At 70.9% G+C, this 55,488-nt stretch carries 51 protein-coding genes and 1 tRNA gene (1 of these 52 only partly in view); 19 read left to right on the forward strand and 33 right to left on the reverse strand.

Annotated features, from left to right (window positions below; all coding sequences use genetic code 11):
- Positions 1 to 668: 668 nt before the first annotated feature.
- From rox to ACIBAF_RS22100, 6 genes are all read right to left on the reverse strand, one after another.
- Entirely contained in the window at positions 669 to 2,126 is a 1,458-nt protein-coding gene (rox, locus tag ACIBAF_RS22075; RefSeq protein ID WP_399464994.1) for a rifampin monooxygenase, read from the reverse strand.
- 306 nt (positions 2,127 to 2,432) lie between these two features.
- Entirely contained in the window at positions 2,433 to 2,783 is a 351-nt protein-coding gene (locus ACIBAF_RS22080) for a hypothetical protein (protein ID WP_399464995.1), read from the reverse strand.
- Between the two features lie 179 nt (positions 2,784 to 2,962).
- Positions 2,963 to 3,367 carry a hypothetical protein gene (locus ACIBAF_RS22085; protein WP_399464996.1) on the reverse strand — a complete coding sequence of 135 codons (405 nt, stop codon included), beginning with the start codon at positions 3,365 to 3,367 and terminating at the stop codon, positions 2,963 to 2,965.
- A 232-nt stretch (positions 3,368 to 3,599) separates the two neighbouring features.
- Complete coding sequence (locus ACIBAF_RS22090; RefSeq protein WP_399464997.1) at positions 3,600 to 5,198, reverse strand: alpha/beta fold hydrolase; 1,599 nt, start codon at positions 5,196 to 5,198, stop codon at positions 3,600 to 3,602.
- Entirely contained in the window at positions 5,195 to 6,556 is a 1,362-nt protein-coding gene (locus ACIBAF_RS22095; RefSeq protein ID WP_399464999.1) for an alpha/beta fold hydrolase, read from the reverse strand. Before ACIBAF_RS22095 ends, ACIBAF_RS22090 begins: the two co-directional genes overlap by 4 nt.
- Before the next feature lie 521 nt (positions 6,557 to 7,077).
- Complete coding sequence (locus tag ACIBAF_RS22100) at positions 7,078 to 8,406, reverse strand: alpha/beta fold hydrolase (protein WP_399465000.1); 1,329 nt, start codon at positions 8,404 to 8,406, stop codon at positions 7,078 to 7,080.
- 132 nt (positions 8,407 to 8,538) lie between these two features.
- Here ACIBAF_RS22100 and ACIBAF_RS22105 point away from each other — a divergent pair, with 132 nt between their 5' ends.
- Complete coding sequence (locus tag ACIBAF_RS22105) at positions 8,539 to 8,898, forward strand: hypothetical protein (RefSeq protein ID WP_399465001.1); 360 nt, start codon at positions 8,539 to 8,541, stop codon at positions 8,896 to 8,898.
- A gap of 198 nt (positions 8,899 to 9,096) precedes the next feature.
- Here the strand turns inward: ACIBAF_RS22105 and ACIBAF_RS22110 are convergent, their stop codons facing one another.
- Positions 9,097 to 10,143, reverse strand: a complete 1,047-nt coding sequence (locus tag ACIBAF_RS22110; protein ID WP_399465002.1) for a GlxA family transcriptional regulator — start codon at positions 10,141 to 10,143, stop codon at positions 9,097 to 9,099.
- A 116-nt stretch (positions 10,144 to 10,259) separates the two neighbouring features.
- On the opposite strand from ACIBAF_RS22110, the gene ACIBAF_RS22115 reads away from it, so the two are divergent.
- Together ACIBAF_RS22115 and ACIBAF_RS22120 are read left to right on the forward strand one after the other, a co-directional pair.
- Complete coding sequence (locus ACIBAF_RS22115) at positions 10,260 to 10,709, forward strand: hypothetical protein (RefSeq protein WP_399465003.1); 450 nt, start codon at positions 10,260 to 10,262, stop codon at positions 10,707 to 10,709.
- A 133-nt stretch (positions 10,710 to 10,842) separates the two neighbouring features.
- Positions 10,843 to 12,288: an alginate lyase family protein gene (locus ACIBAF_RS22120; protein ID WP_399465210.1), complete on the forward strand. Its 1,446-nt coding sequence runs from the start codon at positions 10,843 to 10,845 to the stop codon at positions 12,286 to 12,288.
- A gap of 158 nt (positions 12,289 to 12,446) precedes the next feature.
- Here the strand turns inward: ACIBAF_RS22120 and ACIBAF_RS22125 are convergent, their stop codons facing one another.
- A complete protein-coding gene (locus ACIBAF_RS22125) occupies positions 12,447 to 13,982 on the reverse strand; it encodes an MFS transporter (protein WP_399465004.1) in 1,536 nt (511 codons plus the stop codon).
- Between the two features lie 69 nt (positions 13,983 to 14,051).
- The gene (locus tag ACIBAF_RS22130; protein ID WP_399465005.1) at positions 14,052 to 15,365 is read right to left on the reverse strand and encodes a DUF445 domain-containing protein; all 1,314 of its coding nucleotides are present in this window, start codon (positions 15,363 to 15,365) and stop codon (positions 14,052 to 14,054) included.
- Positions 15,366 to 15,526: 161 nt separating this feature from the next.
- On the opposite strand from ACIBAF_RS22130, the gene ACIBAF_RS22135 reads away from it, so the two are divergent.
- Positions 15,527 to 16,855 carry an SGNH/GDSL hydrolase family protein gene (locus ACIBAF_RS22135; protein WP_399465006.1) on the forward strand — a complete coding sequence of 443 codons (1,329 nt, stop codon included), beginning with the start codon at positions 15,527 to 15,529 and terminating at the stop codon, positions 16,853 to 16,855.
- 62 nt (positions 16,856 to 16,917) lie between these two features.
- Here the strand turns inward: ACIBAF_RS22135 and ACIBAF_RS22140 are convergent, their stop codons facing one another.
- Genes ACIBAF_RS22140 through ACIBAF_RS22155 form a run of 4 tightly spaced genes read right to left on the reverse strand, consistent with a single transcriptional unit; the run spans position 16,918 to position 20,533 of the window.
- Positions 16,918 to 17,811 (reverse strand): DUF1707 domain-containing protein, encoded by an 894-nt coding sequence (locus tag ACIBAF_RS22140; protein ID WP_399465008.1) that lies wholly within the window; start codon positions 17,809 to 17,811, stop codon positions 16,918 to 16,920.
- Between the two features lie 9 nt (positions 17,812 to 17,820).
- Positions 17,821 to 18,897 (reverse strand): ATP-binding cassette domain-containing protein, encoded by a 1,077-nt coding sequence (locus ACIBAF_RS22145; protein ID WP_399465211.1) that lies wholly within the window; start codon positions 18,895 to 18,897, stop codon positions 17,821 to 17,823.
- A gap of 21 nt (positions 18,898 to 18,918) precedes the next feature.
- Positions 18,919 to 19,683: an ABC transporter permease gene (locus tag ACIBAF_RS22150; RefSeq protein ID WP_399465213.1), complete on the reverse strand. Its 765-nt coding sequence runs from the start codon at positions 19,681 to 19,683 to the stop codon at positions 18,919 to 18,921.
- Positions 19,684 to 19,732: 49 nt separating this feature from the next.
- Positions 19,733 to 20,533, reverse strand: a complete 801-nt coding sequence (locus ACIBAF_RS22155; protein WP_399465010.1) for an ABC transporter permease — start codon at positions 20,531 to 20,533, stop codon at positions 19,733 to 19,735.
- A gap of 271 nt (positions 20,534 to 20,804) precedes the next feature.
- On the opposite strand from ACIBAF_RS22155, the gene ACIBAF_RS22160 reads away from it, so the two are divergent.
- Positions 20,805 to 23,228, forward strand: coding sequence for a transglycosylase domain-containing protein (locus ACIBAF_RS22160; protein ID WP_399465011.1), 2,424 nt, complete (start codon positions 20,805 to 20,807; stop codon positions 23,226 to 23,228).
- Positions 23,229 to 23,384: 156 nt separating this feature from the next.
- Here the strand turns inward: ACIBAF_RS22160 and ACIBAF_RS22165 are convergent, their stop codons facing one another.
- Positions 23,385 to 23,687: a co-chaperone GroES gene (locus tag ACIBAF_RS22165; RefSeq protein WP_244373722.1), complete on the reverse strand. Its 303-nt coding sequence runs from the start codon at positions 23,685 to 23,687 to the stop codon at positions 23,385 to 23,387.
- Positions 23,688 to 23,809: 122 nt separating this feature from the next.
- A complete protein-coding gene (locus ACIBAF_RS22170) occupies positions 23,810 to 24,139 on the reverse strand; it encodes a DUF3618 domain-containing protein (RefSeq protein WP_399465013.1) in 330 nt (109 codons plus the stop codon).
- A 94-nt stretch (positions 24,140 to 24,233) separates the two neighbouring features.
- Between ACIBAF_RS22170 and bcp the strand changes: the two genes are divergently transcribed.
- From bcp to ACIBAF_RS22185, 3 genes are all read left to right on the forward strand, one after another.
- Entirely contained in the window at positions 24,234 to 24,701 is a 468-nt protein-coding gene (gene bcp, locus ACIBAF_RS22175) for a thioredoxin-dependent thiol peroxidase (protein ID WP_399465014.1), read from the forward strand.
- A gap of 139 nt (positions 24,702 to 24,840) precedes the next feature.
- Positions 24,841 to 25,863: an HNH endonuclease signature motif containing protein gene (locus ACIBAF_RS22180; protein WP_399465016.1), complete on the forward strand. Its 1,023-nt coding sequence runs from the start codon at positions 24,841 to 24,843 to the stop codon at positions 25,861 to 25,863.
- A 55-nt stretch (positions 25,864 to 25,918) separates the two neighbouring features.
- Positions 25,919 to 26,003: transfer RNA gene (locus ACIBAF_RS22185), tRNA-Leu, on the forward strand.
- A gap of 54 nt (positions 26,004 to 26,057) precedes the next feature.
- Here ACIBAF_RS22185 and rdgB read toward each other — a convergent pair.
- The 4 genes from rdgB to ACIBAF_RS22205 form a co-directional block, all read right to left on the reverse strand.
- Positions 26,058 to 26,660, reverse strand: coding sequence for an RdgB/HAM1 family non-canonical purine NTP pyrophosphatase (gene rdgB, locus ACIBAF_RS22190; RefSeq protein ID WP_399465017.1), 603 nt, complete (start codon positions 26,658 to 26,660; stop codon positions 26,058 to 26,060).
- Positions 26,661 to 26,694: 34 nt separating this feature from the next.
- Entirely contained in the window at positions 26,695 to 27,111 is a 417-nt protein-coding gene (locus ACIBAF_RS22195; RefSeq protein WP_399465018.1) for a hypothetical protein, read from the reverse strand.
- Between the two features lie 125 nt (positions 27,112 to 27,236).
- Complete coding sequence (rph, locus tag ACIBAF_RS22200; RefSeq protein ID WP_079661972.1) at positions 27,237 to 27,974, reverse strand: ribonuclease PH; 738 nt, start codon at positions 27,972 to 27,974, stop codon at positions 27,237 to 27,239.
- Positions 27,975 to 28,051: 77 nt separating this feature from the next.
- Positions 28,052 to 28,285, reverse strand: coding sequence for a glucose PTS transporter subunit EIIB (locus ACIBAF_RS22205; RefSeq protein ID WP_399465019.1), 234 nt, complete (start codon positions 28,283 to 28,285; stop codon positions 28,052 to 28,054).
- 196 nt (positions 28,286 to 28,481) lie between these two features.
- Here ACIBAF_RS22205 and ACIBAF_RS22210 point away from each other — a divergent pair, with 196 nt between their 5' ends.
- The gene (locus tag ACIBAF_RS22210; RefSeq protein WP_399465021.1) at positions 28,482 to 29,783 is read left to right on the forward strand and encodes a PTS transporter subunit EIIC; all 1,302 of its coding nucleotides are present in this window, start codon (positions 28,482 to 28,484) and stop codon (positions 29,781 to 29,783) included.
- Between the two features lie 114 nt (positions 29,784 to 29,897).
- Positions 29,898 to 31,148 (forward strand): PTS transporter subunit EIIC, encoded by a 1,251-nt coding sequence (locus tag ACIBAF_RS22215; protein WP_399465022.1) that lies wholly within the window; start codon positions 29,898 to 29,900, stop codon positions 31,146 to 31,148.
- Positions 31,149 to 31,240: 92 nt separating this feature from the next.
- On the opposite strand, the gene ACIBAF_RS22220 is transcribed toward ACIBAF_RS22215, so the two are convergent.
- On the reverse strand, positions 31,241 to 31,993 hold the full coding sequence (locus tag ACIBAF_RS22220) for an MBL fold metallo-hydrolase (RefSeq protein ID WP_399465024.1): 753 nt from the start codon (positions 31,991 to 31,993) through the stop codon (positions 31,241 to 31,243).
- Between the two features lie 269 nt (positions 31,994 to 32,262).
- Here ACIBAF_RS22220 and ACIBAF_RS22225 point away from each other — a divergent pair, with 269 nt between their 5' ends.
- On the forward strand, positions 32,263 to 32,757 hold the full coding sequence (locus ACIBAF_RS22225) for a type II toxin-antitoxin system PemK/MazF family toxin (RefSeq protein WP_399465025.1): 495 nt from the start codon (positions 32,263 to 32,265) through the stop codon (positions 32,755 to 32,757).
- A 15-nt stretch (positions 32,758 to 32,772) separates the two neighbouring features.
- Here ACIBAF_RS22225 and ACIBAF_RS22230 read toward each other — a convergent pair whose 3' ends face one another.
- The 8 genes from ACIBAF_RS22230 to ACIBAF_RS22265 all read right to left on the reverse strand — a co-directional run bounded on the left by ACIBAF_RS22230 (position 32,773) and on the right by ACIBAF_RS22265 (position 40,576).
- Complete coding sequence (locus ACIBAF_RS22230; protein ID WP_399465026.1) at positions 32,773 to 33,252, reverse strand: hypothetical protein; 480 nt, start codon at positions 33,250 to 33,252, stop codon at positions 32,773 to 32,775.
- Positions 33,253 to 33,369: 117 nt separating this feature from the next.
- Positions 33,370 to 35,442, reverse strand: a complete 2,073-nt coding sequence (locus tag ACIBAF_RS22235; RefSeq protein ID WP_399465028.1) for a putative Ig domain-containing protein — start codon at positions 35,440 to 35,442, stop codon at positions 33,370 to 33,372.
- Positions 35,443 to 35,712: 270 nt separating this feature from the next.
- The gene (locus ACIBAF_RS22240; protein ID WP_399465030.1) at positions 35,713 to 36,663 is read right to left on the reverse strand and encodes a PLP-dependent cysteine synthase family protein; all 951 of its coding nucleotides are present in this window, start codon (positions 36,661 to 36,663) and stop codon (positions 35,713 to 35,715) included.
- Between the two features lie 15 nt (positions 36,664 to 36,678).
- Positions 36,679 to 36,966 carry a MoaD/ThiS family protein gene (locus tag ACIBAF_RS22245; RefSeq protein ID WP_399465031.1) on the reverse strand — a complete coding sequence of 96 codons (288 nt, stop codon included), beginning with the start codon at positions 36,964 to 36,966 and terminating at the stop codon, positions 36,679 to 36,681.
- 100 nt (positions 36,967 to 37,066) lie between these two features.
- Positions 37,067 to 37,162, reverse strand: a complete 96-nt coding sequence (locus ACIBAF_RS22250) for a putative leader peptide (RefSeq protein WP_020132206.1) — start codon at positions 37,160 to 37,162, stop codon at positions 37,067 to 37,069.
- A gap of 106 nt (positions 37,163 to 37,268) precedes the next feature.
- Complete coding sequence (locus ACIBAF_RS22255; protein ID WP_399465214.1) at positions 37,269 to 38,336, reverse strand: LacI family DNA-binding transcriptional regulator; 1,068 nt, start codon at positions 38,334 to 38,336, stop codon at positions 37,269 to 37,271.
- Positions 38,337 to 38,462: 126 nt separating this feature from the next.
- Entirely contained in the window at positions 38,463 to 39,047 is a 585-nt protein-coding gene (locus tag ACIBAF_RS22260) for an isochorismatase family protein (RefSeq protein ID WP_399465032.1), read from the reverse strand.
- Between the two features lie 122 nt (positions 39,048 to 39,169).
- Entirely contained in the window at positions 39,170 to 40,576 is a 1,407-nt protein-coding gene (locus ACIBAF_RS22265; RefSeq protein ID WP_399465033.1) for a nicotinate phosphoribosyltransferase, read from the reverse strand.
- 58 nt (positions 40,577 to 40,634) lie between these two features.
- Between ACIBAF_RS22265 and clpS the strand changes: the two genes are divergently transcribed.
- The 4 genes from clpS to ACIBAF_RS22285 all read left to right on the forward strand — a co-directional run bounded on the left by clpS (position 40,635) and on the right by ACIBAF_RS22285 (position 43,871).
- Positions 40,635 to 40,952 (forward strand): ATP-dependent Clp protease adapter ClpS, encoded by a 318-nt coding sequence (gene clpS / locus ACIBAF_RS22270; RefSeq protein WP_079661959.1) that lies wholly within the window; start codon positions 40,635 to 40,637, stop codon positions 40,950 to 40,952.
- Positions 40,953 to 40,963: 11 nt separating this feature from the next.
- On the forward strand, positions 40,964 to 41,572 hold the full coding sequence (locus ACIBAF_RS22275; RefSeq protein WP_399465034.1) for a DUF2017 domain-containing protein: 609 nt from the start codon (positions 40,964 to 40,966) through the stop codon (positions 41,570 to 41,572).
- A gap of 335 nt (positions 41,573 to 41,907) precedes the next feature.
- Positions 41,908 to 43,350: an amino acid permease gene (locus ACIBAF_RS22280; protein ID WP_399465036.1), complete on the forward strand. Its 1,443-nt coding sequence runs from the start codon at positions 41,908 to 41,910 to the stop codon at positions 43,348 to 43,350.
- 98 nt (positions 43,351 to 43,448) lie between these two features.
- On the forward strand, positions 43,449 to 43,871 hold the full coding sequence (locus ACIBAF_RS22285) for a Mov34/MPN/PAD-1 family protein (protein WP_399465038.1): 423 nt from the start codon (positions 43,449 to 43,451) through the stop codon (positions 43,869 to 43,871).
- A gap of 25 nt (positions 43,872 to 43,896) precedes the next feature.
- Here the strand turns inward: ACIBAF_RS22285 and ACIBAF_RS22290 are convergent, their stop codons facing one another.
- On the reverse strand, positions 43,897 to 44,574 hold the full coding sequence (locus ACIBAF_RS22290) for a GntR family transcriptional regulator (protein ID WP_399465039.1): 678 nt from the start codon (positions 44,572 to 44,574) through the stop codon (positions 43,897 to 43,899).
- Positions 44,575 to 44,798: 224 nt separating this feature from the next.
- On the opposite strand from ACIBAF_RS22290, the gene ACIBAF_RS22295 reads away from it, so the two are divergent.
- From ACIBAF_RS22295 to madM, 3 genes are all read left to right on the forward strand, one after another.
- Positions 44,799 to 47,747: an AMP-binding protein gene (locus tag ACIBAF_RS22295; RefSeq protein WP_399465040.1), complete on the forward strand. Its 2,949-nt coding sequence runs from the start codon at positions 44,799 to 44,801 to the stop codon at positions 47,745 to 47,747.
- A 74-nt stretch (positions 47,748 to 47,821) separates the two neighbouring features.
- Positions 47,822 to 48,256, forward strand: coding sequence for a malonate transporter subunit MadL (gene madL / locus ACIBAF_RS22300; RefSeq protein ID WP_399465042.1), 435 nt, complete (start codon positions 47,822 to 47,824; stop codon positions 48,254 to 48,256).
- 1 nt (position 48,257) lies between these two features.
- Positions 48,258 to 49,022 carry a malonate transporter subunit MadM gene (gene madM, locus ACIBAF_RS22305; RefSeq protein ID WP_399465044.1) on the forward strand — a complete coding sequence of 255 codons (765 nt, stop codon included), beginning with the start codon at positions 48,258 to 48,260 and terminating at the stop codon, positions 49,020 to 49,022.
- A 57-nt stretch (positions 49,023 to 49,079) separates the two neighbouring features.
- On the opposite strand, the gene ACIBAF_RS22310 is transcribed toward madM, so the two are convergent.
- Positions 49,080 to 49,433, reverse strand: a complete 354-nt coding sequence (locus ACIBAF_RS22310) for a hypothetical protein (protein WP_399465046.1) — start codon at positions 49,431 to 49,433, stop codon at positions 49,080 to 49,082.
- 157 nt (positions 49,434 to 49,590) lie between these two features.
- On the reverse strand, positions 49,591 to 51,942 hold the full coding sequence (locus tag ACIBAF_RS22315; RefSeq protein ID WP_399465048.1) for an immune inhibitor A domain-containing protein: 2,352 nt from the start codon (positions 51,940 to 51,942) through the stop codon (positions 49,591 to 49,593).
- A 355-nt stretch (positions 51,943 to 52,297) separates the two neighbouring features.
- On the opposite strand from ACIBAF_RS22315, the gene ACIBAF_RS22320 reads away from it, so the two are divergent.
- The gene (locus ACIBAF_RS22320; protein WP_399465050.1) at positions 52,298 to 52,645 is read left to right on the forward strand and encodes a hypothetical protein; all 348 of its coding nucleotides are present in this window, start codon (positions 52,298 to 52,300) and stop codon (positions 52,643 to 52,645) included.
- A 140-nt stretch (positions 52,646 to 52,785) separates the two neighbouring features.
- Here the strand turns inward: ACIBAF_RS22320 and ACIBAF_RS22325 are convergent, their stop codons facing one another.
- Positions 52,786 to 53,499, reverse strand: coding sequence for an RDD family protein (locus ACIBAF_RS22325; protein WP_399465052.1), 714 nt, complete (start codon positions 53,497 to 53,499; stop codon positions 52,786 to 52,788).
- Between the two features lie 87 nt (positions 53,500 to 53,586).
- Positions 53,587 to 55,488, reverse strand: the 3' portion of a protein-coding gene (locus ACIBAF_RS22330) for an RDD family protein (protein ID WP_399465053.1). Its footprint extends 174 nt past the window's final position; 1,902 of the gene's 2,076 nt are visible here — the last part of the coding sequence; its start codon lies beyond the right edge, outside the window; it ends in the stop codon at positions 53,587 to 53,589.

Here is a 55,488-nt window from a genome sequence, read left to right on the forward strand (position 1 = left end):
GGCATCGCGACCCGCTACGACAAGACCGCCGAGTCCTACCAGGCAGCTGTCACGCTCGCCTCGCTCCTGATGTGGGCGTGACATTTGAAGACAACTCCTAGGGCGAAGGCGCTCGGTGCGGAGCAGGCAATCGAGGTACTGCGGCAAGAGCTGGAGCAGATCCCGCGGCTCGGCGTACTGCTTGGGCCAGTCCGACAGGACGGCACAGAGGTCCGCAAGACCCGGATCGAGCCCCGAGACGACCTCCCGGGACTGGCTGTGGCGTACGTCTACACTCCGTCGCCTCCGCCTCCGACAGTCGCGATCGTCGCTGTCACCCCGGACGACGGACCTGCCGCCTAGCTCGCCGTTCCCGGCGATAGAGGTTCGGGCACTGGCCTCCTGTTCAGGTCAGAGCCGACGGCACGATTCTAGAAATCTGTCACCGCCACCGGGCTCGCCGTACGCTCCCCGGCACCGATCGCTGTCCTGGCCGGAGCTCCTGGCGACTTTGGACGTAGGAGGCCACCTCGTCCCAGCGGGACCGTGGTCAGGACGGCGTAAAGGACCAGCAAGAGGACGGCTCGATCGTCCTGGACACCTCCTGGCCCCGGGATGGCTCCCGGGGCTGTCGGCGTGCTGACCGAGCGCGCACTCAGAGCCGCACGCTTTCGGTTGCTCGGGTGAGATCAGTCGGCGGGTCGGCCGAACCAGCGGGTGAGGTGGGCGTCCAGGTTCTGCTGGTCGTCGCCGGTCCAGGCGACGTGGCCGTCGGGACGGAGGAGGAGGCCGGGGGCGTCCAGGGCCGCGGTGGGGTCGGCGAGGTGGTCGACGCGGTCTGACCAGGCGCCGGCGGTGAGGCGTTCGGTGCGGTCCAGCAGCAGGCCGCGGCCGTGGTGCAGCTGGTCGTAGAGGCGGCCGTGTTTCACGTCGAGGTCGGGGAGGCGGCGGCCGAGCAGGTCGGGGCCTTCGCCGAAGTCGTAGCGGATGCCGATCGCGGTGATCTTCTCGATGAGGTAGCGGTTCACCTCGTCGAAGTCCATCAGTTCGGTGAGCAGTCTGCGCAGGGCCTGCGGGCCCGGTTCGGTGGAAAGCAGTTCCATCTGGGCGCGGGTGTTGTCCAGCACGTCCGCGGCGACCGGACGGCGTTCGGCCTGGTAGGTGTCCAGCAGTGTTTCCGGCGCCCAGCCGCGGATCTGTGCGGCCAGTTTCCAGCCGAGGTTGAATGCGTCCTGAACGCCCAGGTTGAGGCCCTGTCCGCCGGTGGGCGGATGGATGTGCGCCGCATCGCCGGCCAGCAGCACCCGCCCGACCCGGTAGCGTTCGGCCAGCCGGGTAGCGTCCCCGAAGCGGGACAGCCAGCGCGGGGAGTGCACGCCGAAATCGGTTCCGGCGACGGCGCGCAGCTGTTGTCTGAAGTCTTCGAGGGTGGGCGGTTCCGCGCGGTCGCTGACTCCCGAGGCGGGGACTGCGACGCTGTATGCCCCTCCGCCGAACGGCCTGAGCCAGAATCGCTTGTTGGTCTCGCTGATTTCGGTCACCTTGGCGGCGATCTCCTGCTGCGGCACCCCCACTTCCATCTCGCCCATCAGTGTCTCGGTCCGGGAGGGCTCGCCGGGGAAGCCGACGCCGAGCAGTTTGCGCACCGTGCTGCGCCCGCCGTCACAGCCGACGAGATAGCGCGAACGCAGTCGTTCGCCGTCCGTCAGTTCGACGGTGACACCCTCGTCGTCCTGCTCGAACCCGGCCACCGTGCAGCCGCGCCGGACCTGCGCGCCCAGGTGGGTCGCATGCTCTTCGAGCAGGTGAACGATGACCGGCTGCGGGATGCCCAGCAGATAGGCGTGCGCGGAGTCCAGTCCCTGGGGTGCGGGTTTGTCGATGGCGGCGAAGAATCCGCCGGCCGGACGCTGCCTTGCGTGTGCGCGGATGCGATCCAGCAGTCCGCGCATCGCCATCAGTTCGAGACTGCGGATGTGCAGACCGACGATGCGGACGAACGACACGGGCTCGGTTTCCTTCTCCAGAACGAGTACCCGCACATCGTGCAGCCGTAGTTCCGCGGCCAGCATCGCGCCGGTCGGCCCGCACCCGGCGATGATCACGTCGAACGACGACGGTTCGGCGGTGAACTGGGGAGAGTCCATAGGTGTTGCCCTTCGGGAGTGCCTTGTTGTGGAGGCGCTCCCGGCGACGCCTACGTCAGTCGCCGGCCATGACGGAAAGGGGGAGCACCCACGTCGATACAGCGTTCATGGGTCTCACCTCCTCGGGCGGTGTCACGGTCCACCGCAAGCTACAAGCCCGGGCATCAGCCCGTCCAACCTTTTCCACCCGGCGGGCGAAGGCCGGGCCCCGTGGGGCGGCGGCCTTCGCCGTGCGGTGGCTAACCGTCAGGTCAAGCCAGGTCAGGTCAAGCCAGGTCAGGTCAGGGCAGGTCAGGGCAGGTCAGGTCAGGGGGCGCAGACGACGTAGATCGTGCCGCTGCCCGCGGCGCCGTTCGACTTCTGCCGGACGTTGCCCTTCCAGCCGACGGGCTTGCCGGAGGAGTTGCGCGTGGGCTCCGTGCGGGCGACGTACATGCTCGCGACGACGTCGGCTCCGATGCCGCCGCCCGTCGCCGTCCAGCCGGACGGGCAGGAGATCGTGGTCTCGCCGCCGGTGAAGTACTTCGACTTGACGACGGGGGTGGCGACCGCGGCGTCGGCCGAGGACGAGGAGAACGAGTCGAACGCGACCAGGGAGAGCAGGACCGAGGTGACCGCGGCCAGGGCGTAGACGGTCCGTCGGACAGCAGCGCTCATGTGTTTCCTCCGGTGAGGTGGAGAGTGACGGGTGACACGGGAATGCGCGCGCCATCCCGGGTCACGCCACCAGGTCACCAGCGCCGCGCACGCGACACGCAGTCATCTCCGCAGATGATCACAACTCGCCGGAAGGTGATCATTCGCAGTGGGTCGCTGACCGGCCGACGCCTGAGCCGTCACTCCGTCCCGCGCCGCGGCGGATCCGGTCGGCTGAAGCCCGCCTGCCGGGCGTGGACGGTGACGACGCCTCCGCCGAGCATCTCGGCCTTCTGGCGGAGCCGGTCCACCGCCGCCGGGCTGGGCCGGCCGTACACGTCGATGGATCTCATGCGGATGAGCTCGGCGAACGCACGGAACCTCGGTCCTCCGAGCTCCATGTGGAACTCCAGCGACGCCGTGTCGGGGTGGACGGCCACCAGGGTCATCGTGCGGTCGGACTCGTCGACGTAGAAGTTGTAGGCGAGCAGCCGCGGCTCGCGTGCCTCGACGAACGCGGCCAGGTCGCGCATCGCGCTCCGGACAGCCGCGAGCCTGCCGTCGAGGATGTCCGAGCGGTCCACGTAGTAGAGGGGTTCCGTCATGTCTGCCGAAGCTACCGCCAACGCCGCCGCCTTCTACCGGACCACCGCCCGGATTCCCGGTCTGACCGAAGCACGGTCCTCTTCACCAGCGCGGTGCTGGACCGCGCCGTCGTCGACGAGCGCGGCCAGGCCCCCGGCGACCGCCGCCGGGCCGGGCGGAGTCAGCCCCGGCCCGCACTCGCCTTCCGCGCCCGCGTTCAGGTCCGGAAAGCGAGTGCCGGGGAGGCCGGGTTTACGGCGCGATCTCGAACGCAGGGGGTTTGAGGCCTGCGAGACATGATGTGGCGGGCGTGGTCGGAGTGTCGAAGAACGAGCGGGTGATCGTTTGCGCACACGACGAGTCGGCGAAGACCACATGGGCGACGTAGGGGATCGTGACCGCCGTGGACCGGCTCAGCGTGCGGGCGGCGTACGGTCCGCTGCTCGGCGCGGTCTGGGAGTCGAACCCGCCGGACAGGACGAGGGTCGGGATGTCGCTGCGCGTCACCTGGCGGACGGAGCGCGGCGCCGCGGGGATGTCCCAGGCGCGGCAGTCCGCGTGGAGCCAGGTGAGCAGCGGGGCGTTGGCCAGCACCGAGCGGGGGAACGACGGGAACAGGCGCCGCCCGGCCCGGAGCACGTCGGCCTCGCTCTCGTACGGGGTCCACTCGCCGCAGAAGACGCCGAAGGCGAGCCCGTAGGAAACCCTGCCCATGGCCTGCGGGCTGAGCTTGCCCCCCGCCCACTGCTCGGCGATCCGCTTCGGGTTGCCGTGGGCCAGTTCGTCGATGGAGCGGGGCACTCCGGCCGCCAGGTGGCTGGCGAAGGTCAGCCAGTTCACCAGGACTCCGCCGTCGAGTACGACCTTCACCGGCTTCGGGTGGCCCTCGACCGTGACGGTGGTGGTGACCGGTCGGGCCTCCAGCTGACTGACGAGGCGCTCGAAGGTGGCCTTGAGGTTCGGATAGCGGGTGTTGCAGGCGGGCTGCTCCTTGCAGGCCTTGAACATGCCGTCGAAGCCTTCTCGTGCGGCACGCCAGGTCACGGCGCCTCCGGCCAGGGACGGCGGCAGGACGCCGTCGATGCCGACCGACCGGATGCCCTTGGGGTGCAGGCGCATGTACTGGAGCGCCAGGTCGGTGCCGTAGGAGATGCCGAACACGTTCCACTGCCTGATGCCCAGGGCCTTGCGCAGGCCGTCGTAGTCGGCGGAGCTCTCGATGCCGTTGTAGGCGCTGAGGTCGGCCCCGCGGTTCACCAGCCGGTCGCGGCAGTCCCGCGTCGCCTCGACGTGCAGACGCCCGGTGGACGGCGCGCCGAAGACGAGATCGAGGGCGCGCGCGTTGAACTCGTCGACGTTCGGGCAGGTGAGCTGCGGGTCGGCCGAGTAGGTCCCCCGCTGGGACATGAAGATCACGTCGCGGTCGCGGTTCAGGCCGCCGGCGAGCGCCATCGGGATCTCGGAGACCGAGTCGTCGCCGGGTCCGCCGGCGAGCCACACGATCGGGTCGGGCGCCGGTTTCGCGGTGGCCGCGGGGATGACCGCGACACCGAGGGTGATCTTCCGTCCCTTGCGGTGGGAGTGCTTCTCGGGAACGGTGAGCGTTCCGCAGCGGGCCTTCTTGAGAGCGGGGATGGGTTCCGCCGTCCGCGGGCAGGGGCCCGGCTCGAAGCGGGCGTCGCCCGCCGTCCGGGCGACCGTGCCGAGCGGCGCTCCGGCGCCGGCGCCGGAGTCGGCTCGTGCGGGGAGCGCGGCGAGGCCGACGACGAGGGCGCCGGCCGTGGCCCCGGCCAGCGTGGCCGGGAGCCGGCGCGACGCGCGCCGGTGTCGGGCTGGGCTGAGGAGCGTCATCGGGAGGTCTCCGGGTCAGGGGTGATGGTGAACGGTTTCGGCGCGAGTCCTGCCACGCACCCGGTGTCGGGCGCGGTCGGACGCGTGAGGAAGGACGCCAGGACGCTCTGCGCGCAGGGCGACTGGGGGACCACGAAGTGGCCGATCCCGGGAATCTGCACGGCGGTCGAGCGGGGCAGCGTCCGGCCCGTGTACGGCCCCCAGCTCGCCCCGGTCTTGGCGTCGAAGGTTCCGGAGACGATGAGCGTCGGCACCTTGCTGGAGGTGGCCACCCGCTGGATCGCGGTGCGGTCCGGGACGTTCCAGACGCGGCACAGGTCGTACTCGAAGGGAAGCTGCGGCGCATGGGCCAGGACCGTGTCCGGCCACCCGGGGAACGCCCGGCGCCCCGCCTTCAGGACGTCGGACTGCGCATAGCCCGGCGCCCACTCGCTGCACGCCACCGAATGCGTCAGACCGTGAGCGAACTCGCCGATGGCGGGTGTCGCGCCGGCGGCCTGTGCCTGCGCGAAGCGTTTCGGGTTTCCGCGGGCGAGTTCGTCGAGCGCCGCGGGGACGTCGACGGCCGGCAGGGCGCCGCCGTCGGCGACCAGCAGGTTCACCAGCGTGCCGCCGTCGAGGACGACCTTCACCGGGTTTCCGCCCCCGGCCGGTTGCGCCGTCAGCGTCAGGGGCTTCGCCTCAAGGCGCCGGACCTGCTCGGTCAGCGTGCGCGGGAGGTCGGGGTAGCGGCTCTTGCAGCGGGGCTGGGCCGCGCACGCCTCGAAGATCGCGTTGATCCCCTCCTGGGCGCTGTCCCAGGCCCAGGGCAGGCTCACGATCTGCGGAGGCACGACCGAGTCGATCGCCACCGAGCGGATCCCCTGAGGGTGCCGACGCAGGTAGGTGAGGGCCAGGTCGGTGCCGTAGGAGTAGCCGTAGACGTTCCACTTCCTGATGCCCAGCGCCTTGCGCAGGTCGGCGAAGTCGGCGGCGTTCTCGGTGGTGTTGTAGGCGCTCAGCTGGATTCCGCCGGCCGTCAGACGGTCCCGGCACTCCTTCGCCGCGCGCACCAGGAGCCGCCCGGTGGACGGCGCGTCGTACGGCAGCCCCACGGCGGACGCGTTGAACCGGTCGATCTCCGGACAGGCGAGGTTCGGCTGTGAGTAGAGCCCGCCGCGCTGGGTCATGACGATCAGATCGCGATTGCGGTTCACACCGGACGCGACCAGGAAGGGGATGGCCCCGATGGCGTCGCCGCCCGGACCCCCCTCCATGAACACCACCGGGTCCGCGGCCGGCGTCTTCGATGTGGCCGGGATGGTGGCCACGGTCAGCTTGATGGTCCGTCCGCCGCGGTGGGCCCGGTTCTCGGGCACCTCCAGGGTCCCGCACCGTCCGGGGATCGGCTCGGGCGTCTTCGGGCAGGGACCGGGAACGAACCGCGCCGGGCCTCCCGGAGGGGGCCCGGTGGGGGGAGACGGCACGGCGCTGGTCGGTGTCGGGGCGACCGCGCCCAGGAAGGCCAGACCGGCCGCGACGACTGCCATCCCGGTGGGCGACCGCCGGGAGCGTCTGCCGCTTCCGCGAGCGAATGGCGGGCAGCCGGTTCCGATGCCCTGTTGCGCCATGTGATCCCGTCCTTCTGACGACCCCGGCCGCGGCCCGGCCCAGCACGAGACCGAGGCTGACTGAGACTGACTGACACTGGCTGACTGGCTGGCTGACTGACTGAGACTGACGACGATGCTGCGCGGTCCGCCCGGACCCGTACGGGTCGGGCGACGGCATCGCCGTAGGCCAGCCTCTGCGCGCGGACCGACCTCCACCACCTGGTGTGGTCCATTCGGGGGTATCGGGAGTTCCCCCTCGCCTGCTCACGGGGGCGGCGTCACCTACGTCACCTGCGCCTCGCCGCGGCTGCAGCCGCCGTGCGGACCCTGCGTGTGCGGCCGTGCTCGGCCAGGAAGGCGAGTGCGGGGGCCGGGACGCCGGGGGTCTCCGTGAGTCTGCGTTGCAGCCAGTCGGAGGCGGTGGCCAGGGCCTCCGCCGTCGCCGGGATCCAGGAGGGGTCGGCGGTGACGGTGTGGAGGACCGTCCACTCCTTGAGGCGGGCGGTGAGGAAGGGGTCGTCCCGTACGGCCTCGGCCAGCGGGTCCGTCCAGGCCTGCCAGGTCGCGTCGTCGGAGCGGTGGAGTGCCGCCGCCCTTCGGTCCAGGTGCCGGAGCACCGCCGAGCGGGCCATCTGGCGGTCCGGGTCGGTGAGGATGCGACAGACCAAGGCCGTCTCCGCTGCGGGCGGGACCCGGTCGAGGGCCCACAGGTACTCGGCGAACCTTGCATGTTCCGGCGGTTCAGCGCCCAGGAAGGTCGTCACCGCCTCGTGCAGGGCCTCCGGGCGGTCCAGGTGGACGTCGTGGGAGGCGTCCGGGATCACCGTGACGTGAGTGTCGGCGGGGCGGCGGGCCTGCATCCGGCGCTGTTCCTCGGCCGGCATCATGCCGTTCTCGCCCCGGACCACGAGCGTCGGGCAGGTCACCCGGGACCACTCCTCCCAGTAGTCCCGCGCAGCGAGTTCCGTCACCGCCGCGACCATCGTGTCGCGGTCGACGCGGGCGTACCCGCCCGCATCCGTCCCGCTGCCGTCCGTTCCGCTGCCGTCCGTTCCGCTGCCGTCCGTTCCGCTGCCGTCCGTTCCGCTGCCGTCCGGTCGCCAGTCCAGGCCCCTCGCCCAGGCTTCGTGGCCGAGGAATGAGACAGCCTGTTCGAAGGTCGGGAAGGGGGTCGGCCAGCCGTCCAGCCAGCTCCCTATCTGCTCGGGCAGTTCCGGGTCGCCTCCCGCCGGGCCCGCCTCCACCAGGATCAGGGAGCTGACGCGGGACGGGTGCGCCGCTGCCGTCAGCAGGGCCGTCAGGCCGCCCAGGGACTGGCCGAGGAGGATCGCCGGGGGGAGGTCGAGCTCGTCCAGGAGCGCTACGGCGTCCCGTACCGCCGCCGCTCTCGTCATGTCGGCGGGGGTGCGGGTGCTCGCGCCGTGGCCTCGGGCGTCGTATCTCACCACGCGGTGGCCGTCGGCGAGGAGACGGGCGGTCAGGTCGTCCCATTCGCCCAGGTGGCCCGCCAGTCCGTGCAGGAGCAGGACCGGGGGCGCCGTCGCGGGCCGGGGAGGGCTCTCGTCGCGGTAGGAGAGGTGGATTCCGTCGGGGGTGGTGAGGGTGTCGGGCGTCACGTCGGGGTCCGTCCGTCCTGCGGGTGGGTTCTGGCGCGGCTGGCCTGGTCTCCTGTATAGCCCGGAGGGCGACTCGGAGGGCCTGCCGGTTGCCGGTTAGCCTCGGGGCGACGGACCAGGAGGCAGGCACACATGGCGAAGACGGCGAAGACCGCGAAGACCGCGAAGACCGCGAAGACGGCCAGGATCCCCAGTGCGGCGATCGCCGCGGGTGGGCTGGTCGGCGGGTTCGGTGTGGCCCGGTGGACGAAGAAGCGGCAGCTCGGCGGGGTCGTGCTCGCCGCCGCGGGGGCCGCGGCCGCGCAGCAGTGGCGGCAGCAGGCCGGCGGGAAGGCCGCGGGCGCGTTGACGGCGGCGTACGTGGCCGCCTTCGCGGGGTCGCATCCGCTGGCGAAGAAGGTGGGCGCCTGGCCGTCGGTGTTCGGCGTGGCGGGCGCGGTCGCGCTCGCGTCGTGGGCGGTGGCGGACCGGCGCGTCCAGGACCTGCCCTAAGGGCGCGCCCGCCAGGGCTTACGGGACAGCGCCTGAGCGCAGCGGGGGTCGGCTTCAGCGGGAGTGCGGCGGGTACGGAGGGGGCGGGCCCCCGGACACCGCCGCCGCCTCCACCGCCGCCCGCCCTGCCCTGCCCTGCCTCCGGCCGGGGCGGACCGGCGCACCCAGGACCTGCCCTGAGCGCAGCGGGGGTCGGCTTCAGGAGGAGTGCGGCGGGTACGAAGGGGGCGGGCCCCCGGACACCGCCGCCGCCTCCACCGCCGCCCGCCCCGCCGTGCCTGCGGCCGAAGTCTCCGTTCTCGACCGGAACGCGCGTCGATAGCCCTGCGGGCTCGTGCCCACCACGCTCCGGAAGCGTTCCCGGAACGCCGTCGGGGAGCCGAACCCCGCCTGGTCGGCGATCCGTTCCACCGGGTACGCCGTCGACTCCAGCAGGTGCTGCGCGCGCCGCACCCGCGCCCGGTGCAGCCAGCGCAGCGGTGTCGTGCCGGTCTGTTCGCGGAAGCGGCGGTTGAGGGTGCGGGTGCTCATGCCGGCCTGCCCGGCGATCTGGTCCAGCGTCAGATCGCTGCCGCAGTTGTCCTCCAGCCAGGTCAGCAGGGGTTCGAGGGTCGCCCCGGCGGGCGCGGGCGCCAGGTCCTGGACGATGAACTGGGCCTGGCCGCCCTCCCGTTCGAGCGGCATGACCGACATCCGGGCCGCCTGCGCGGCGATCGCCGAGCCGTAGTCGTGACGGATCATGTGCAGGCACATGTCCAGTGCCGCCGCCGCGCCCGCCGAGGTGAGGAACTGGCCGTTGTCGACGTAGAGGACGTTCGGGTCGACCGTCACCTTCGGGTAGCGCTCGGCGAGGTCCCGCGCCGCGCACCAGTGCGTCGTCACGCGCAGCCCGTCAAGCAGGCCCGTCGCGGCGAACAGGAACGCCCCGACGCAGACCGAGGCGATCCGCGTGCCGTTCGCCGCCGCGGCCCGCAGCGCCTCCGCGACGCCGTCCGGCAGCTCCTGCGGCGGGTCGTCCACCCCGGGCAGGATGATCGTGTCCGCCTCGGCCAGCGCCTGGAGCCCGTACGGCGCGCGCACCGTGAACGCCCCCGCGCTCACCTCCCCCGACGCGGACGGCGAGCAGACCCGCACCCGGTACGCCTCCCGCCCGTCGGGCAGCCGCGCCCAGCCGAAGGTGTCGATCGGGGCGGACAGATCGAACGGGACGACCCCGTCCAGGGCCAGTACGGCGACGGTGTGCATGGCAAGAGCGTAGGCATACGACGGATTCCCGCCGCCCCCGGGTTCTGGCGGAAACCCGTTGCCCTCTGGCATTTCCGCCACTTCCGGGAGATCATCGCGCCGCCTAGCGTCGGGCCGTGACCAAGTTCCTCCTCGCCGTCCATGTCCTTGCCGCGATCGTCGCGATCGGGCCCGTCACCGTCGCCGCCAGCATGTTCCCGCCCGCCGCGCGTCGCGCCCTGGCCGCGCCGGACGACGTGCGCGCGAGCGAGACCGTGCGGCTGCTGCACCGCATCTGCCAGGTGTACGCGGCCGTCGGGATCGCCGTCCCCGTCTTCGGGTTCGCGACGGCGGGCGCGATGGGTGTGACGGGCGATGCCTGGCTCATCGTGTCGATGGTGCTGACCGTGCTGGCCGCGGGTGTGCTGCTGGTGCTGGTGCTGCCCCGGCAGGAGGTCCTCGTCGAGGGACGGGGCGCGCGGGAGACGACCGTCCGACTCGCCATGTTCACCGGGGTGTTCAACCTGCTGTGGGCCACCGTGACGATCCTGATGATCATCCGGCCGGGGTCGACGACAGGCGCGTAGTCTCCGGGCGGGCGGGCGCGGGCCGGCTCGGGCGGGCGCGGGCGGCCCGGTTTTCGTTATCGGCCCCGCCGCCGTCCGTCTCCCGTGCATGGACCTGACTCGACCTCGACAGATCAGCGTCAGCCGCCGCAGCATGCTGAAGGGCGCGGGTGTGGCCGCCGGGGCAGCCGCCGTCGGCGTCACCGCGGCGCCGCCCGCGTCCGCGGCCGGCTACGCGCACCCGGGCCTGCTGCACACCGGCGCCGACCTGGCGCGCATGGCCGCGAAGGTGAAGGCCGGCGCCGCGCCCTACACCGCCGGGTACGCCAGGCTCACCGCCAACCGGCATGCGCAGAGCGGCTGGACGGCCAACCCGCAGGCGACCGTGTACCGGGGCGCGGGCTCGCCGCAGAACTACACGATCCTCTACAACGACATCCACGCCGCCTACCAGAACGGCCTGCGCTTCCACGTCAGCGGGGACAGCGCGTACGCCGACACGGCCGTCGCGATCCTCAACGCCTGGTCGGCGAAGCTGACCTCGGTGCAGGGCTCCGCCGACCGGTTTCTCGCGGCCGGGCTGTACGGCTACCAGTTCGCCAACGCGGCCGAACTCGTCCGCGACCACAAGGCCTTCGAACTCGAACGGTTCCAGAAGATGCTGACGGCTGTCTTCTCCCCGCTCAGCGAAAGCTTCCTGACGAACCACAACGGCGCCGTCATCACCAACTACTGGCCCAACTGGGACCTCACGGCCATGGCCTGCGTCCTGGCCACCGGCATCTTCTGCGACGACCGCGCCCAGGTGGAGCGGGCCGTCGAGTACTTCAAGAGCGGCGCGGGGCTCGGCGCCGTCAGGAACGCGATCCCCGTCGTGCAGGACGACGGTCTCGCCGAGTGGCTGGAGGCCGGCCGCGACCAGGGGCACGCGCTGCTCGGCGTCGGCCTGATGGGCACGTTCTGCGAGATGGCCTGGAACCAGGGCATCGACCTCTACGGCTACGACGACAGCCGCTTCCTCAAGGGCGCCCAGTACGTGGCCAAGTGGAGCCTCGGCGGCGACGTCGCCTACACCGCCAACACCCGCAGGAAGGGGGCGATCGGGGGCTGGTCGGGCAAGGAGACCGCCTCCGACGCGGCGGGCGTCGACCCGGCGATGACCCGGCCGATCTGGGCGATGATCGCCAACCACTACACCAAGCGCCGGGGACTGTCCGCCCCCTACCTCACCCGGATCGCCGCCAAGGCCGCGCCCGAGGGCGGCGGCGGGGACTACGGCCCCAACAGCGGCGGCTACGACCAACTCGGCTTCGGCACCCTGGCGTTCACCCGGGAGAGGTCGACGACGACCGCCTCGGACACCCCGGCGTCGAGCGGCGCCTCGGCCGCCCCCTCCGCACCCGGGTCCGCCCCGTCCGCGTCCGGGGTCCCTTCGCCGACCCCGGCCAACGCGGCGTCCGCCGCCGGAGGGCACGGCGACCTCGCCGCCACCGGCTCCACCGACGTCGTCGCCTGGACCGCCACCACCGGCCTCACCGCCCTGGCCGGCGGCCTCCTGCTGCTACGCCGCCGCGGCCGCACCCGGGGCGAGACGGAGTAGCGACACGCCCCCGAGGCGAAGAGCCAGACGGACACGGGCCACCGGCCACGGGCCACCGGCCACCGGCCACCGGCCACGGGCCACGGGCCACCGGCCACGGGCCACCGGCCGCGGGCCACCGGCCGCGGGCCACGGGCCACGGGCCGCGGGCCACGGGCTCAAGCTGTGGCCTTGCGTGGGCGCGGGCCGTGCGGTCCCGGGCCGCCCGGCGTCGTCGGCTTCGCCGCCTTGCGGGCCTTCGTCGCCGCCGCGGTCAGGGGGCGGGCGATGTCCTCCAGGGAGCGGCGTTCGGCGTTCACCGCCAGGAACGCCGCCACCAGGCCCGCCGCGCACATCAGGGTCGCGCCGATGCAGAACGCCAGGACGGTGTCGCCGACCCTGCCGGTGTCGGTGAGGTCGGCGAACAGCAGGGGGCCGCTGATGCCGCCGGCGGCGGTGCCGAGGGCGTAGAAGAAGGCGATGGACATGGCGCGGGTCTCCATCGGGAAGACCTCGGAGACCGTGAGGTAGGCGCTGGAGGCGCCGGCCGACGCGAAGAACAGCACCGCGCACCAGCAGGCCGTCATCGTGGTCGCGGTCAGCGATCCCTGGTCGAACAGCCAGGCCGTGGCGAACAGCAGCAGGCCGGAGAGGAGGTACGTCGACGCGATCATCACCCTGCGGCCGACCGTGTCGAACAGCTTGCCCAGCAGCAGCGGGCCGCAGAAGTTGCCGATCGCGATGACGGCGAAGTAGTAGCCCGTGTTGCCGCTCGGCACGTCGAAGAACGTCGTCAGGATCGCGCCGAAGCCGAAGGTGATCGCGTTGTAGAGGAAGGCCTGGCCGATGAAGAGGGCGAAGCCGAGGACGGAGCGGCGCCGGTAGTCGGAGAACAGCGTGCGGCCGATCTCGACGAAGGAGACGCTGCGGCGCTGATGGATCGTGAGCTCGCCCTCGGGGCGGGCCAGGGGAGCGTCCCGTTCGGCCTCGACGCGCCGCTCGATCGACGTCACGATCTCCTCCGCCTCCCGGTCCCGGCCGTGGATCAGCAGCCAGCGCGGGCTCTCCGGGACGTGCCGTCGTACGAGGAGGATCACCAGGGCGAGGACGGCGCCCAGCGCGAACGTCAGCCGCCAGCCGACGTCCGCCGCGAAGAGGTCCGTGTTCAGCGCGACGATCGACAGCAGCGAACCGGCGACCGCGCCCAGCCAGAAGCTGCCGTTGATGATCAGGTCCACGCGCCCGCGGTACTGCGCCGGGATCAGCTCGTCGATCGCGGAGTTGATGGCCGCGTACTCGCCGCCGATGCCGAAGCCGGTGAGGAAGCGGAAGAGCAGGAACCACCAGGTGTCGAAGGAGACGGCGGTGAGGGCGGTGGCGGCCAGGTACACCGCCAGGGTGATCATGAACAGGTTCTTGCGGCCCCACTTGTCCGTCAGCCGGCCCCAGAAGAGGGCGCCGGCGCAGGCGCCCGCCACGTACAGCGCGGCCGCGATGCCGGTGACCTGGCCGGAGGTGATCGGCAGACCGCTGCCGGGCTCCGACAGCCGGCCGGCGATGTTCCCGACGACCGTGACCTCCAGGCCGTCCAGGATCCACACGGTGCCCAGTCCGATGACGATCGTCCAGTGCCAGCGCGACCAGGGCAGGCGGTCGAGACGGGCGGGGATGTCGGTGGTGACGGTACGGCCGGCAACGGCCTGCGCGGTGGTCATGGGCTCCCTCCCCATCGAGCGAACCTCGGCCGGGTTCCCGCCCCCACCGAACTCACGCCACCGGCGGTGTCACGCCCCCAGTGCCCGCGCCGCCGCGTAGATGACCAGGCCGGCCAGTGAGCCCACCACCGTGCCGTTGATTCGGATGAACTGCAGGTCGCGGCCGATGTTGGCCTCGATCTTGCGGGTCGTGTGCTCCGGGTCCCAGCTGGCGACCGTGTCGGTGATCAGGGAGGTGATCTCGCGCCGGTACGTCGTCACGACGTGCACCGCCGCGCCCTCGACCCAGTCGTCGACCTTGTCCTGGACCTTGCGCTCGGTGGCCATCCGCGCGCCCAGGGACAGCAGCGAGGCCCGCACGCGCAGACGCAGCTCGCTGCGCTCGTCCTCCGCCGCCGCGACGATCATGGAGCGGACGGCGGTCCAGGCGGACGCGATCAGGTCCTGGACCTCGCCGCGGCCCAGCACATCGCCCTTGAGCCGCTCCACCCGCGCCCGGGTGTCCGTGTCGGACTGCAGGTCGGAGGCGAAGTCGGTCAGGAAGCGGTCGAGGGCGCCGCGCGCCGGGTGGGACGGCATGTCCCGCATCTCCGCGCAGAAGCGCAGCAGCTCCTTGTAGACGCGTTCGCCGACCTTCTTGTCGACGAACCGCGGGGTCCAGCCGGGCGCGCCGCCCTGCACGGCGTCCATCACCGAGTCGGCGTGCAGCACCAGCCAGTCGTGCGCCCGGGTCACCACCAGGTCCACGGCCCGCCGGTGACCGCCGTCCGCGACGACCTTCTCCAGCATCTTCCCGATGCCCGGCGCGATCTCCTGGGCGTCCGCCCGGCGCGTGATCGCCTCCCCCACCACCGCCTGGACGTCCGAGTCGCGCAGCACGGTCAGCGCGCCCCGCAGCGCGGTCGCCAGCTCCGCCGTCACCCGGTCGGCGTGCTCGGGCTCCGCGAGCCAGGCGCCCAGCCGGGTGCCGATGCCGACCGCGCGCAGCCGCTGCCGTACGACGTCCTCGGAGAGGAAGTTCTCGCCGACGAACTCGCCGAGCGAGACGCCCAGCTGGTCCTTCTTGTTCGGGATGATCGCGGTGTGCGGGATGGGCAGCCCCAGCGGGTGCCGGAAGAGGGCCGTGACCGCGAACCAGTCGGCGAGCGCGCCCACCATGCCCGCCTCCGCGGCCGCCGCCACATAGCCCGCCCAGGCGCCCGCGCCCTGGTGGGAGGCCCACTCGGCGAGGACGTACACCACGGCCACGAACAGCAGCAGCCCGGCCGCGGTGAGCTTCATCCGGCGCACGCCTCGCTGGCGCTCCTCGTCCGCCGGGGTGAAGGAGGTCATGGCGCGATAGGACGTGGTCCCGTCCGGCGCCGCCGCTTCGGTACGTTCCATTTGCTCCACCCGTTCGGTGATCCCGCACACATTGTCCCTTCCTGACCGACTCCCGGAACGGAACAGGAGTTCCCGGCGTCTGTAAGGCGGGAGGTCAAGGGTGAGCTCCTGCCCCCGTCCCGGAGCCTTCCGCTCCCCTCGCCTAGGAGATCCGCGCCCGCATGACCAGGCGTCAAGGTGGTGTGCTGCTGTCCGCGATCACCGCGCTGATCGTGGCCCTGTCCGCCGCGATATACGTCGGAGCAGCCGCCGACCACGGCCCGGGCCGAAGCACGGACACCGCCCTCGCCGCACCCCGCGGCGCCGGCCACGCCGCCCCCGTCTCGACGGGCGTCTGGGTCGGCGCCTGGGCCGCCGCCCCGGCCGGCGGGGAACCCGGCACCGCATCCGACGGCATGGCGGGCCGCACGGTCCGCAACGTCGTGCACACCGGCGTCGGCGGGACGAGCGCCCGCGTCACCCTGTCCAACCTCTACGGAACCGGCCCCCTCACCGTCACCCACGCCACCCTCGCCGTCGCCGCCGACGACGACAGCGCCGCCGCGGACCCCGACACCCTGCGCCGGCTCACCTTCGGCGGGGCCACGACCGTCGTCGTCCCGGCGGGCGGGCAGGCCGTCAGCGACGCCGTCGCCGTCGCCGTCCCGTCCGACGCCGACGTCCTGGTCAGCACCTACTCCCCCACCTCCGCCGGCCCGGTCACCTTCCACCCGCGCGCCCGGCAGACCAGCTACGTCGCGGAGGGCGAGTCCACCGAGGACGTCACCGGCGCCGCGTTCACCGACACGAGCCCGTACTGGCGCTATCTCACCGCGCTGGACGTGCTCAGCAACGAGGCCGACGGCACCGTCGTCGCCCTCGGCGACTCCATCACCGACGGCGTCACCTCCACCGCGGGCGCCAACCGCCGCTGGCCCGACGTCCTCGCCGACCGGCTGCGGACCGCCGGGTCCTCGCGTGGCGACACGCCCCGCTACGGCGTCGTCAACGCGGGCATCAGCGGCAACCGGGTCCTCGCCGACGACCCCCGCCGCGGCGCGAGCGGCCTGAACCGCTTCGACCGGGACGTCCTCGGGGCGACGAACGTGAAGGCCGTCGTCATCGACCTCGGCATCAACGACATCCTGCGCAGCGAGGGGCCCGCCGACCCGCAGAGCATCGTCGACGGCCTGCGCACCCTCACCGACCGCGCCCACGCCCACGGCGTCAAGGTCGTCGGCGCCACCCTCACCCCGTTCCGCGGCCACCGCGGCTACACCGCCGCCCGCGAGGACGTACGGCAGCGCGTCAACGCGGCGATCCGGGCGGGCGGGGTGTACGACGAGGTCGTCGACTTCGACCAGGCGCTGCGCGACCCCTACGACCCGCGCAGCCTGCGCGCCGAGTACGACTCGGGCGACCATCTGCACCCCAGCGACCGGGGCTACCGCAAGCTGGCACGGGCCGTCGACCTGTCGAAGCTGGCGGGCTCGGCGCCGGCGCAACTGTAGGCGGAACCGGCAGGACGTGCGGGGGCGTTCGGGAGGCCTGCGGGCACGTACGGGGGCGGTTCTCAGTAGTCGCCGTAGCGGCGCCTGTCCCGCTCCTGCCGGCGTTCCCGGTGCCGCTCGCGCCGCTCCTCGTGCCGCTCCCGTTGCTCCTCGCGGCGGTCGCGCATCATGTCCCGGTGACCCTCCAGCATCCGCCGGTGGGCCTCGTGAACGTCGTCCCGGAGGCTGGTGTGCAGTTCGCGCATCGCCGCCTTGCGGTCCAGCTTCTCCTGCCGCCGCGCCGCCTTCGTCTTCTTGCGCTCGACGCCGACCCCGCCCCAGAACGCGAACCCGGTGACGACCACCCGCGGCGCGCCCGGGTCCGCCGCCGCGCCCGTCGCCCCGTCGTCGAAGCCGCCCATCACACCGATGCCGCGGACGACGACCTCGACGCCCGGCGGCACGATGATCTGCACCCCGCCCATGATCGCGACGCAGTTGATCACGACCTCGCCGGCGGCGAAGTCCGCCTCGCGCAGGTCGATCTCCCCGCCGCCCCAGAAGGCGAAGCAGTCGAACCGCCGCGGGACCGTCCACCGGCCCCGCCGCTGGAACCCCGACATCACGGCCACGGCCCACGTCGACGAGCCCTCGCCGCCCACGATCCGCCCGGCCCAACTCCCGTCCGGCGGCGGCTCCTTGCTCAGCGACACGACCGGCGGGGGCGTGACCCCGGCGACCGGCAGGTCCCGGGTGATCGGCGCCAACTCCCCGTACGTGCGCGCCTTGTACGTCTGGTCGAGCCGCTCCTCGAACTCCGTCATGTCGAGACGGCCCTCCGCGACGGCGTCCCGCAGGACCTCGGCGACCCGCTCACGATCGGCGTCGGAGGCGCGGAGTTCGGAGGGACCCGGGACTGCCTCGGGGAGACCCGGGACTGCGTCGGGGGAACCCGGGACTGCGTCGTCGTCGGTCATATCAGCAGCCTACGAGTTCCCGGGCGCGGGCACTACGGTCTCCTGTCCGGCCGCCTGTTCCGCCGCCCGTTCCGCCGCCCGCTCGCCCTCCCGCTCGGCGTACATCTTCGCGATCACGGCCTCGATGTCGGGCTCCCGCACCGACAGGTCCACCAGCGGATACTCCGCCGCGATCCGGGCGACCAGCGGAGCCGCCGACTGCGCCGCCGGGAACGCCAGCCACTGGCGCGGACCGTCCACCTTCACCACCCGCGCCGCCTCCCCCGCCTCGATCGGCGGCAGCTCCCGCTCCAGGTCCACCACCAGCGTCCGCTCGCTCTCGCCCGCCTCGTGCAGCCCCGCCAGCGCACCGTCGTAGACCAGCCGGCCATGGTCGATGACCATCACCCGGGAGCACAGCTGCTCGATGTCCTGCAGGTCGTGCGTGGTGAGCAGCACCGTCGTGGCGCGCTCGGTGTTCAGCTCCCGCAGGAACTCCCGCACCCGCGCCTTGGAGACCACGTCCAGGCCGATCGTCGGCTCGTCGAGATACAGCACCTCGGGATCGTGCAGCAGCGCCGCCGCGATGTCGCCGCGCATCCGCTGCCCGAGCGAGAGCTGACGCACGGGCACGTCCAACAGGGCAGACAGGTCGAGGAGTTCGACCAGCCGGTCGAGGTTCTCGCGATAACGGCCGTCCGGGATGCGGTACATGCGGTGCATCAGCCGGTAGGAGTCGATGAGCGGCAGGTCCCACCACAGGGTCGTCCGCTGCCCGAACACCACCCCTATCCGGTGCGCCAGCCGCGTCCGCTCGCGGGACGGGTCGATGCCAGCGACCCGCAGCCGGCCGCCGCTCGGCGTGAGGATCCCCGTCAGCATCTTGATCGTCGTCGACTTCCCGGCGCCGTTCGGCCCGATGTAGCCGACCATCTCGCCGCGCGCCACGGTGAAGGAGATCGCGTCGACCGCCCGCACCCGGCGCACCTCCCGCCTGAGGAACCCGGTCTTCTTGCGCACGTCGAAGACCTTCTCGACGCCGTCCAGTTCGATGAAGCGCCCGTCCGTCTCGCCGGTCTCGCCCGTCCCGCCCGTCACGCCTGTCATGCCCGTCATGCCTGTCATTCCCTAGCTCCCGGTGCTCCGATACGTCCGCAGACCCGCCCGCCACGCCCATCCCGCCAGCACACAGCACACCGCCGCCACCAGCGGCGGCGCGAACGCCGCCCACTCGGGCAGCCCCAGCGGATACGGCCGCCCCAACACATAAGCCGCAGGCACCCAGTTGACGAAGGCCAGCGGGAAGACGAAGGTCACCCCGCGCACCAGCTCCGTACCGAACACGGTCGGCGGATACTGCAGCATCGTCTGCCCGCCGAAGGTGAACGCGGCCTGCGCCTCGGCCGCGTCCTGCGCCACGAACTGGAACGCGGCGCCCGCCACGAACACCGCGCCGAAGATCACCCCACCGCTGGCCACGATCACCGGCACCAGCAGCACCTTCACCGCCGTCCAGTCGACGTCCACCGCCACCAGCGCATACCCCAGCACCAGCGCGCCCTGCGTGATCCGGGCCACCCTGCGCAGCGCGAACCGGTCCGCCGCGACCTGGGCCAGCACCGGCGCCGGCCGCACCAGCAGCGTGTCGAACGTGCCGTCCCGCACCCGCCGGCCCAGCCGGTCCACCGAACCGATCGCCAGATCCGCGATGCCGAACGCGGTGGCCGAAAGGCCGTAGAGGAACGCGATCTCCGCCAGCGTGTAGCCGCCGAGCGCGTCCACCTGCGAGAACATCAGCAAGATCGCGACAAAGTCCAGCCCGGTCACCAACAGCCCGCCGAGCGCCGTCATCGCGAACGACAGCCGGTAGGCCAGCGTGGAACGGATCGACATGCCGGCGATCAGCCGATAGGCCCGCACCCCCTCCAGCACCCGGTTGCCCTCACCCACCCTGGACCACCACCCGCCGGGTCGCCGCCCCCTGCACCAGCCGCCCCAGCCCCAGCAGCACCACCGCCCACGCCGCCTGGAACGCGAACACCGACAGCGGATCGGCCTCCCCCATCAGCAGGTCCGCGGGCATCTGCAGCAACGCCGCCCACGGCAGCGCCCGTACGACATCGCCGAGCACCCCCGGGAACGCGTTCAGCGGCAGCGCCATCCCGCCGCAGAACATGCCCGTGACCATCAGCATCTGCAGCGCACCCGTGCCGTCCAGCAGCCAGAACCCGCTCAGCGCCACCAGAAACCGGATCGCGAAACTGACCACCATCGCCAGCACGATCGCCATCAGCAGCGCCAGCCAGAGCACCGGATCGTCCGGCAGCGCCGTAGGGAACAGCAGCGTCCCCACGGCGAACGGGATCACCCCCCGCCCGATCAACTGGAACAGCGCCCGCCCCAAGTCGCCCGCCAGCCACCACACCTGAAGGTCCGCCGGACGGTACAGGTCGATGGCGACCTCCCCCGTGCGGATGCGCTCCATGAGGTCGGTCTCGAAGCCGCCGCCCTGGATCGCCAGCGTCGCGTACAGCGCCTGCCCCAGCCACACATAGGTGACCGCCTGCGCCTGGTCGTAGCCCCCGAGGTGCGGCCGCTCGTCCCACAACGCCAGGTATGTGTAGACGAGGATCAGGCCGAAAACGGTGTTCGTGAACACCCCGGCGGCCGTGGCCACCCGGTAGGTCGCGTACCTTCTGAAACCCCCCGCTGCGACGGCCGCGTACAAACGCGCCGATCCCAAGGCAACCGTCCTCCTCGCCCGCTAGTCATCCTTGGCGTCCGCTTCGACACCGAAGCGCAGGAGCCTAGTGCGCACCTCCGGTCGCCTGCCACGCGTTTTCCGGGCACGACATGTGACGGAACGCGCGCCGATTGCCGGGAACGGTTCGCACGGTGCAAGAGTCTTCAGCAGGGGGCGCTCAACGCGTACGAGGCGTTAAGAGACGTAAGAGGCTTAAGAGGCTTAAGAGGCGTACGGGAACGTACGACGCGAAACAGGAGTCCTGCAACACATGAGTGACGAGCCGCAGCCGCAGCAGCCGACCGAGGGCTCACCAGGAAGGCCCCAGGCGGGTGACGGAGGAAGTGGCCCGGAAGGCACGGAGGGGAAGAAGGTGAAGCGACCCAAGCGCACCGGCTGGCGCCGCCTCCTGCCGACCTGGCGGATGGTGCTCGGCACGTTCGTCCTCGGCGTCCTGGTGATCGTCGGCCTGTTCTTCCTCGGCTACTCGATGGTCAAGATCCCACCGGCCAACGCGCTCGCCACCAAACAGTCCAACGTCTACCTCTACGCCGACGGCACCGAGATCGCCCGCGACGGCAAGGTCAACCGCGAGAACGTCGCCCTCGCGCAGATCTCCAAGGACGCCCAGCACGCCATCCTGGCCGCCGAGGACCGCGACTTCTACACCGAGTCCGCCATCGACCCCAAGGCGATGCTGCGGGCCGGCTGGAACACCGCCCTCGGCAAGGGCAAGCAGTCGGGCTCCACGATCACCCAGCAGTACGTGAAGAACTACTACCTCGCGCAGGAACAGACCGTCACCCGCAAGGTGAAGGAGTTCTTCATCTCCATCAAGCTGGACCGCGAGACCTCCAAGGACGACATCCTCGAGGGCTACCTCAACACCAGCTACTTCGGCCGCAACGCCTACGGCATGCAGGCCGCCGCCAAGGCCTACTACGGCGTCGACGCGAGCAAGCTCACCCCCGCCCAGGGCGCCTACCTCGCCGCGCTGGTCAACGCGCCCAGCGAGTACGACGTCATCGCCCACCCCGAGAACAAGGCCGCCGCCCAGGCCCGCTGGAACTACGTCCTCGACGGCATGGTCACCAAGGGCTGGCTCAGCCAGGCCGCGCGCACCGGCATGAAGTTCCCCACGCCCAAGGAGACCTCCGGCGCCGACACCGGCATGTCCGGCCAGCGCGGCTACCTCGTCAACGCGATCAAGGACTACGTACGCGACAACAAGATCGTCACCCAGGAGGAGCTCGACACCGGCGGCTACCGCATCACCACCACCCTGCAGAAGTCCAAGCAGGACGCCTTCGTCGACGCCGTCAACGACAAGCTGATGGACAAGCTCGACCCGAAGGAACGCAAGGTCGACTCCTACGTCCGCGCGGGCGGCGCCGCCGTCGACCCCAAGACCGGCAAGGTCCTCGCCCTGTACGGCGGCATCGACTACGTCAAGCAGTACACCAACAACGCCACCCGCCGGGACTTCCAGGTCGGCTCCACCTTCAAGCCCTTCGTGTTCACCTCGGCCGTCCAGAACGACTCCACCACCCAGGACGGCCGCGGGATCACCCCGAACACGATCTACGACGGCACCAACAAGCGCCCCGTCCAGGGCTGGACCGGCCCCGTCTACGACCCCGAGAACGAGGACTACGTCAACTACGGCAACATCAACGTGCGCACCGCCACCGACAAGTCGGTCAACTCGGTGTACGCGCAGATGGCCGTCGACGTCGGTCCCTCCAAGGTCAAGCAGACCGCGATCGACCTCGGCCTGCCCACCGCCACCCCCGACCTCCAGCCCTACCCCTCCATCGCCCTCGGCACGGCCAACGCCAGCGTCCTGGACATGGCGGAGGCGTACGCCACCCTCGCCAACCACGGCAAGCACGGCGTGTACACGCTGATCGACAAGGTCACCAAGGACGGCTCCGACGTCATGGAGCTGCCCAAGACCAAGGCCTCCCAGGTCGTCAGCCGCGAGGCCGCCGACACCACGACCGCCATGCTGCAGAGCGTCGTCGAGAACGGCACCGCCACCGAGGCCCAGGCCGCCGGCCGCCCCACCGCCGGCAAGACCGGCACCGCCGAGGACGACCAGGCCGCCTGGTTCGCCGGCTACACCCCCGACCTCGCCACCGTCGTCGCCGTCATGGGCCAGGACCCGCAGACCGCCCACCACAAGTCCCTCAAGGGCGTCATGGGCCTGCCCCGCATCAACGGCGGCGGCGCGCCCACCCAGATCTGGGCCCAGTTCACCAAGAACGCCCTGAAGGGCGCCCCCGTCTCGGACTTCGACCTCAAGGTCCAGGAAGGCGGCGGGGAGTCCGCCTACCCGTCCACCCCGCCCTCCTCCGAAGACGACACCTCCCGCGACACGGACGACGACGGCACCACCGGCGACACCACCAAGGGCCAGACGCAGGGCCAGGGCGAGACCCCCGGCCAGACCAACGGCGCCACGACGAACGGCACCACGACCGGGAACACCGCCGGCCCGTCGACGACGGGCGGCACGCCCACCGCCGACGGCGGCACCACGACCGGGACCGCGGACGGCGGCACGGGCGACGGCGGCACGGGCGACGGGGGGACGGGCGACGGCGGCGCGACCACCGACGGCGCGACCGGAGACCCCGGCACCTCGTCGGGCACGACAGCCGGCCCCCAGCTGACGTCCACCGGCTGGGACTGACCTCAGCGCCCGTCCAATAAAACAAGGGCAGAAAAGCGACGGCAGAAAGGGCCGGTGACGATGGTCACCGGCCCTTTCTGCCGTCGTTCACAGGCTTCTGGAGGTTCTGTCCGGAGGTTCTGTCCGGAGGTTCTGTCCGGAGGCTCCTGAAGGTTTCTAGAGGTACAGGCCGGTGGTGTCCTCGGACCCCTCGAACCGGTCCGCCGCCACCGCGTGCAGATCCCGCTCCCGCATCAGCACATACGCGACGCCCCGCACCTCGACCTCCGCGCGGTCCTCCGGGTCGTACAGCACCCGGTCCCCCGGCTCCACGGTCCGTACGTTCTGCCCCACCGCGACGACCTCCGCCCAGGCCAGCCGACGACCCACGGCCGCGGTGGCGGGAATCAGAATGCCGCCACCCGACCGCCGCTCGCCCTCGCCGGTCTCCTGCTTCACGAGCACACGGTCGTGCAGCATCCGGATGGGCAGCTTGTCGTGCTGGGAACCCTGGTCGTTTCTGTTGGCGCTCACACCACTGAACCTACCTGCCCGAAGCGGATCCGTGAGCGAGCGGGGTGCACGCGCGGGGGCGCCCGGTCTCAGCCCCTGCGGCGCCGCCCGCTCAGCGCGAGCAGCCCCACGACCCCGACGACCACGAGCGCCACGGGCACGACCCGCTCCAGCCGAGGCGCGCCCTCGCCGTCCACGAACTGCGCCCGCACCTCGGTCACGGCCCGGTTGACCTGCACATAGGCCTTCCCCAGGGTGTGATCGACGTTGGCGACGACCTTCGCCTTGGCGTCCCCGACGATGGTCTTCGGATGCACCCGCACCCCGATCTCGTCCAGCGTCTCCGCCAGCACCTCGCGGCGGGCCCTGATGTCCGCCTCGATCTGCGCCGGGGTTCTGGTGTCCGACGTCTCCGCCACGGTAAGGCCTCCGAAGTCAGCTGTGTCTTGTTCCGCACAGTCTGTCAGCTCCGCCCGTCACCGCACTGTCAGGACCCCCGGTTACGCTGGACCGATGAGCGAGCGACTCCAGCCCGGGGACGTGGCCCCCGCCTTCACCCTCCCGGACGCCGACGGCAACGAGGTGTCCCTGTCGGACCACAAGGGCCGCAAGGTCATCGTCTACTTCTACCCGGCCGCCCTGACCCCCGGCTGCACGAAGCAGGCCTGCGACTTCACCGACAACCTCGAACTCCTGACCGGCGCCGGGTACGACGTCATCGGCATCTCCCCGGACAGCCCCGAGAAGCTGGGCAAGTTCCGCGACAAGGAGTCCCTGAAGGTCACCCTCCTGGCCGACCCCGAGAAGACCGTCACCGAGGCCTATGCCGCGTACGGCGAGAAGAAGAACTACGGCAAGACGTACATGGGCGTCATCCGCTCCACGATCGTGGTCGACGAGCAGGGCAAGGTCGAACGAGCTTTGTACAACGTCCGCGCGACGGGCCACGTAGCCAAGATCATCAAGGACCTGGGCATCTGAGCCCACCTCCACCTGCCGACGAGCGGCCCGCACCGGAATCCCCGGCCGCGGGCCGCTCGCCCGTTTCGGGCGTGACTGTCCGATAAGCGGTTCGTTACTCCGTACGGGCCACGAACGGGTGGCCGGAGACGGAGGGGGCATGAACGTGCGGAACGCGGCCGAACGATCGGACACATACAGCAAAGAGAGGCTCGCCCCGGAGATTGCCGAGGCGCGCAACTGGGCCGACCTGATGCGACGGCTCGACCTCAAGCCGAGCGGCGGCCAACGGCGGGTATTGCAGGAGCACGTCACACGGCACGGATTGGATACGAACCACTTCGTCAAGCGCAGCCCGTGGCGTAAACATCCTGACGCCGCTATCGCGGAAGCCGCCGCCTCATCGGCCTCTCTACGGGAAGTCGCCCTGAAACTGGGTGCCGCCCCCGCAACAGGGACGCTTTCCCATATCCGACGCCGCATCGATGTAGCCGGCATCGACATCAGCCATTTCCCCGGCATCGACCGCCCTGACTTGGACCTGCCCTTCACTCCGGAGGAACTCCGCGCGGCCGCAGCCACAGCCACGAGTGTGCGTGGCGTGGCACGAGTACTGGGTGTCCCCGATGACAGCAGATCCCGGGCGACATTGAGCCGCATGCTGGCCGACCAACACATTGACGTCGGCCACTTCTCTCATCGACGGGCGACCGTCCCCGAGGACGAGTTGCGGAGCCTCGTACGCACCTCCACCAGCTACGCCGAGGTCATGCGCGGTCTCGGCATGAACGTCAACGACACCAATCACCGGCGCGTACGGCGCACCGCCTCCCGCCTCGGTCTCGACACCAGCCACTTCAAGCGCCGGTCCTGGGGGCGACCCGAGCGCCCCGCACCCCTACCGATCGCACAACGGGTGCTGGTCGTCCTGCCGAAGCATGCCGGACGAACCAACAGGGACCGGCTTCACCAGGCCCTGACGGAAATCGGGGTGCCGTACGCGTGTGCGGAGTGCGGCAACCCTGGTGAGTGGCGGGGTCGCCCGATCACCTTGCAGATCGACCACGTCAACGGCGACTGGCGGGACAATCGCGAAAAGAACCTTCGCTACTTGTGCCCCAATTGCCATGCGCTGACGGAGACGTGGTGTCGCCGGAAGCGCAGAGTCCCACTCGCCGGGTGACGTGGCAGGCCCGTACACTGAGTGCCGCCGGTCGAGCACAATGACCGTTTTTTGAGCGGCCGTGGCGAAACAGGCAGCACGCGCGGGCCTTAGAAGCCCGTGGGAGAAATCCCGTGAGGGTTCGAATCCCTCCGGCCGCACATCAAACGGCCTGCGAATCGAAGGTTAGGTTTGCAGGCCGTTTCCGTGCCCGCTCAGCCCAACAGCTCCCGGACCACCGGTACCAAGCCCCTGAACGCCTTGCCGCGGTGGCTGATCGCGTTCTTTTCCGTCGGCGTCAGTTCCGCGCAGGTGCGGGTGTCGCCGTCCGGCTGGAGGATCGGGTCGTAGCCGAAGCCGTTCGTGCCGGTCGGGGTGTGGCGGAGTACGCCTCTCAGGCGGCCCTCGACCACCCTCTCCCTTCCGTCCGGCAGCGCAAGTGCCGCCGCGCAGGCGAAGTGGGCGCCCCGGTGTTCGTCCGCGATGTCGGACAGTTGGGCCAGGAGGAGTTCCAGGTTGGCCTTGTCGTCGCCGTGGGCGCCGGACCAGCGGGCCGAGAAGATGCCGGGTGCGCCGCCCAGGACGTCGACGCAGAGGCCCGAGTCGTCGGCGATCGCCGGGAGGCCTGTGGCCTGGGCCAGGGCATGGGCCTTGAGGAGGGCGTTCTCGGCGAACGTCACTCCTGTTTCCTTGACGTCGGGGATCTCGGGGTAGGCGTCCGCGCCGACGAGGTCGTGCGGCAGGCCTGCGTCGGCGAGGATCGACCTGAGTTCGGTGATCTTTCCGGCGTTGCGGGTGGCGAGGATCAGGCGGGTCATGGCCCCCAGTATCCCGAGTTCCGCCGGCCAGGCCCTACGGGGTGCAGACCTTCGTGAGTTCGCCCGCTGCGTCGGTGACCGGGCTGAGGTCGGGGGTGTTGTCGCCGTTCTTGACGGACGTGCGGACGTTGTCCACGGCCTTGCGGAGGTCGTCTACGGCCTTGTTGACGTCGGCGTTGTCCGTCTTGTCGCCTATCTGGTCGAGGTTGTTCTCGATGGAGGTCAGTGACTCCTGCGTCTGCGTGGGGTCGTTCGCGGCGTTCTCCACGGCCTGCTGGAGGTCGGTGACGCTGTCGGCGATGGAGTCGGCGGTCTGGACGCAGTCCAGGGCCTTGTTGACCGCGTCGCAGCCGGTCGCCGTCAGTCCCACGGTGAGGGCGACGGCCGCCGCGGCGGTGGCGATGACGGTACGGCGACGCCGGTGCGGGCGTGGGCTCGCGGCCGTGGACATAACTGTGTTCTCCCCTTGGTCAGGCCCAGGAGGCCCCCGTTGACGTACGTACTGCCCAAGACGCCCGGGCGGGCGGGCCGGTTGCTCGCGCCCGCCGCCCCGTTGGCGCTTCCTTGGTGCTCCCTTTACTTTTCCAGGACCGTATCAAGTGCCGTGCGCTGCAGGACAGTGAGTTCCGCGCAGCCGGAAACGGCCAGGTCGAGAAGGGAGTTGAGCTCCTCGCGGGCGAACGGTTCGGCTTCGGCGGTGCCTTGGACCTCGACGAAGCGGCCGTCGCCGGTGCAGACGACGTTCATGTCGGTCTCGGCGCGGACGTCTTCCTCGTAGCGGAGGTCCAGCAGGGGCACCCCTCCCACGATGCCGACCGAGACCGCGGACACGGTGCCGGTGAGCGGCTGCCGTCCGGCCTTGATCAGCTTCTTGCCCTGGGCCCAGGTGATCGCGTCGGCGAGCGCCACGTACGCGCCGGTGATGGCGGCCGTGCGGGTGCCGCCGTCGGCCTGGAGGACGTCGCAGTCGAGGACGATGGTGTTCTCGCCGAGCGCCTTGTAGTCGATCACCGCGCGCAGGGAGCGGCCGATGAGGCGGGAGATCTCGTGGGTGCGGCCGCCGATCTTGCCGCGGACGGACTCGCGGTCGCCGCGGGTGTTGGTGGCGCGGGGCAGCATGGAGTACTCCGCGGTGACCCAGCCCTCGCCGCTGCCCTTGCGCCAGCGGGGGACGCCTTCGGTGACGGAGGCGGTGCAGAAGACCTTCGTGTCGCCGAAGGAGACGAGGACGGAGCCCTCGGCGTGCTTGCTCCAACCGCGTTCGATCGTCACGGGGCGGAGCTGTTCGGGGGTGCGGCCGTCGATTCGAGACATGGCGCTGAGCCTAGCCGCAGCGGCGGAAGGGGCTCCTCCCACGGTGGGAAGAGCCCCTGACGGGTGAGCGCGGGGGCTCACATCATGTCTTCGATCTCCGCGGCGATGGGGTCGGCGTCGGTGCCGATGACGACCTGGATGGCAGTGCCCATCTTGACGACGCCGTGGGCGCCGGCGGCCTTCAGGGCGGCTTCGTCGACCTTGGTCGCGTCGACGACCTCGGTGCGCAGGCGGGTGATGCAGCCCTCGATCTCTTCGATGTTGTCGAGACCGCCGAGTCCGGCGACGATCTTCTCAGCCTTGGTGGCCATGTTCCGTCTCCCTGAATTCCCTGATGCGAACCGCGGTCCGAACCGTCGTGCGAGCCGCCGCACGGACCGCTTTGTCGCAGTAACCCACAGTTGGCCCAATTTCGCGAGCGATTGTTTCGTGTGTGACCGACGATGACGTCACGCAGCCCAATCGTCCGTAGCTGGTCTACACCACCTGACAGGCGGTCGCCAAACGATGAGTTCCGAGAGCGCCGCGCCCGAGGCCCGCCCCGCCCCCCGGCGCTGGCACGGCGTGTATCAGGGGCTGCAGAAGATGGGGCGCAGTCTGCAGCTGCCGATCGCGGTGCTGCCGGCCGCGGGCATCCTCAACCGGCTCGGTCAGCCTGATGTGTTCGGGGACGACGGGCTGGGGTGGACGGACGTCTCGAAGGTGATGGCCGGCGCGGGCGGTGCGCTGCTCAACTCCGAGTTGGGGCTGCCGATGCTGTTCTGCGTGGGTGTGGCCATCGGGATGGCGAAGAAGGCGGACGGTTCGACGGCGCTGGCGGCGGTGGCCGGGTTCCTCGTCTACTACAACGTGCTGCGCCAGTTCCCGAAGGACTGTCCCGCCGGGTCGAAGGCCGTCCCCAACATCGGCTGCATCGCGACGGTCGACCAGACGGTGACGGCGTTCACGTTCCAGAACCCCGGGGTGTTCGGCGGGATCGTGATGGGGCTGCTGTCGGCGTTCTTCTGGCAGCGCTATCACCGGACGAAGCTGGTGGACTGGCTCGGCTTCTTCAACGGGCGGCGGCTGGTGCCGATCATCATGTCGTTCGTGGCCATCGGGTTCGCCGCGCTGTGTCTGTGGATCTGGCCTCCGATCGGCGACGGTCTGGAGAGTTTCAGCGACTGGCTGGACGGGCTGGACGCGTGGGGTGCGGGCATCTTCGGCGTTGCGAACCGTGCGCTGCTCGTCATCGGCCTGCACCAGTTCCTGAACGTGCCCATCTGGTTCCAGTTCGGCAGTTACACCAAGCCGGACGGGACGGTCGTGCACGGTGACATCAACATGTTCCTGGCGGGCGACCCGGACGCGGGGCAGTTCACGTCCGGTTTCTTTCCGATCATGATGTTCGCGCTGCCCGCGGCGGCGCTCGCGATCACGCACTGCGCGCGGCCGGAGCGCCGTAAGGAGATCGGCGGTCTGATGCTGTCGGTGGCGCTGACGTCGTTCGTCACGGGGATCACCGAGCCGATCGAGTACTCGTTCCTGTTCGTCGCGCCGGCGTTGTACGCGGTGCACGCGGTGCTGACGGGGGTGTCGATGGCGGTGACGTGGGGGCTCGGCGTGCACGACGGTTTCAGTTTCTCGGCCGGGCTCATCGACTACGTCATCAACTGGAACCTGGCGACGAAGCCGTGGGCGATCGTCCCGATCGGTCTGTGTTTCGCCGCCGTCTACTACGTGATCTTCCGTTTCGCGATCACGAGGTTCGACCTGAAAACGCCGGGGCGGGAGCGGGAGGAGGAACGGGAGGACGTCACGAAGGCGTAGCCGAAAGTAGCGGGATCGTCACGGGAGCCCGGCGGGTTCCTTATGTCTTCTTCATCTGCTACAACATGGTCTACACCACTGAGTGGTGTAGACCATCACCCAGATGGAGGAACCATGACCACCGCCACCGCGCCATCGGCGGCACCCGCGAAGAAGCGGGGATCCGGCCTGCTCCAAGGCCTGCAGAAGGTCGGCCGCAGCCTTCAGCTTCCCATCGCCGTGCTCCCGGCGGCGGGTATCCTGCTCCGCCTCGGCCAGACGGACGTGCAAGACAAGCTCCACCTGCCCGACAAGGTCACGGCGGTGTTCGCCACGGCCGGCGGGGCCATCTTCGACAACCTCCCGATGCTGTTCTGTATCGGCGTCGCGATCGGTTTCGCCAAGAAGGCGGACGGTTCGACCGCCCTCGCCGCGCTGGTGGGCTTCCTGGTCTACAGCAATGTGCTGAAGGCGTTCCCGGTCACCGAGGCGAAGGTCCAGGCGGGCGCCGACATAGCCGCGACCTACAACAACCCCGGTGTCTTCGGCGGCATCCTGGTGGGTCTGCTGTCGGCCGTGCTGTGGCAGCGGTACCACCGCAAGAAGCTGGTCGACTGGCTCGGCTTCTTCAACGGCCGCCGGCTGGTGCCGATCATCATGGCGTTCGTCGGCACGTTCATGGGCGTCTTCTTCGGCCTCGTCTGGAAGCCGATCGGCGAGGGCATCTCGGACGTCGGCGAGTGGGTCACCGGTCTCGGGGCCTTCGGCGCCGGGCTGTTCGGTCTGATCAACCGCGCGCTGATCCCGGTCGGCATGCACCAGTTCGTGAACTCGGTCGCCTGGTTCCAGCTCGGTGACTTCAAGGAGGCCTCCGGCGACATCGTCCACGGTGACCTCACCCGCTTCTTCGCCGGGGACCCGACCGCCGGTCAGTTCATGTCGGGCTTCTTCCCGATCATGATGTTCGGTCTGCCGGCCGCCGCGCTCGCCATCGCCCACACCGCCCGTCCCGAGCGCCGCAAGGCCGTGCTGGGCATGATGATCTCGGTCGCGCTGACCTCGTTCGTGACCGGTGTGACCGAGCCGATCGAGTTCTCGTTCATGTTCATCGCGCCGGTGCTGTACGCGATCCACGCGGTGCTGACGGCGCTGTCCATGGCGATCACCTGGGCCCTCGGCGTCCACGCGGGCTTCACGTTCTCCGCGGGCTTCATCGACTACGCCCTGAACTGGAACCTGGCCACCAAGCCCTGGTTGATCATCCCGATCGGTCTGGTCTTCGGCGCCGTCTACTACTTCGGCTTCCGCTTCGCCATCACCAAGTGGAACCTCCCCACCCCGGGCCGCGAGCCCGAGGAGGAGGTCGAGGATCTCACCAAGGCGTAGGCGCCGTTCCACAGCCGCTGCGCACACGAAGGCCCCCGGAGCCCTGAACTGCTCCGGGGGCCTCGTCGTGTGCGACGTGCGGGTACGGCGTGCTAGATGTCGTACGACTTCCGCGGCGCCGCCAGCTCCACCGGACCGTCGAACACCGCTTGGGCGTCCGCCAGGTTGATCTGGGGGTCGGTCCACGGCGGGATGTGGGTCAGCACCAGCTTGCGCGCACCCGCCCGGCTCGCCGCCTCGCCCGCCTCACGGCCGTTGAGGTGCAGGTCGGGGATGTTCTCCTTGCCGTGGGTGAAGGCGGCTTCGCACAGGAACAGGTCGGTGTCGCGGGCGAGTTCCTCCAGCGCCGGGCTGACGCCGGTGTCGCCGGAGTAGGTCAGCGACCGGCCGCCGTGCTCGACGCGGATGCCGTACGCCTCCACCGGGTGCGCCACGCGTTCGGTGTGCACGGTGAACGGGCCGATGTCGAAGGTGGACGGCTTGACCGTGTGGAAGTCGAAGACCTCGCTCATGGAGGAGGCCGACGGGGTGTCGGCGTAGGCCGTGGTCAGGCGGTGCTCCGTGCCTTCCGGGCCGTAGACCGGGATCGGGGCGCAGCGCCCGCCGTCGTGCCGGTAGTAGCGTGCGACGAAGTACGCGCACATGTCGATGCAGTGGTCGGCGTGCAGATGACTCAGGAAGATCGCGTCGAGGTCGTAGAGACCGCAGTGGCGCTGCAGCTCGCCCAGGGCGCCGTTGCCCATGTCGAGCAGCAGCCGGAAGCCGTCGGCCTCGACGAGGTAGCTCGAGCAGGCCGATTCCGCGGACGGGAACGACCCCGAGCAGCCGACGACGGTGAGCTTCATGAAACAGAAACCTCCGCTGGCGGGAAACCCAGAGGTACCGAGAAGTACCGGGAAGGATCCGGGGGACGGGTCGGGAACGAATGATCGTCAAATGGGGCGACAGGTGTCGTGCGGTCCGTCGAGCGTAAGGCGCAAAACCCCGGGTCGCTCCTCCGCCAGGGGCCGTTGTGGGCGAACTCACCTGTGGTGTCACCGGTTCGGCTGGACCGGGGGCGTGTGAGGCGGGCGAAGGGCGCGCGATGGTGGGCGCGCGCCGGTAACGTCGTCGTATGGACACGTCCTGGTGGCTCGCGCTCGCGGCGGTGGTACTGCTCGCGGTCGTCGCCACGCTCGTGGACGGCTGGGGGCGGGGGCATCGGCAGCAGCGGCAGCAGCGGCGCAGGACCCGTCCGCCGGGGCGGCCCGCCCAGCGCGCGACGGGCCGGGCGACGCGGGGTCGCGGCGTCGTCGCGGGGCATCCTCAGCCCGCGGAGATCTGGTGGGCGGACGTGCCGTTCGAGGACGGGCCGGGGGCCAAGGACCGGCCGTGTCTGGTGCTGATGGTGCGCGGGGACCGGGTGACCGTCGCGAAGATCACCAGCAAGTACCACGACGAGCGGGCCGGGGTGATCCCGCTGCCGCCGGGCGCCGTCGGGGACGCGCAGGGGCGGCCGAGTTTCCTGGAGACCGACGAGCTGCGCCAGGTCCCGGTGCGGGACTTCCGGCGCCGGGTGGGCGTGATGGACCCGGTCCTGTGGGACCAGGTCCGCCACCTGGCCGACTGAGGCCGAGCCCGCTCCTCACCGCTTCACGGTCACGGTGACGCTCCATTCCTTGACGCCTTTGCAGGACACCTGACCCTGGCCGGTGGGTGCGGCGCACAACGGGCGGGTGGCGGTGAGGCGGGCGGTGCCGGCGGCCACCGCGTCGTAGGCGGCGAGGGCGTCGCCCGGCGGGGTGCCGATGCCCGCGTTGGTCGCCTTGAGGACGTCCCCGGCAGCGGGGACGGCGGTCCAGGGGCGGGCCTCGGTGCCGTCCAGGTCGAGGCGCACCTGCCCGCCCACATTCAGACAGACCGTACGGCCGTCGTCGGCGGCGGTGAGCTGCGCGGGCGTCGGCTTCGACGCCGTGCAGTCCTGGTCGGCGGCCGTCGGGGGCGTCGTGGTCGGGGCCGTGGAGACCGAGCGGTCGTGGTTCTCGGCGCCGCAGCCCGCGAGGAGGAACGCCGCCGCCGTGAGGGCCGCGACGGCGGTCGTGCGGTGGAACGTCGTACGGCGCATGGGGTCGCCGCCTTCCTGCTGTCGGGGAGGGGGGAGGTGCCCGGACTCCGGTGTGACGTTTCTCCGGAGCATCCGGATCCCTCGCCTCACCCCCACCCCCACCCCTCCCGCGCAGGATCAGCCGGTCGTCACCGCCGTGTCGTCGACGACGAAGCTGGTCTGGAGCGAGGAGTCCTCTGCGCCGGTGAACTTCAGCGTGACCGTGGAGCCCGCGTACGAGGACAGGTCCAGGGACTTCTGGCTGTAGCCGGTGGCCGCGTTGAGGTTGGAGTAGGTCGCCAGGGTCGTCGAGCCCGCGGTGACCGTCAGCTTGTCGTAGGCGGTGCTGGTGGAGGTCTCCGCGCTGTCGACGTGCAGGTAGAAGGTGAACGTCGCCTTGCAGCCGCTCGGGACGGTCACCGACTGGGACAGCGTGTCGGTGTGGCTGGAGCCGTAGCCGTCGAGCCATGCCTTGTAGGAGCCGGCGTGCGCCGCCTCACTGCTGGAGTCGGTGATGACGCCCGAGCTGGCGGTCCACGTGGTGTTGCCGGACTCGAAGCCCGGGTTGCCCAGGAGCTGCGCCGAGGTGCAGGTGCCGCCGCCGGAGGTGCTCACCGTCCAGGTGAAGGAGGCCGAGCCGGACGCGCCGGTGCTGTCGGAGGCGGTGACGGTGACGGAGTACGTGCCCGCCGTGCTCGCCGTGCCGGAGATCAGTCCGGTCGAGCTGCTGATCGACAGGCCGGTCGGCAGGCCGGACGCACTGTAGGCGAGGGTCGCGCCCGCGCTGTCACTGGCGCTGATCTGCAGGCTGACCGAGCTGCCGGTGGTCGTGGAGCGGCTGCCGGGGTTGGTGACGGTCACCGAGTTGCCGGTGGAAGTGCCGGAGGTGAAGGCGGCGGTGCCGTTGGGGGTGCCCCAGCCGGTGGGGCCGTCGTAGCCGGCGCCGGCGGTGCAGAAGTACGAGGTCGAGCAGGAGCCGTTGTTGCCGCTGGTGACGTCGTACAGGCTGCTCGTGTGGGCGTAGGGGTACTTCGCCGGGTAGTCGGATGTGCCCGGGGTTCCGGCGAGGGCGTACACGCCCGCGATGATGGGCGCGGAGGCGCTGGTGCCGCCGTAGACCGCCCAGCCGGAGCCGCCGTAGGTGTCGTAGACCGCCACGCCGGTGGCCGGGTCGGCGACGGCGGAGACGTCGGCCTCCATGCGCTTGGAGCAGCCGGTGTCGGTCTGCCAGCTCGGCTTGGCGTCGTACGCGGAGCAGCCGGAGCCGGTGCCCTCGGTGCTGGACGTCTTCCACACGGACTCGGTCCAGCCGCGGGAGTTGGAGGAGGCAGACAGCGCGGTGCCGCCGACGGCCGTCACGTACTGGGAGGTCGCCGGGTACTCGGCGCCGTAGGCGGAGTCGCCGGAGGAGACGGTGATGGCGACGCCCGGGTGCTTGAAGTACTGGGTGTCCTCGCTGGTCTGGGCGGAGGACTCGTCGCCGCCCCAGCTGTTGGAGACGACCTTCGCGCCCAGCGCGACGGCCTCGTTCTCGGCGATGCCCAGGTCGGAGTCGGTCGCCGAACTGGCCTCCACGAGGATGATGTTGCAGTTGGGGCAGACGGCGCTGACCATGTCGATGTCCAGCGCCTCCTCACCCGCCCAGCCGGTGTCGTTGGTGGGCAGCGAGGTGGTGGAGCCGGTCTGGCTGACCTGCTTGAAGCAGCCGTTGGCCTTGGTGCAGGCCGAGAGGCCGTACGTCGAGCGGTAGGTGGCGAGGTCGGACGCGGCGTTGGGGTCGTTGTAGGCGTCGACGACGGCGACGGTCAGGCCTGAGCCGCCGGTCGAGGGCAGGTTGTAGGCGCTGTGCAGGTTGGCGGGGCTGAGGCCGGAGGGCGCGGCGGCGGCGAGCGCGGAGGCGAGCTTCTGCTTGATGTCGGTGCGGCGCTGGGCGAAGCAGGACGCGTGGCCGGGCGCGGCGGTGGCGCACAGGCGGGTGGTGGGGACCTGCTGGCCGGCTTTGCCGGTGGGGTGGACGGTCTGCCGCTCGGGGGCGGTGAGGGCCTGTGTGTTCTGGGTGACGCGGGAGGGGTGTGCGGCGGCGGGGGCGGGCTGGGCGCCGGCGGACGGGGCGGCCAGGAGTCCGGCGACGGTGAGGGTGAGGGCGGGCACGGCGACGGTCAGGAGTCTTCGCAGGCTCCGTCTGCCCTTGCTCGGGTGTGACTCACGCATGGGGTGCTGCCTCCATCGGTGGGGTCGAACTGATGGGCAGGCCCGTGACGCGCGTAGCGGCGGCAGCCGCGCAGTCATGAGCATGACATTTCGAACATGGTCGACACCCCGCGTGTCGGGTGAGTGTGACATGACAGGGTGCGCGCCGAACGTAGCCCCGCGGGTGCGGCGACCGGCAGTGCCGAAGGGAGTTCTTTGCCGCCCTATGGACAGCGTTTAGCCCCCTCGTAGGAGGGGGCTGACGCGCCGTTGATGAGCTCTATGCCCGGCCTACGCCCAGAGCTGGCCCTGGACGGTCTCGATCGCTTCCTCGGTCGTGGCCGCCGTGTAGACGCCCGTCGAGAGGTACTTCCAGCCGCCGTCCGCCACGACGAACGCGATGTCGGCGCTCTCCCCCGCGTTCAGGGCCTTCCTTCCGACGCCGATCGCGGCGTGCAGGGCCGCGCCGGTGGAGACGCCCGCGAAGATGCCCTCCTGCTGGAGGAGTTCCCGGGTGCGGGTCACGGCGTCCGCCGAGCCGACCGAGAAGCGGCTGGTGAGGACGGAGGCGTCGTAGAGCTCGGGCACGAAGCCCTCGTCGAGGTTGCGCAGGCCGTACACCAGGTCGTCGTAGCGCGGCTCGGCGGCGACGATCTTCACGTCCGGCTTGTGCTCGCGGAGGTAGCGGCCGACGCCCATGAGGGTGCCGGTCGTGCCGAGGCCGGCCACGAAGTGCGTGATCGAGGGGAGGTCGGCGAGGATCTCCGGGCCGGTCGTCGCGTAGTGCGCGCCGGCGTTGTCGGGGTTGCCGTACTGGTAGAGCATCACCCAGTCGGGGTGCTCGGCGGCGAGTTCCTTGGCGACGCGGACGGCGGTGTTGGAGCCGCCCGCGGCCGGGGAGGAGATGATCTCGGCGCCCCACATGCCGAGCAGGTCCCGGCGTTCCTGCGAGGTGTTCTCGGGCATCACGCAGACCATGCGGTAGCCCTTGAGCTTGGCCGCCATCGCCAGCGAGATGCCGGTGTTGCCGGAGGTCGGCTCCAGGATGGTGCAGCCGGGGGTGAGGCGGCCGTCCTTCTCCGCCTGTTCGACCATGTGCAGGGCGGGGCGGTCCTTGACCGAGCCGGTGGGGTTGCGGTCCTCCAGCTTGGCCCAGATGCGGACGTCGGCGGACGGCGAGAGCCGCGGCAGGCGCACCAGAGGGGTGTTGCCCACCGCGGCCAGCGGGGAGTCGTAGCGCATGGCCGGTCTGCCGGCCTAGGCCATGCCGCCGGCCACGGCCGGCAGGATCGTCACGGTGTCGCCGTCGGTCAGCTTGGTGTCGATGCCGTCGACGAAGCGGACGTCCTCGTCGTTCAGGTACACGTTCACGAAGCGGCGCAGCTTGCCGTCGTTCGCCTCGTCGATGAGGCGGGCCTGAATGCCCGCATGCCGGGTCTCGAGGTCGGTGAACAGGTCGGCGAGGGTGTCACCGCTGCCCTCCACCGCCTTCTGACCGTCGGTGTACTGGCGGAGAATGGTCGGGATGCGGACCTCGATGGCCATGGCTCAGGGCTCCTGTCGGGAGGAAGGTGCGGTGCGGGCAGCGCGGAGAACGTGCATGTGGGCGCCGCGGCTCACGGCCGTGCGGCGGCAGGGGCCTGCGTCAACAGATGGCGCTGGCGAGCCTGCACAGGTCGACGTGCAGCCGCGCCACGAGCAGTGCGCCCGGCGTCTTCTCGCTCACGTCGTTCAAAACCATGGGCTCATCGTATCGATTCCCGGTCCGCGCCCAGGAGTGTGATCCCACATGGTGGACGTAATCGGGCCGGGGAGTGAGACCGGCGCTCCGAGGCCCAGGTGACGGCTCAAGCGGAGGCCCGTCGCACCAGTTGTGTGGGGACGACCACGGAGGACACCTCGGACGACACCTCGGACGCCACGTGCACGGCTCCCTCCGCCGCCCTGTCCCGCATCAGCAGCTGTGCCATCAGCCGGCCCATCTCCTTCACGTCCTGGTGGACGGTGGTCAGCGGCGGGTCGGTCGTCTCGGCGATGGAGGCGAGGTCGTCGAAGCCGACGACGGCCACGTCGTCCGGGACCCTGCGGCCGCGCTCGCGCAGGGTCTGCAGGGCGCCGGACGCCATGAAGTCGGAGGCGACGAACACGGCGTCCAGGTCGGGGCGGCGGTCCAGCAGCGCGGCCATGGCGTCGGCGCCGCCCTGCCGGGTGTAGTCGGCCTTCTCGACGAGGTCGGCCGGGGCGCCGGGCAGGACGTCCCGGTAGCCGGCGAGGCGGTCGGCGGCGGAGTTCTCCTGGTCGTAGGGGCCGGCGACGGTGGCGATGCGCCGCCGTCCGAGCGAGACCAGATGCTGGACGGCCTGCCGGGCGCCGCCGCGGTTGTCGCCGTCGACGTAGGCGTGGCCGTGCACGGTGTCGCCGTCGCGCAGGAGGGGGCGGCCGCCGAAGACGGCGGGCAGGCCCAGGCGGTCGATCATCTCCGGCAGGCGGTCGCCGGGGAGCAGGGAGAACAGCAGCGCGCCGTCGACATGGCCGCCGCCCAGGTAGTCGGCCACGCGCGCGTAGTCGTCGGGTTCGTCGACGAACAGCAGGACGGCCTGGGCGCCGTGCCGGGCGAGTTCGCGGCGGATGCCGCGCAGCAGGCAGTCGAAGAACGGGTCGAGGAAGAGCCGGTCGCCGGGCTGGGCGGCTACGACGGCGACCGCGCCGGTGCGGTGGGTGACCAGCTGCCGGGCGGCCTGGTTGGGGACGTAGCCGAGCTCGGACACGACCCGGCGGACCCGGTCGACGACCTCCGCGCTCACCCGGGCCTCCCCGTTGACCACCCGGGACACCGTCGACTTCGACACCCCCGACTGCCGGGCGACGTCCTCGAGCGTGGGGCGCCGTACATGCGAGCGTTGCGTCAACACCATCTCCGTGGGGGCGAGTTGTGCGGGCACACCTTGCGGAAACGGTAACGCGGGTCAGCTCTCGGGGCAGGTCGGTAATCGAGGGAGGGATACCCTCGATACCCGTCCGAGTCCAGGGCGGGACAGCCCTTAGACGACCGGCTTCCCGGAGAGGGCGACGCCTGCCTCGCGCAGTTCCTCCAGGGCGCGGTCGGTGGTCTCCTTGGCCACGCCCGCGGTGAGGTCCAGCAGGACCTGGGTGCGGAAGCCCTCGCGGGCCGCGTCCAGGGCGGTGGCGCGCACGCAGTGGTCGGTGGCGATGCCGACCACGTCCACCTCGTCGACCTGGCGGGCGCGCAGCCAGTCGCCCAGCTTGACGCCGTTCTCGTCGGCGCCCTCGAAGCCGCTGTAGGCGGCCGCGTAGGCGCCCTTGCTGAAGACGGCGTCGATGGCGCCGGAGGCGACCGCCGGGGCGAAGTTGGGGTGGAAGCCGACGCCCTCGGTGCCGGCGACGCAGTGCGCGGGCCAGGAGTGGACGTAGTCGGGGTTGTCCGCGAAGTGGCCGCCGGGGGCGACGTGGTGGTCGCGGGTGGCCACGACGTGCCGGTATCCGGCGGGGGCCTGCCCGATCAGCTCGGTGATGGCGGCGGCCACGTCGGCTCCGCCGGCCACCGCGAGACTGCCCCCTTCGCAGAAGTCGTTCTGCACGTCTACGACGATCAAGGCGCGGCGCATGGGCGGTGTCCTTCGACTGAGGTTGAAGTAATTGAGCCTAGAGACTTTGCGGGTCGTCCGGGAGGGGGCGTCGCCCGGTGTGTGCGCCGGGCGCGCGCCCGCCAGGGATTACGGGACAGCCCTTAATCACCCGAGTTACCCGAGCGGTCCTGTACATACTCCGTGGGAATGACGGGTTCGCCGCGGGACAGCTGGGTCGCGGAGAGCGGGAGGCGGTCGAGGGCCGCCGTGTGGCGGTCGCGGACGACGTCCAGGGGCTCGCGGGCGACGACCTGGCCGCCCTTGACCAGTTCGACGAGCAGTTGGCAGTCGGCCAGTTCGGCGGGGACGTCGCCGGTGCCGACGACCTCGGCCTCGGCGACGCCGTACGCGTCGGGCCGGCGTGCCGCCCACTTGCGGCCGCCGACGGAGGTCTTGCCGCCGGTCGACTTCTTCGCGACCGGCAGCAGCGGGGCCTTGGGGTCGACGGACTCGGCGCGGGCGACCAGCTTGTAGACCATGGAGCAGGTGGGGTGCCCGGAGCCGGTGACGAGCTGGGTGCCGACGCCGTAGGCGTCCACGGGGGCCGCGGCGAGGGAGGCGATGGCGTACTCGTCGAGGTCGGAGGTGACGATGATGCGGGTGTCGCGTGCGCCGAGCTCGTCGAGCTGCTGGCGGACCCGGTGGGCGACGAGGAGCAGGTCGCCGGAGTCGATGCGGACCGCGCCGAGCTCGGGTCCCGCCACCTCGACCGCCATGCGGACGGCCTCGGCGACGTCGTAGGTGTCCACGAGGAGGGTGGTGCCCCGGCCGAGGGAGTTCACCTGGGCCTGGAAGGCGTCCCGCTCGTGGTCGTGGAGCAGGGTGAAGGCGTGGGCGCTGGTGCCGACGGTGGGGATGCCGTAGCGGAAGCCGGCGGCGAGGTCGGAGGTGGTGGCGAAGCCGCCGACGTAGGCGGCGCGGGAGGCGGCGACCGCGGCCAGCTCGTGGGTGCGGCGGGCGCCCATCTCGATCAGGGGGCGGTCGCCCGCGGCGGAGGACATGCGGGAGGCGGCGGCCGCGATCGCGGAGTCGTGGTTGAGGATGGAGAGGATCACGGTCTCCAGGAGCACGCACTCGGCGAAGGAGCCCTCGACCCGCAGGATCGGCGAGCCCGGGAAGTACACCTCGCCCTCGGGGTAGCCCCAGATGTCACCCGAGAAGCGGTATCCGGCGAGCCAGTCCAGGGTCTCCGCGTCGACGATGCCGCGCTCGCGCAGGAAGCCGAGGACGTCGGCGTCGAAGCGGAAGTTCTCGACGGCGTCCAGGACCCGCCCGGTGCCCGCGACGACGCCGTAGCGCCGGCCGTCCGGCAGTCGCCGGGTGAAGACCTCGAACACGCTGCGCCGTTCGGCCGTGCCCGCTTTCAGGGCGGCCTGCAGCATCGTCAGCTCGTACTGGTCCGTGAAGAGCGCCGTCGACGGGACGTCCACCGGCAGCCCACCACCGCCCTTGTGAGGAAGCGCTTCGCGACCTTCTTCTTCTGGCAGCCCAAGGTCCGCTGTGTTCATGGCTGAAGATGCTACACCCCTTTTCGTCGGTGTGACGATTTCCCGGATGCGTGGCAGCATGGGCGTTGTGACGTCACCCGCTCCCCTTGAGATCGAACGGACCGAATCGGCGGAGGAGGTCTTCGCCGTCCCCGAGCCGGACGTCCCCTGGGTCACGATCGTCCACAACGACCCGGTCAACCTCATGAGCTATGTGACCTACGTCTTCCAGTCGTACTTCGGCTACTCCAAGGACAAGGCCACCAAGCTCATGCTCGACGTCCACCACAAGGGCCGGGCGGTCGTCTCCAGCGGCTCTCGCGAGGAGATGGAACGCGACGTGCAGGCCATGCACGGCTACGGCCTGTGGGCCACCCTCCAGCAGGACCGGAAGTAGCCTCCCCTCATATGCCTGGACAATTCGAACCGCTCCCCGGCGGCGGCGCGGCCGTCGCACTCGACGACGTCGAGATCTCCATCATCCGGTCACTGGCCGTGCAGCTCCTGGAGCTGATCGGCCCCGGCCCCGCCGAGGACGCCCCCGACGACCCGCTCGCCGAGCTCTTCGCCGAGGGGCCGAGCGAGCCCCCCGCCGACCCGGTGCTGCGCCGGCTCTTCCCGGACGCCTACACCGACCCGGAGGGCGCCCCGGGGCCGCAGCAGGCGGACGAGCAGAAGGCGCACTCCGCCGAGTTCCGCCGCTACACCGAGAACGACCTCAGGGCCGGCAAGCGCGAGAACGCCCTCGCGGTGGTGCGCTCGCTGGACACGCTGGCCGCCGAGGCGGCGGGCGAGGGCGGGGCGGTGCTGGAACTGACCCCGCAGGAGTCCCAGCAGTGGCTGCGCGCGCTGAACGACCTGCGGCTCGCGATCGGCTCCCGGCTGGAGATCACCGACGAGGACGACACCGACCTTCTCTACCGGCTGCCGGACGAGGATCCGCGCAAGCCGATGGTGATGGCGTACCTGTGGCTGGGCGGGCTCCAGGAGACGCTCGTGACGACCCTTATGCCGTAAGGCCCGTCCTGGTCGCGCCCTAGGGACTGCCCTGGTCACGCCATAGAGATTGTCCCGGTTCATCCGTAGTCGCGTTCGCTCAGCGGACGCTCAAATCCGGATAACGATCACGTTACCTCCCCGGCCGGTTATGCCGTCCGGGGAGGCGTTCTGTCCGCTTCTCCCTGTGGCGTGCGCCACATGTCCTGCCGGTGATCAGTGTTGCGGGCGTGATAAATCTTCACGATCGCCCGGCGGACGCCACCCATGTCCCGCCGGGTGCGCCATATGGCCGACGGACCGTCGGCCGGGCAGCTCCAGTACACGGGGGGATTCGGAGAAAGGCGCACAGACACATGACCTCCGCTCAGGTCGACAAGGACGGCAAGGACGCCACGGAGAAGACCTCTGAAGAGGGGTACGAGCGCGGACTCGGCAGCCGCCAGGTCCAGATGATCGCGATCGGCGGCGCCATCGGCGTCGGTCTCTTCCTGGGCGCCGGGGCGAACATCGCCAAGGCCGGCCCCAGCCTCATCCTGATGTACGCGCTCGCGGGCGCGATCGTCTTCTTCATCATGCGGGCCCTCGGCGAGCTGCTGCTGTACCGGCCGGTCTCGGGCTCGTTCGCGGAGTACTCCCGTGAGTTCCTCGGCCCGTTCTTCGGCTACTTCACCGGCTGGACCTACTGGCTGATGTGGGTCGTCACCGGCATGGCCGAGCTGACGGCCGCCGCGATCTACGTGAACTACTGGTTCCCGGCCGTCCCCCAGTGGGTGACGGCGCTGGTGTTCCTGGTGATCCTCTTCGGGGTCAACCTGATCTCGGTGAAGGTGTTCGGGGAGCTGGAGTTCTGGTTCTCGATGGTCAAGGTCACGGCCCTGATCGGCATGATCGTGATCGGCCTCGGCGTCCTGACCTTCGGCTTCAGCAACGCCGGCGACACCGCCGCCGTCTCCAACCTGTGGGAGTTCGACGGCTTCTTCCCCAAGGGCGTGGGCTCGTCCCTGATGACCCTGCAGGGCGTCATGTTCGCCTACCTCGCGGTCGAGCTGGTCGGCGTCACGGCGGGCGAGTCGGAGAACCCGGAGAAGACGCTCCCCAAGGCCATCAACACGCTGCCGTGGCGCATCGCGCTGTTCTACGTGGGCGCGCTCACCGTCATCCTGTGCGTGGTGAAGTGGACCGAGTTCGCGGAGGGCGTCAGCCCCTTCGTGAAGGCGTTCGCGATGATCGGCATCCCGGCGGGCGCGGGCATCGTCAACTTCGTCGTGCTCACCGCGGCGCTGTCCTCCTGCAACTCCGGCATGTACTCCACGGGCCGCATGCTGCGGAACCTGGCCGAGAGCGGCGAGGCCCCGGCGGCCTTCAAGAAGCTGTCGTCGTCCAGGACGCCCGCCTTCGGCATCACGGTCTCGGTCCTCTTCATGGGCATCGGCGTCGTCCTGAACTACGTCGTCCCCGAGAAGGCCTTCGGGTACGTCACCTCCGTCGCCACCGCGGCCGGCATCTGGACCTGGCTGATGATCCTGATCAGCCACGTCCTGTACCGCCGCGCGGTCGTCGCGGGCCGGCTGCCCGCGTCCAGCTTCCCGGCGCCCGGCGGCTCGGCGTTCAGCTGGGTGGCCATCGTGTTCCTGCTCTTCGTCACCGGCCTGATCGCCTACGACGCCGACTCCCGCGTCTGCCTGTACGTGATGGCGGGCTGGGCGGCCGTCCTCGGCATCGGCTGGATGGTCCTCAAGGGCCGCAACCCGCAGATCACCGACCGCCGCGAGGCGGAGTTCGAGAAGGTCGGCTGACCGCCCCTTCGGGGCCTGCCGCTCAAGGCCGTCCGCCATGTGGGCCGCTCCGTACCATCCCTCGGTACGGAGCGGCCCACATGCTTATGCTTTCGAACATGCTGACCATCACCCAGGCCCTCGTCGACCAGATCGTCGCGCACGCGCGCAAGGACCACCCGGACGAGGCGTGCGGCGTCGTCGCGGGCCCGGCGGGCTCGGACCGCCCCGAGCGCTTCATCCCGATGCTGAACGCGGCCATGTCCCCCACGTTCTACGAGTTCGACTCCGGCGACCTGCTCAAGCTGTACCGCGAGATGGACGACCGCGACGAGGAGCCGGTGGTCATCTACCACTCCCACACCGCGACCGAGGCCCACCCCTCCCGCACCGACATCTCCTACGCCAACGAACCCGGCGCCCACTACGTCCTGGTCTCCACGGCGGACACCGACGGCCTCGGCGAGTTCCAGTTCCGCTCGTTCCGCATCGTGGACGGCGTGGTCACGGAGGAAGACGTGAAGGTGGTCGAGGCGTACTGAGGCACGCCCGGCGCCTGGGTCGCGATCACCCGGCGCTGTGCGCCGGGCGGGTCACATGTCTCCAGGTCCTCACCAGCTGACTGAACTCCTTGACCTGGACGAGCACGTGGTCGCGAGCCGCGTTCTCCGCGCTCTCGGCGTCCCCGCGGGCGATGGCGCCGGCGATGTCCCGGTGCTCGGCCAGGGACCGCCGCATGCGGTCCGGCACGCGCAGTTGCAGCCGCCGGTACGGCTGCAGGGCCCGCTTGAGCTCGTGGACCTGCCGCCGCAGGTATTCGTTGCCGGAGGAGTCGTACACGACGCCGTGGAAGCTGGCGTTGGCGTAGTAGTAGCCGTCGGCGTCACCCGCGAGCGCGTGTCTCTCGCATTCCTCCAGGGCCTGTTCGAGCTGGGCCAGTGACTCCCGCTCGATGCGCCGGGCGGACAGCCGTGCCGCCATCCCTTCGAGTTCGGCCATCACCTCGAAGCGTTCGGCCAGCTCGGACACGCTCAACTCGGTGACGTACGTGCCCTGTTTGGGACGGATCTGCACGAGCCCGGAACGCTCCAGCGCCTGAAGCGCCTCGCGGACCGGCGTGCGGGAGCAGCCGAACTCCTGCTCCAGCCGTGCCGGGTCCAGCCGTTCTCCCGGGCGGTAGCGGCCCTCCACGACGGCGTTCTCCAGCGCGTCTCGCACCCGCTGGGACTCCGGGATTCGGGCCATACCCAACCTCCGCATGCTCAGGCTGTCCGACTGTCCGACTGTCCGACTGTTCGGCTGTTCGGCTGTCCGGCCCCGGCCCCTTCCCTGATCCCGGCACGATCCGGTCCGGTCCGGTCCGGTCCAGGGGCTGGCGCACCTCATCTCCGTACTCTACGGTGCAGCTGTTGTATACATCATGACCGATGATGGATACGACGAAGGGCCGAGAGGAGCGGGCGACGGACATGGAAGAGGACCCTCGCGACGGCTGGCTGCTGAGCGACCTGTTCCGGGCTCTCGGGCGGCCGGGAGACGGCGACCCGGCGGCCGGGGAGCCCCCGGACCCCCCGCTGGACCGGCTCCTGGCGGCCTGCGAAGTCCTGATGAGCGACGTGGGCGAAGCCTCGATGCGCGCGGTCGCCGCCCGGGCCCTCGCCGCCTACGCCGAGCTCGACGACGTCGGCAGACTGGCCTTCTTCAGCCACATCACCACGACCTACGACGTGGACGCCGGCCAGGTCCGCGCCGCCTACCGCCAGTGGGAGGCGGTCAGGGACCGCGGGCTCCAGGGCGCGGAGGAACTGGTCCGTCTCTTCGACGTGGTCGAGCCGGCCCGGCAGCAACTGCTCCGCCGGATGAACCACGCGCCGGACGCCACCCTCGCCCTGGTCGGCATGCGCGCGGATCTGCGCCGGCTCACGCGCCGCCACCCGCGGCTGCGGCCCCTCGACCACGACTTCCACCACCTGCTCACCTCCTGGTTCAACCGCGGCTTCCTCCGCATGAGGGAGGTCACCTGGGACGCGCCGGAGGAACTGCACCAGCACCTGCTGCGGGGCGAGAAGGTCCACCCGATGGCGAGCCGGGACGAGCTCCGGCGCCGTCTGGAGCCCGCGGACCGCCGTGTCTACGCCTTCTTCCACCCCGCCACCGGAAACGTCCCGTTGATCTTCGTGGAGGTCGCCCTGGTGCGCGGGCTGCCGGACGACATCGCCCCGCTGCTGGAGCCCGGCCCCGCGCTCGACCCGGCGCAGGCGGACACCGCCGCGCTCTACTCGATCAACAACGCCCTGGACGGACTGGCCGGGGTGTCCTTCGGCAGCTTCCTCATCAAACAGGTCATCGAGCACGTGGGCGAGCAGCTGCCGCACCTGACGCAGTTCGCCACGCTCTCGCCCATCCCGGGATTCCGGCGCTGGCTCACGGAGCGCGCCGAGGGGGACGCCGGCCTGCGACAGCTCGCCGCGGAGCTGGACGGCGTAACGGATCCGGCCGGTCTCGCGGCGGCGGACGCCGAGCGGATACGTGCCCGGCTCTTCCCCGTCCTGGCCCGGTACATCGCGCTCGAGCGGCACGACGACGGTCGCCCGCTCGACCCGGTCGCCCGCTTCCACCTGGGCAACGGGGCGGCTGCCTGGCAGCTGAACTGGCCGGCGAACACCTCGCCGGGGGCCTGGCGGCAGTCCTACGGCGCGATGATCAACTACCACTACGAGCCGGACCAGCTGGAGCGCCGGCACGAGGACTTCGTCCGCCGCCGCGCCGTGGCCGTCGACGGGCCCCTGCGGGGCGTCCTCCCCGACCTCTCCAACCTCCCCGACCTCCCCGCGAACGAGCCCGCGCAGGACGACGCCGTCCAGGACGACGCCGTGCAGCACCAGAGAGGAACAGCACCGATGGCGCCCTTCCCGACCATTCACCGGTCGTTCGTCGAGCAGGCGGAGCAACAGCCGGACAAGGCGCTCTTCGAGCTGCCCGACGGGCGGGGCATCACCTACGGCGAGACCGCGCGGACCGTGCAGCGGATCGCGGCGCGCCTCGTCGCCGACGGCGTCACCGCCGGTGACCGGGTCGCCATGCAGGTGGAGAAGTCGCCGGAGGCCATCGCGCTGTACCTGGCGACCCTGCAGATCGGCGGGGTCTTCCTGCCCCTCAACACCGCGTACACCGGTGCGGAGATGGAGTACTTCCTCAAGGACGCCCGGCCCCGCGTGCTCGTCTGCTCCCCGGAGCGCCGGGCCGAGCACGCGCACCGCGCGGGGGACGGTCTCGTCGTCGAGACGCTCGGCACGGCCGGCGACGGCACGCTCCTCGACGGCGACGGCCGCCACGAAGAGATCTTCGACGCCTCGGCCGACGACCCGGCGGCGATCCTCTACACGTCCGGCACCACCGGGCGCTCCAAGGGCGCGGTGCTCTCTCACGGCAACCTCGCCTCCAACTGCCGGGCGCTGCTGGAGGCCTGGCGGTTCACCGCCGAGGACCGGCTGATCCACGCTCTGCCGATCTTCCACGTCCACGGGTTGTTCGTCGCCGTGAACATGACCCTCACGGCCGGCGCCTCCATGCACTACCTGCCGAAGTTCGACGCCGAGACGGTCCTCGATCTGCTGCCCCGGGCCACGGTGCTCATGGGCGTGCCCACGTTCTACACCCGGCTGCTGAAGAACGACCGGCTCACCCCGGAGGCCTGCGCCTCGATGCGGCTGTTCGTCTCCGGCTCGGCCCCGCTCCTCGCGAGCGACCACGAGGCCTTCGAGGCCCGCACCGGCCACGCCATCCTGGAGCGTTACGGGATGACCGAGACCGGCATGAACACCACCAACCCCTACGACGGCGGACCGCGCAAGCCCGGCACCGTCGGCAAGCCGCTCCCCGGCACCGAGATCCGGGTGGCGGACGGCGAGACCGGACGGGCGCTGGCCGACGGCGAGGTGGGCGGCATCGAGGTCCGCGGCCCCAACGTGTTCACCGGCTACTGGCAGATGCCCGAGAAGACCGCTTCCGAGTTCCGTGCGGACGGCTGGTTCATCACCGGCGACCTGGGCCGCATCGACGAGGACGGCTATCTGTGCATCGTCGGCCGGGGCAAGGACCTGGTGATCTCCGGCGGCTACAACATCTACCCCAAGGAGATCGAGGAGCTGCTCGACGCCCATCCCAAGGTGCTGGAATCCGCGGTGATCGGGGTCCCGCACCCCGATTTCGGGGAGACGGTGGTGGCCGTCGTCGTCCCCGCGCCCGGTCAGCAGCCCCAGGAGGGCGAGCTGCTGGACTTCATCAGCGGTGATCTCGCCCGCTTCAAGCACCCGCGCGCGGTGCGCGTCGTCGCGGAGCTGCCGCGCAACGTCATGGGCAAGGTGCAGAAGGCCGAGCTGCGCAAGCGTTACGCCGATCTGTTCGCCGGCGCCTGATCCCACCCTGCGCGTCCCCTGTTTCCCGACTGTCCCCCTGGCCCCAGTCCCCCTGTGTTTCCCACCTGTCCCCAATGTCTCTCAGTGTGGAGAAGACGATGGTCATCTACGGAGTCGCGGCCCTGGCGGTGTGCATGCTCGTGGGCGCAACCGTCGGCGAGCTGCTCGGCGCCGCCCTCAACGTCGACGCCAATATCGGCGGAGTCGGATTCGCCATGATCATGTTGATCGTGGTCACTCATCAGCTCCGGCGGAAGGGCCTGTTCCCCGAGGCCTCCGAGCAGGGCGTGCTCTTCTGGAGCGCGATGTACATACCGATCGTCGTCGGCATGGCCTCCGCGCAGAACGTGGTCAAGGCGGTCAGCGGCGGTCCGATGGCGATCCTGGCCGGCCTCGGCGCGGCCGCCGTCGGTTTCGCCCTGGTGCCGGTCGTGGCGCGGATCGGCGGATCGGACGAACCACTGGAACCGCTGGCGACGCCGACCGCGGACGAGAAGCAGGAGGCCTGACATGGACCGCTTCACCTCCGTCCTCGAAGACAACGGCCTGCTGGTGGCCTTCGCGGTGGTCGGCGCGCTGATGCTGACCGGCGGCTGGCTGTCCAGGAAGCTGACCCGCGGCCGGCTGCAGGGCTCCGCCATCGCCATCCTCCTCGGCCTGGCCCTCGCCTACTGGGGCGGCACCGTGACGGACGGCGAGCACGGAGCGGCCGACTTCACGGTGCTCTCCGGGCTGAGCCTGATGGGCGGTGCGATGCTCCGGGACTTCGCGATCGTCTCCACCGCCTACGGCGTCGACCTGAAGGTGATCAAGCGGGCCGGGCTGTCCGGCGGGCTGTCGATCCTGCTGGGCGTCGTCCTGTCGTTCGTCGTCGGGGCCGTCGTCGCCGCCTTCTTCGGCTACACGGACGCCAAGTCGCTGACGACCATCGGAGCCGGCGCGGCCACGTACATCGTCGGGCCGGTGACCGGTACGGCGGTGGGCGCGAACTCGGACGTGATCGCGCTGTCGGTGGCGGCCGGTCTGGTCAAATCCGTGGTGGTCATGGTGGGGACACCGCTCATCGCCCCCTTGATCGGTCTGAACAACCCGAAGTCCGCCATGGCCTTCGGCGGGCTGCTGGGCACGACCTCCGGCGTGGCCGGCGGGCTCGCGGCCACCGACAAGCGCCTGGTGCCCTACGGCGCCATGACGGCCACCTTCTACACGGGCGTGGGCTGCCTGCTCGGCCCGTCGCTGCTGTACGTGACTCTGCGGGCGATCGTGGGCGGATGACGATCGTGGGCGGGTGAGACGGGCGGCGTCCGCGTCACCCGCCCACCCGCCGGATGCCTACGCCGCCGCCCTCCGCAGCAGTGCCCGGATCGGGCGCCACAGTTCCGGGACCGCCACGACGCCGATCGGGACACCGTTGTCGGGTGCCGTGCGCCATATGAGCCCGTCGGGGTGGTGGAGGACCGCCGTGATCTCGTCCGGGGTGGGCGGGGCGGCGTTGCCCCGGAGGTAGACGGCTCTCAGGCCCAGGTTGCGGAGCCTGGTCAGGGCTCTGGCGCGGTTCTGGGCGCGGACGAGGACGCGGACGTCCGTGGAGGGGCCTGGGAGGCCCTCGTGAGCGGCGGGGCGGGGCAGGTTCAGCGCCACCACCACCATGCCGTCGGGCAGCTTGCAGAAGCCTCCTGCGGCCATGCGGTCACACCCCCGTGCGAGTCGGTATCGAGGTCGGCGTCAGCGCCGGCGTCCGTGTCGGTGTCAATAAGCGAAGCACAGGAGGCACCTAAACACGATCGGCGGCAACCCGCCAGGGGGTCACCGCCGATACGTGTCTGACCTGCGAAAACGTCGATTACTTCGCTGAGGGGCCGACCTTCACCGTGATCGTCGAGCCGCTGAGGGGCTCCCCGACGATCTTGATCGAGGTGTTGGTGTCAGTGACCTTGACGCCCGCGAGCGGGTTCGACGCGTCGTAGTACGTCGACTTGCCGTCGTCGAAGACCGGGACGCCCGGACGGGACTTGATCTTGGTCGCGACGTCCGCGTTGTGCAGCGTGATCGCGTCCGTCGGGTACCAGCTGAAGGTGGAGTCGAAGGCCTGGACGCGGTTGCGCATCAGGGTGCCGTCCGACCACTTCAGCGGGGTGGGGTGCGCGTCTATCGGGAGGATGAGGCCCTCGCCGTGGTGGGCGCTGGTGTTGTCGTCCGCCTGGGAGGTGTCCCACTTCCAGATCAACAGGCCGTTCTGGTACGGGTAGTGCTCGACCCACCCCGGACGGGTCGTCGAGAAGCCGTAGTTGTACGGGCCGACCTTGAGGGTCTTGTCGTACGACACGTACTGGCGGTTCTCGGCGATGTAGTACTGCGCGTAGTCGTCCGTGATGGAGCCGCCGATGCGCGAGAAGCCGCTCGCCGTCCAGGCCGCGTCCGCCGTCTCCGCGTTGTCGGCGAAGAGCGTGGCGCCGTCCGCCGTCAGCGTGATGTCGTCGGCCGCGAAGCCCTTCTGCGCGACGCCGCCGTCGGTGGCGTAACGGAAGCGGACGCTGATCTGCTTGCCCGCGTAGGCGTCCAGCGGGAACGTCAGCTTCTGGTAGGCGTCCGCCGTGCCGGTGAGGGCGGGCTTGCCGCTGCCGTCGCGCGGGACGGCGCTGCCGTCGGCCAGGGTGCCGTCGATCGGCGTGTAGGTGGCGCCGCCGTCGGTGGAGACCTCGGTGTACAGGTAGTCGTAGTCCTTCTCGGTGTCCCACCAGGCGTCCAGGGACAGCGCGGCGGACGTCTTGCCGGTCAGGTCGACCGTCCGGGTCAGGGTGTTCTTCAGGTCGTTGCCGCTGCCGCTCCACCACTGCGTGGCGCCCTGCGCCGGGGCGACGATCTCGGTGGTGACCTTCTTCTCCGGCAGCTGGACCACGAGGGCCTGGGCGTTCTTGGTGTTGTACTCCGCCACGCCGAGCGTGTGGGTGGACTTCGCGCCCGCCTTGGCCGTGTCGTAGTCCAGCCAGCCCAGTTGCAGCTTGTCCCAGGCGTTCATGTCGCCGGGCAGGTCGCCGATGGACTCCTTGCCGGTGCCGAGCCAGGACCCGGAGGACATCAGGGTCCAGAAGCCGGTGGAGTTCTCGCCGCCGCCGGAGGTGTCGTACTCGTCCGGCAGACCGAGGTCGTGGCCGTACTCGTGGGCGAAGACGCCGAGTCCGCCGTTCTCCGGCTGGATGGTGTAGTCGCCGACCCAGATGCCGGTGTCGCCGATCTGGGCGCCGCCCAGCTTGTTGCCGGCGGGGCCGGTGGAGCCGGCGTCGGTGCCGAAGGCGAACCAGCGGTGGGCCCAGATCGCGTCCTCGCCCTGGGCGCCGCCGCCCGCGGACTCGTCCTCGCCGGCGTGCACGATCTGGAAGTGGTCGATGTAGCCGTCGGGCTCGTTGAAGTCGCCGTCGCCGTCGAAGTCGTTGCGGTCCCACTGGTCGAACGCGGCCAGCTCGGTCTTGATCTGGGCGGGGGTGGCGCCGGCGGCCTCGCGCTGGGCGACCCAGGCGTTGACCCCGTCCTGCACCGCGTACCAGGCACCGGTCGTGGCGTCGTTGGAGCCGTAACGGGCCTCGTTGTAGGGGACCTTGACCCAGTCGGTGACCTCGCCCTCGACCGAGTAGCGGCCCGAGGACTGCTTCTCGTAGTACTTCTTCAGCGACTCGGTCTTCTTGCCGGTGCCGAAGTACAGCTCCTGGAAGTGCTTCTGGTCGTAGTCCGCCTGCCAGGCCGTGGAGTTGTTGACGGCCCGGTCCGGCTGGGCTATCTGGTTGTGCAGCGGGCCGGCGGCGCCGCCGTAGCGGGGGTCGACCTGGTCGCCGAACTCGACGAGGATCGTGAAGATCTTGTCGGTCCTCTCGCGGCCGAGCTCGACGTACTTGCCCGCACCCTTGCGGCTCTTGAGCTGGACGACCTTCGAGCCGTCGCGGTCCTTCACCGACGCCTCGCCGGATATGACCTGCTTGAGGGCCTCCTGGCGCTGGGCGTCCTGGGTCTTGCTGAGCGGCCCGTCGAAGTCGTGCTCGCGGGCCTTCGCCGGCTGCGGGTCCTGCCCGTCCGCGACGGGGGCCTGCGCCGAGCCGGTCTCCGCGGCCTGGGCCACGGCGAACGTCGTGAACGTCGCCGAGGCCGCCGCGAGCGCGACGACCGTCGCGGCCGTCCTGAACGTCCAAGATCTACTGGTCACTTGATGTCCTCCCACGCACGCGCCCGTGCGCGCGGAAAGGGGGGATCCCTGTCAAGGAAGGTCCGCGCGCTGTTATACGCGTGTAGTCAAGTGACGCCATTTGACTACTGGTTTACGAGAAAAGACAGATCTTGACTTGGACAAGTCAACTGCATTATTGGAAGCCGGTGTTCGCAATACGGACACATGACGGTAATGAGACAGGCGCGCGGGACAGTCCACTTGGTGGACGCCATGACTCCGTGCGCCCCCTGTGCACCGGCACCGTGGGTTAGGTCACGCTTACCGTTCGGTCCACTCGGGCATGCAGGCGAATAGAGTCGAGAACGCCCCCGCTTCCGAGGACACGATTGCCATGCCTCGTCCGACTGTCGCACAGCTCACATACGGTTCCTGCACCGTCATCCTCTCGACGCTAGCCATGCTGCTGCTGTCACAGACGAGTTCGGGCCCCGGAATCGGCCTCGTCGTCGTCGCCGCGGTCGCACTCGGCGTGCTCGTCGCCATGACGGTGCCGACGCCGAAGCCGTCGCGGGCCCCCGTGGCCCGCTCCGCGGCGCGCCGACCCGCGAGCCGGCGCACGCCCGTTCCGGTTCCCGCTCCCGGTCCCACTCCCGTTCCTCTGCACGCGCCCGTGAGCGCCCCCGTACCGGCGTCGGTCGCCTCGGCGCCCGAGCCCGTCCGGGAGCCCACAGCCCCCTGAGACGCAGCGGCACGGCCAAGGGCCCGCGCCCGGCATCAGGCGCGGGCCCTTGGTCGTGCCGGTCGGCCGTGCCGGTTGGGCGGGCGGACGGTCCGTCTGTCTGTCGGTTCGTCGGCGGGCGGTGTGTCGGCGGCTGTGTGTCAGGTGGTGCTGACCACCACCGTCTTGGCCGCCTTGTCGTGCAAACCCTGCTTGTAGGGCTTGTCGAAGAAGCTCCAGCCGCCGCAGACCGCCGTCCACAGACAGGCGCAGCAGAACGCGAACGGCACCCACAGCACCAGGGCGCGGACCAGCGACGTCTGCGCGGAGGGAGTGGAGCCGCTGTCGAGGTCGGCCACGCGCATGCCGAGCCACTTCTTGCCCAGCGTCTGGCCGGACCGGGCGGTCAGGACCGTGTCGTACGCGACGTACAGGATCGCGGCGACGAGCTCGCGTCCGAAGGTCTTGCCGAACTCGATCTTGTCCGCGTCCGTCGTGTACTGCGCGACCCCGAACGCCCACGCCAGCAGGGTCACCACGACGAAGACGAGGATCATGTCGATGATCCTCGCCAGCGTGCGTTTGCCGCTGTCGGCGAGCGGGGGCATCCCGGCCAGCGGGTCCTCGGGGTAACCGCCGTACGGGTCACCGCCGTAGGGGCCGCCCCCGGACGGACCGCCGCCGGACGGACCGCCGCCGTACGGACCGCCGCCGGACGCATCGCCGCCGGACGGTCCCTGCGGGGTGTCGTAGGGGGAGCCGCCCCGCCCCTCGCCGTACGGAGACTGCGGGGGCTGCTGCGAGGGCCGTTTCCTGAACGGGTCGTCCTCCGGCGGCTCGCCGCCGCCGGGGCCCGGGGGCGGTTCGGTGGTCATGCCCCCGAGTCGACCCCGAACCCCTCGGCTCCGCATCCGGCAAGCGGCCGTCCGGGCTACCGGCCAGCCGGTCAGCCGGTCAGCCGGTCAGCCGGCGACGAACGTGTGCGCCGCCTTGTCGTGCCAGCACTGCCGCCACGGCCTGTCGAACAGCCCCCAGACGACGCCCACGACACCGACGACGAGCAGACCGGGCACGCTGTACACGAGCCAGCGGCGCAGGGCCGCCCCGAAGGACGGGGGTTCGCCGCCCTCGATGTCCCGCACCTGCAGACCGAACAGCTTCTTGCCCAGCGTGCGGCCCCACTTGGCGGTCGGCAGGGCCTCGTAGACGACCCCGAAGACCAACAGGACGCCGAGGACGATCGCGAGGTACACCGACGTCGTGCCGTCCAACAGCCAGACTGTGACGGTCTCTCCGGTGAGCTTGGCCGCGTCGATCTTCTCGTTGACGTGGTCGAGCGCCTTCACGCCGAAGGGCACGGCGGCGGCGGCGGTGACGGCCGCGAGGACGAGCGTGTCGACGAGACGGGCCCCCAGCCGCTTGCCGAGACCCGCTGGGCGGGCCGAGGCCTGACGCCGGGCGGCCGCCTGGAAGATGTCCTCGACCGGCGGCTTCCAGGGCGCGACGGGGCCGCCGTCCTCGGCGCCCGCGAGCCGTTGCACCTGCTGCGCCCAGGACGGCTGCCCCCCACCGGACCCGGCAGCCATCGGAGCGCCCTCGGCCCCGGCAGACTGCGGCTGGGCCACACCGGGAGCCCCTGACTGCCGGGGCACGCTCGGGGCGGCCTGCTGTGCACCGGAGAACGCGGCGGCCGCCGGGGCGGCGGGCTGGACGCCGGGCTGGCCTGCCGGAAACCCAGCGGGACCCTGCGGAGCGGGACCCTGCGGGGCGGGAACACCGGCGCCTTGAGCCGCAGCCCGCTCGGCAGCCGCCTTACCGGCCCCGAAACCGGGCTTGGCGGGGCCCGGCCCGGCCGAAACCGCTCCGGAGGCCGCAGCCCCGACGGGGACGCTGCCCGAAGGGCCGCTGCCCGAGGGACCGCTGCCAGCGGGGCCACTGCCCGCAGGAGCGTTGCCCGCGAAACCACTACCAGCGGGGCCACTGCCCGCAGGAGCGTTGCCCGCGAAACCACTGCCCGCCAGGGCGCTGCCCGCTGGAGCGTTGCCGGCCGGGCCGCTGCTCGCAGGGGCGTTGCTGACCGGGCCCGTGCCAGGCGGGGCAGTGCCCGCAGGGGGCGTTCCGGCGGGACCCGGCGAGCCGAAGCCCGCGCCGGGAGCAGTGCCGCTGCCTGCAGCCGGGCCCGGGACGGTGCCGCTGCCTGCAGGCGGGCCGGGAACGGTGCCGCTGCCGGACGCGCCGACCGGTCCCTGTGCCCCGAAGCCTGGCGGGACCGAAGCCTGCGCGCCGAAACCCGCGTCGGCCGGGCCCGGTGCGCCGAAGCCCGCGTCGGCCGGGCCCGGTGCGCCGGGGACAGGCGTTGGCTGAGGCGGTGTCGGGCCCTGGGCCGCGGCCGGGAACGTGCTGTCGAGGGGCGCGCCGGAAGCGCCGGTCTGGTTGCCCGGGCGCGGGGCCGACGCGCGGAACGTGACGGTGCCCTCGTCAGGGATGAGGCCCGCGGGGCCGGACGGCGCTCCCCCGTTGCCGTCCGCCCCCCCGTTGCCCGCCGTCGGGCGGCGGAAGACAAAGGTGCCGCCGGAGACCACGTCCCCGCTGCCGTCCTGCGGATCGGCGGGCGGGATCGTCGCCGTGCCGTCCGTGCTCGTCGACCGGCCCTCGGGCTGGGCCGGGGCGGGCGACGGGACCCTCGGGTCGGAGGCCTGCGGGCCGCCGCCCCAGGAGACGCGGCGGTCCTGGTCGCCGCCGAAGCCGGACTGGTGGGCGCGGTCGGCGCCCCACGCTGAGGCCGGCTCGGGACGGCCGTCGTACGGGTCCGCCGGCGCCGGGTCCTCGTCGAAGAAGTGCGGGCCGGTCTCCTCGACGGAGGC

It is taken from the genome of Streptomyces sp. NPDC051677 (assembly GCF_044453465.1).
Taxonomy (GTDB): domain Bacteria; phylum Actinomycetota; class Actinomycetes; order Streptomycetales; family Streptomycetaceae; genus Streptomyces.

Excerpts from the sequence above, each read along its gene's own strand:
- ACIBAF_RS22280 (WP_399465036.1), top strand. The coding sequence starts at position 41,908 with ATGACCTCCGCTCAGGTCGACAAGGACGGCAAGGACGCCACGGAGAAG.
- ACIBAF_RS22110 (WP_399465002.1), bottom strand. The coding sequence starts at position 10,143 with ATGCACACCGTCGCCGTACTGGCCCTGGACGGGGTCGTCCCGTTCGAT.
- ACIBAF_RS22240 (WP_399465030.1), bottom strand. The coding sequence starts at position 36,663 with ATGCGCTACGACTCCCCGCTGGCCGCGGTGGGCAACACCCCTCTGGTG.
- ACIBAF_RS22250 (WP_020132206.1), bottom strand. The coding sequence starts at position 37,162 with ATGGTTTTGAACGACGTGAGCGAGAAGACGCCGGGCGCACTGCTCGTG.
- ACIBAF_RS22260 (WP_399465032.1), bottom strand. The coding sequence starts at position 39,047 with ATGCGCCGCGCCTTGATCGTCGTAGACGTGCAGAACGACTTCTGCGAA.
- ACIBAF_RS22230 (WP_399465026.1), bottom strand. The coding sequence starts at position 33,252 with ATGCGCCGTACGACGTTCCACCGCACGACCGCCGTCGCGGCCCTCACG.
- ACIBAF_RS22275 (WP_399465034.1), top strand. The coding sequence starts at position 40,964 with ATGCCTGGACAATTCGAACCGCTCCCCGGCGGCGGCGCGGCCGTCGCA.
- bcp (WP_399465014.1), top strand. The coding sequence starts at position 24,234 with ATGAGCGAGCGACTCCAGCCCGGGGACGTGGCCCCCGCCTTCACCCTC.
- ACIBAF_RS22265 (WP_399465033.1), bottom strand. The coding sequence starts at position 40,576 with ATGAACACAGCGGACCTTGGGCTGCCAGAAGAAGAAGGTCGCGAAGCG.
- ACIBAF_RS22210 (WP_399465021.1), top strand. The coding sequence starts at position 28,482 with ATGAGTTCCGAGAGCGCCGCGCCCGAGGCCCGCCCCGCCCCCCGGCGC.
- ACIBAF_RS22140 (WP_399465008.1), bottom strand. The coding sequence starts at position 17,811 with ATGACCGACGACGACGCAGTCCCGGGTTCCCCCGACGCAGTCCCGGGT.
- madM (WP_399465044.1), top strand. The coding sequence starts at position 48,258 with ATGGACCGCTTCACCTCCGTCCTCGAAGACAACGGCCTGCTGGTGGCC.
- ACIBAF_RS22120 (WP_399465210.1), top strand. The coding sequence starts at position 10,843 with ATGCTGAAGGGCGCGGGTGTGGCCGCCGGGGCAGCCGCCGTCGGCGTC.
- ACIBAF_RS22320 (WP_399465050.1), top strand. The coding sequence starts at position 52,298 with ATGCCTCGTCCGACTGTCGCACAGCTCACATACGGTTCCTGCACCGTC.
- ACIBAF_RS22245 (WP_399465031.1), bottom strand. The coding sequence starts at position 36,966 with ATGGCCATCGAGGTCCGCATCCCGACCATTCTCCGCCAGTACACCGAC.
- clpS (WP_079661959.1), top strand. The coding sequence starts at position 40,635 with ATGGGCGTTGTGACGTCACCCGCTCCCCTTGAGATCGAACGGACCGAA.
- ACIBAF_RS22160 (WP_399465011.1), top strand. The coding sequence starts at position 20,805 with ATGAGTGACGAGCCGCAGCCGCAGCAGCCGACCGAGGGCTCACCAGGA.
- ACIBAF_RS22295 (WP_399465040.1), top strand. The coding sequence starts at position 44,799 with ATGGAAGAGGACCCTCGCGACGGCTGGCTGCTGAGCGACCTGTTCCGG.
- ACIBAF_RS22085 (WP_399464996.1), bottom strand. The coding sequence starts at position 3,367 with ATGACGGAACCCCTCTACTACGTGGACCGCTCGGACATCCTCGACGGC.
- rox (WP_399464994.1), bottom strand. The coding sequence starts at position 2,126 with ATGGACTCTCCCCAGTTCACCGCCGAACCGTCGTCGTTCGACGTGATC.
- ACIBAF_RS22105 (WP_399465001.1), top strand. The coding sequence starts at position 8,539 with ATGGCGAAGACGGCGAAGACCGCGAAGACCGCGAAGACCGCGAAGACG.
- ACIBAF_RS22150 (WP_399465213.1), bottom strand. The coding sequence starts at position 19,683 with ATGTCGATCCGTTCCACGCTGGCCTACCGGCTGTCGTTCGCGATGACG.
- ACIBAF_RS22135 (WP_399465006.1), top strand. The coding sequence starts at position 15,527 with ATGACCAGGCGTCAAGGTGGTGTGCTGCTGTCCGCGATCACCGCGCTG.
- ACIBAF_RS22235 (WP_399465028.1), bottom strand. The coding sequence starts at position 35,442 with ATGCGTGAGTCACACCCGAGCAAGGGCAGACGGAGCCTGCGAAGACTC.
- ACIBAF_RS22165 (WP_244373722.1), bottom strand. The coding sequence starts at position 23,687 with ATGCTGCACGACCGTGTGCTCGTGAAGCAGGAGACCGGCGAGGGCGAG.
- ACIBAF_RS22125 (WP_399465004.1), bottom strand. The coding sequence starts at position 13,982 with ATGACCACCGCGCAGGCCGTTGCCGGCCGTACCGTCACCACCGACATC.
- ACIBAF_RS22145 (WP_399465211.1), bottom strand. The coding sequence starts at position 18,897 with ATGACAGGCGTGACGGGCGGGACGGGCGAGACCGGCGAGACGGACGGG.
- ACIBAF_RS22215 (WP_399465022.1), top strand. The coding sequence starts at position 29,898 with ATGACCACCGCCACCGCGCCATCGGCGGCACCCGCGAAGAAGCGGGGA.
- ACIBAF_RS22195 (WP_399465018.1), bottom strand. The coding sequence starts at position 27,111 with ATGTCCACGGCCGCGAGCCCACGCCCGCACCGGCGTCGCCGTACCGTC.
- ACIBAF_RS22180 (WP_399465016.1), top strand. The coding sequence starts at position 24,841 with ATGAACGTGCGGAACGCGGCCGAACGATCGGACACATACAGCAAAGAG.
- ACIBAF_RS22090 (WP_399464997.1), bottom strand. The coding sequence starts at position 5,198 with ATGACGCTCCTCAGCCCAGCCCGACACCGGCGCGCGTCGCGCCGGCTC.
- madL (WP_399465042.1), top strand. The coding sequence starts at position 47,822 with ATGTCTCTCAGTGTGGAGAAGACGATGGTCATCTACGGAGTCGCGGCC.
- ACIBAF_RS22310 (WP_399465046.1), bottom strand. The coding sequence starts at position 49,433 with ATGGCCGCAGGAGGCTTCTGCAAGCTGCCCGACGGCATGGTGGTGGTG.
- ACIBAF_RS22255 (WP_399465214.1), bottom strand. The coding sequence starts at position 38,336 with ATGGTGTTGACGCAACGCTCGCATGTACGGCGCCCCACGCTCGAGGAC.
- ACIBAF_RS22290 (WP_399465039.1), bottom strand. The coding sequence starts at position 44,574 with ATGGCCCGAATCCCGGAGTCCCAGCGGGTGCGAGACGCGCTGGAGAAC.
- rph (WP_079661972.1), bottom strand. The coding sequence starts at position 27,974 with ATGTCTCGAATCGACGGCCGCACCCCCGAACAGCTCCGCCCCGTGACG.
- ACIBAF_RS22220 (WP_399465024.1), bottom strand. The coding sequence starts at position 31,993 with ATGAAGCTCACCGTCGTCGGCTGCTCGGGGTCGTTCCCGTCCGCGGAA.
- ACIBAF_RS22225 (WP_399465025.1), top strand. The coding sequence starts at position 32,263 with ATGGACACGTCCTGGTGGCTCGCGCTCGCGGCGGTGGTACTGCTCGCG.
- ACIBAF_RS22285 (WP_399465038.1), top strand. The coding sequence starts at position 43,449 with ATGCTGACCATCACCCAGGCCCTCGTCGACCAGATCGTCGCGCACGCG.
- ACIBAF_RS22205 (WP_399465019.1), bottom strand. The coding sequence starts at position 28,285 with ATGGCCACCAAGGCTGAGAAGATCGTCGCCGGACTCGGCGGTCTCGAC.
- ACIBAF_RS22130 (WP_399465005.1), bottom strand. The coding sequence starts at position 15,365 with ATGGAACGTACCGAAGCGGCGGCGCCGGACGGGACCACGTCCTATCGC.
- ACIBAF_RS22080 (WP_399464995.1), bottom strand. The coding sequence starts at position 2,783 with ATGAGCGCTGCTGTCCGACGGACCGTCTACGCCCTGGCCGCGGTCACC.
- rdgB (WP_399465017.1), bottom strand. The coding sequence starts at position 26,660 with ATGACCCGCCTGATCCTCGCCACCCGCAACGCCGGAAAGATCACCGAA.
- ACIBAF_RS22325 (WP_399465052.1), bottom strand. The coding sequence starts at position 53,499 with ATGACCACCGAACCGCCCCCGGGCCCCGGCGGCGGCGAGCCGCCGGAG.